We start from the raw sequence: 57671 nt of genomic DNA, 5'->3' as shown, positions 1-57671 counted from the left end.
AGCGTCGGCATCAGCTTCTTCACCACTTCGTAATCATCAATGCGGTTCACCGTCGCGCGCGGAGCGTAGACCGCCAGCTGATTGACCTGTTCATCGGTCAGGAAGGTGTTCTCGATTTTGATGATGTCTTTGCGGCCAAGTTCACCGGACGGAAGATTCAGGCCGACGGTCACGCGCTGTTCCGTCTGGGTAAATTTGAACAGCGACAGCAATTTAAACCCAACCTGCGCCGGAATATGGTCGATGACCGTGCCGCATTTGATCGCTTCAACCTGAAGTTTATTGTCGTGAGTCATAGTCATTTTCTCCTCAAGTTTACTGTGCAGTATCTGCGTTCAGAACCAGCGCCAGCAATGCCTGACGCGCGAAAATTCCGTTACCGGCCTGCTGGAAATACCAGGCGTAAGGCGTCTTATCAACGTCCGGGGTGATTTCGTCGATGCGCGGCAGCGGGTGCAGAACTTTCAGGTGCGGCTGTGCGTCCGCCAGATCGGCGGCGCGCAACACAAACTGGGCTTTGACGTTGGCGTACTCGGACGGATCCAGACGCTCTTTCTGCACACGGGTCATGTACAAAATGTCAATTTCCGGCACCACTTCGTCAATGCTGCTATGCAGACTGTATTCAATGCCTTTCTCTTCAAGCAGCGCCAGAATGTATCCCGGCATCGCCAGCGCGTCGGGCGCGATGAAGTAGAAACGGTTACCGTTGAATTTCGCCAGTGCCTGCGCCAGAGAGTGGACGGTGCGACCATATTTCAAATCGCCGACCATCGCGATTTTGATGTTATCCAGACGCCCCTGGGTTTCCTGAATGGTAAACAAATCCAGCAGCGTCTGCGTGGGATGCTGGTTCGCGCCGTCACCGGCGTTAAGAACCGGAATGCCGCCGGAGAATTCTGTCGCCAGGCGCGCCGCGCCTTCCTGCGGATGGCGCATCACGATGGCATCGACGTAGGTGCTGATGACCGAAATGGTGTCGGCCAGCGTTTCACCTTTTTTGCCGAGCGAAGTGTTGCTGCTGTCGGAAAATCCAACCACCGATGCGCCGAGGCGATGCATGGAAGTCTCGAAGGACAGACGCGTTCGGGTTGAGGCTTCGAAGAAACAGCTGGCGATCACTTTGTGTTTCAGGAGCTCGGGTTGCGGCGTGGCTTTCAGGCTGGCGGCGGTGTCGAGCACCAGCTCCAGCTCTTCGCGGCTGAGATCGTTGATTGAAATGATGTCTTTTTGATACAGCGGGTTCGCCATCGTCATTCTCCTGTTTCTTTGTTCTTAAAAGATGCGCTTTCCGACAGGTGCGCACTCAAATTTCAGACAAAAAAAAGCCCCTGCAATGAGGGGCCTTTCTTTTTGATCAACTGAACGCTGACCGGCAATACAACGGAAGAACAACGGCAGCGGGCTGCCTGATGGCACGGCGTTTGGTCGATCGTCTGAGCGCAAAACGTGGCAATTGTTCATGGGTTCTCCCGGCAAATTGTGGCGCATTATACGCGCGTAACCGACGACATCAAGCGGAAAAATCACTCACAGGCAATCGGTTGGCTGCGCGCCTCTTCGCAGGTGAAAACTGTTAACTGGATCAAATGGCGGACAACCGCAGTGCTTTATCATGAGACGACATTGAAACATCATTTCATTTTTAACTTAACGAAGGGAAACTCATGATCACCGGCAACATTCATCAACTGCACTTAGTGCCTTATCTGCCCGCCGCATTGCGCGAAGCCATCGAGTTCGTTAAACAGAACATCACCGCCGACACCTCGCTGGGTAAACACGATATCTGCGGCGACGACGTATTTGTACTGATTTCTAATGATTCCACCGCGCCCCAGGCGGAGCGCCGCGCCGAATTCCATGCGCGTTATCTGGACATCCAGATTGTCCTGAACGGCACTGAAGGGATGACGTTCAGCAACTTACCGGCGGGTTATGTCGATACTGACTGGCTGGCTGACAAAGACATCGCGTTTCTCGCCGCCGGCGAACAGGAAAAAACCATGATCATGCAGGCCGGTGACTTCGTGGTGTTCTATCCTGGCGAAGTCCATAAACCGCTGTGCGCCGTCGGCGAACCGGCCAACGTGCGCAAAGCCGTGGTCAAAATGGACGTCAGCGTTTTACCCGTTTAAGTTTTTGTGGGTTAGCGCTTACTTCGCTTAAATAACTTCATCCGCCAGCGACGCAGCCTGCCAAGACGTTCTGGCGCTTTCAGTTTATGTTTGATCCACACCACCTGCCATGGCTGGAGTCGCGTCTGGCCGGCGAACGCGTTTCCGCTGATCAGATCCTTTCCTTCCACTGCCAGTTTCAGCACCTGTGAATGGCTGCTGATGTTAAACACGCAGGTAATGCGATCCTCGGTTTTTGGATCATAACGCTCCATCGCAAACAGCGATTTTCCGAGATCAAAAACCCGCTGACCGGCCTGCGGAGAGAACGCAGGATGGGCGCGGCGGTGCTTAATCAGGTCCTGCAATCCGTTGAATATGCGGGCGCGCAGGCCGTCTTTTTTCTCCAGCTCGGCTTCAAGCTTGTCCAGATCCAGCTTTTTGCGATTAATACGCCGGTTGATGCCCGACTGGTGCATCCCCTCGAGATCGTTTTCACTGCCCAGCAGGCTGTGGATATAAATTGCCGGCACGCCGATGAATGACAGCAACAGCGCCTGCGCCGCCAGGAACTTGCGCGCTTTCATCTCGATGTCATCTTCCGGCTCTGTCAGGGCGCTCAGGTAATTAATATTCAGCTCGTAAGGCGAATGGGTGCCGTCACCGTTGTCTTTATAGGAGACGCGACCTTCTTTGCGCAGCGTTTCCTGCGCCATATATTTACGCTCATCATCACTGAGAAAGGTTTCGGTCGGGCGTAAGCCGATGCCGTCGTGGCTGGCAAGAAAGTTAAAATACGTCGTCTCAGGGTAGCGCGCTTCGGCATTCAGGCTTTGCGCCCACTTTGTCAGCGTGGTGGTGTCTTCGCGTAAAAAAGCGTGCAGCGTCAGCGGCGGCAATGGGAACTGATACACCATGTGCGCCTCATCGCCTTCTCCGAAATAGCTGATATTTTCGTGATGTGGCACGTTGGTTTCTGTGATGAGCCGCGTGCCGGGGATCACCTCATCCAGGATGGTGCGCCACACTTTGATGATGTTGTGCGCCTGAGGCATGTGAATGCATGACGTGCCCACTTCCTTCCAGATATAACCAATTGCATCGAGTCGGATCGACTGCCCGCCGCTGGCCGCGTATTGCAGCAGCACATCGATGCTTTCCAGCAGTACTTGCGGATTTTTAAAATTGATATCCACCTGATCTTCGCTGAACGTCGTCCACAGATAGGGCTCGGTGCCGTCGGTTTTGATAAACGGCGTCAGCAGCGGCGAGGCGCGGGGGCGAACGACGCGGCTGTAATCAAGCTCGGGATTGGAGGCAATAAAGTAATTTTGGTAGTACGGATCGTCGTGCAGATAACCTTTCATCCAGTCGCTTGAGCGCGAGATGTGGTTGATCACGCAGTCAAACATCAGATTAAAGTTTTCAGAAAGGTGGTGAATATCCGACCAGCCGCCGAGATTTTCGTCGATCCGCCGATAGTCGATCACGCTGAAGCCGTCGTCCGAGCTGTACGGGTACATCGGCAAAATATGAATATCGCTGATGATTTCACGCAGATACGTATTGGCAAAATGATTGAGCGTCGCCAGCGGCGGCTGTTCGCCGTGGCGCAGGTTATCGCCGTAGGTGATGAGATAAATATTTGTGCCATCGACCCAGTGCGTGGTGCGATGTTTGCCGTAGTTCCATTTGTCGGCGAGATGCAGGATTTTTTTCAGCAGATCGGCGATGTGTTCCCTGGGGTAAATCCTGCTTAGCAGGCTTTCCAGTCGCAGGACATACTCAAGATTAACTGAGCTCATATCGGTTCCTTCTTACTGCGTTACTGTTTTTCTGATGGAGTGATAAAACCAACGCGCTGTAAAAAGGTTAGTTGAAAATGAAGGGCTGTGACGGCAAAAAGGGGAGATAGCAGAGGATTCTGGCGTAAAAATGCGGCATCATCCGGGAAAAACGCGAATGATGCCGGGATGAATTATTCCGTGCCGAGGGTGGCCACCATCACGGCTTTGATGGTGTGCAGACGGTTCTCCGCCTGATCAAACACCACGCTGTGCGCCGATTCAAACACCTCATCCGTCACTTCCATACCGCCGTTCAGGCCATACTCTTGTGCCATCTGTTTGCCGAGCGACGTCTGATCGTCATGGAAAGCGGGCAGGCAGTGCAGGAACTTGACGTTCGGGTTGCCGGTCATCGCCAGCATCGCGCTGTTGACCTGATAAGGGCGCAGCAGGGTGATGCGTTCCTTCCAGGCTTCTTTCGGCTCGCCCATCGACACCCAGACGTCGGTATACAGGAAATCCGCATCTTTCACGCCGGTTGCGATATCCTCGGTCAGAGTAATCTTGCCGCCGTTTTCGGTGGCGAGATGCTGGCAGGTCGCGACCAGTTCAGCGTCCGGCCAGCAGACTGATGGCGCGACAAGGCGTAAATCCAGTCCGCACAGCGCCGCGGCTTCCAGCAGCGAGTTCCCCATATTGTTGCGGGTATCCCCCAGATAGGCGAGACGCATCCCTTTCAGCGGCTGATCGGGCAAGTGTTCCTGCATGGTCAGCAGGTCAGCCAGCAGCTGCGTCGGGTGGAATTCGTTGGTTAAGCCATTCCACACCGGTACACCGGCGAATTCCGCCAGCGTTTCAACGTTATCCTGCCCAAAACCGCGATACTGAATACCGTCGTACATTCTGCCAAGCACGCGGGCGGTATCTTTCATCGACTCCTTATGGCCGATCTGGCTGCCGCTCGGGCCGAGATAAGTGACTTTCGCCCCCTGATCGTATGCGGCAACTTCGAAAGAGCATCGTGTGCGGGTTGAGTCTTTTTCGAAGATGAGCGCGATGTTTTTGCCTTGCAGGCGGGCTTTTTCGGTGCCGTTTTTCTTTGCTGCTTTGAGTTCAGCGGAGAGTTTCAGCAGGGACGAAATCTCTGACGGGGTAAAATCCAGTAACCTGAGAAAATGACGTTTACTCAACAAACTCATGATGTCGCTCCATAGCGCGTAAGCATTTCGGATTGAATTAAAATTCAATTTATCTGGATGAATATGCAATTACAACCCTGAAGTAAAAACTTTGTCGTTGTTTATAGTGGAGGCTGGCCCTGCGGTGTGTGAAAATAGACTACAAACGTCACATTGATTGAGGACAGAGAAATGGCAAACCGTGAATTGCTGGAAGAACAACGTGAAGAAACTCGCTTAATCATCGAAGAACTGCTGGATGATGGCAGTGATCCTGACGCGCTTTACACCATCGAACACCACTTATCTTCAGAGAAGTTTGAAGTGCTGGAGAAAGCGGTCGTTGAAGCGTTCAAACTGGGTTATGAAGTTTCCGACCCGGAAGAGCTGGAAGCGGAAGACGGTACTGTCATGATGTGCTGCGACGTGATCAGCGAAGTTGCGCTGAATGCAGAACTGATCGACACCCAGGTTGAGCAACTGATGAATCTGGCTGAAACCAACGGCGTAAACTACGACGGCTGGGGTACTTACTTCGAAGGCGATGACGACGAAGAGGGTGAAGAAGGCGAAGATGAAGATTTCATCGATGAAGATGATGACGGTAAACGTCATTGATTGAGTCGGGCTTCTGAATTTCGATTCATGAAGAAATAAAAGGCTGCCGGAAACGGTGGCCTTTTTTGTTTGTGCATGACAGTCCCCTTTGTGACTCCCTTCGCATTAAGCAAATTTCATAAACCCTAAATGAAATATGGTTAAATTCAATACAACGGCTAAAAGCTAACATACCAATTCTGAAAGTTATTCTACCTCATGGTATGGAGTCAGATTATGGCAGCCGTAAAGAAATTGTCTGTTATAGAAAAACTCGGTTTTGGTATGGGAGATGCCGCGTGCGGGATCGTTTATTCCTCCGTCACGATGTTTCTGACGTACTTTTATACGGATATCTACGGTCTCTCCGCCGCAGCTGTCGGGGTGATGTTTCTGGTTACACGCATTCTGGATGCTGTCAGCGATCCGCTCACCGGGATTGTCGCCGACCGTGTAAAAACACGTTGGGGGCATTTTCGTCCGTGGCTGATTTGGTTTGCGATCCCTTACGCGATATTGGCGGTCATGACCTTCACCACGCCGGATTTCGGGCATTCGGGCAAACTACTTTACGCCTACATTACGTATTCACTGCTGATGCTGTGTTACACGTTTATCAATATTCCTTACTGCGCGCTGGGCGGTGTGATCACCTCGGATGATAAAGACCGGCTCTCCGCGCAATCCTACCGTTTTACGATTTCCTCTCTGGCCGGTTTGCTGGTTTCCGTCGGGACATTGTGGCTGGTGGATTATTTTGGGAAAGAGGATTTGCAGGCTGGATATCAGGCAACAATGGCGGTGATGGGCGTCATCGCCACTTGTATGTTGGTGTTTTGTTTTTGCTTCACCAAAGAACGCATCACCGCTGAGGATACTCGACATGTCTCGGTGCGTAGTGATTTAAAGAATCTGCTGTCGAATGACCAGTGGCGGATTGTTGCCATCATCACCTTTTTCTCCAGCATGGCGGGCGTCATGCGCAGTTCGGCGACGCTGTATTACGCGACCTATCTGATGCTGGATAAAGGACAAAGTTTGGTGAGTGGTACGGCGATGAAAAGCACGTTTATTACCACCAGCGTGGTCGGTACGATATTCGGGGCGATAGCGGCGGGGTATTTTGCCAGGCGCTTTAGTACGCTGACGATGTTTAAAAATATCAATCTGCTGCTGGTTCTGGCGGGTGTGGTGATGTTCTTTGTGCCGCCGAAATTCCTGCCGGTTATTTTTCCGCTGTATTTCATTATTGGTTTTTTACACCAGATGTATCAGCCGTTTAAATGGAACATGATGGCAAATGCAGCGGATTACGGAGAATGGAAAACCGGACGGCGGATCACCGGATTATCCTTCTCCGGTAACTTATTCGCCTTAAAACTCGGCATGGCGTTTGCCGGTGCGTTGGTCGGATTTTCTCTCGGTTGGTTTGGTTATCATGCAGGCGCAGAAACCCAAACCGCGCTTGCCACCACCGGTATTATTGGTCTGCTGACTGTCGGCCCCTCAATTTCTTATCTGATCCTCTATTTCCTCGCTCGTTTCTACAAACTCGATGATGCCACGATGAAAAATATCCAACACGATCTGGCGAAACGAAGCGTGGAGATTGCCCGCGAGCAGGAAAACGAAGCCGGTCATATGGCTCCTGTGATGGCCGTTAAATAATGGAGAACCTCGGTATGGCGATAGCAATCCAACATGATGGGATCGCAGATACAGACGACGGACGCTACCAGAATCCGATCCTGCATGCTGACTATTCTGATCCGGATATTGTCTGCGTGGGCGATGATATTTATATGGTCGCCTCAAGCTTTAACCATATTCCCGGCCTGCCGGTTTTGCATTCAACGGATCTGGTTAACTGGACTCTCGTCAACCACGTCGTGCCACGGATTAATTATCCGGCTTACGACAGCGTGCAGCCTGGAAAAGGGATCTGGGCACCCAGCATTCGTTATCACAACGGGCTGTTCTGGGTGTTTTATAGCATGCCGGATGAAGGCATTTTTATGTCTTACGCCGAAGATCCGCGGAAAGCCTGGAGTGAGCCACATTGCATTAAAGCGGTAAAAGGCTGGATCGACCCCTGTCCGTTCTGGGATGACGACGGGCGGGCGTGGCTGGTGCATGCGTTTGCTCACAGCCGGTCCGGTATCAAGCATCAGTTACAGCTGTGCGAATTGTCCCCCGATGCGACATCATTGCTCGATCAAGGCCAGATCATTTTTGATGGTACGGTCTCTCACCCGACAATCGAAGGGCCAAAGGTGTATCAGCGTCACGGTTGGTATTACATTTTTGCGCCCGCCGGAGGTGTTGAGAGCGGCTGGCAGACGGTACTTCGCTCCCGTGAGATAACCGGTCCGTTCGAGAGCCGCGACGTTTTACATCAGGGGACATCCAAAGTAAATGGCCCGCACCAGGGCGGTTGGGTGGAATTGAAAAATGGCGAGTGCTGGTTTGTGCATTTTCAGGATGCGGCACACGCTGGCCGTATTGTGCATCTGCAACCGATGCGCTGGAATCAGGATGACTGGCCGGAAATTGGCGAACAAGTGGATGCCCAAGGACTCGGGCAGCCAGTATCGGTTTACGCAAAACCTGCTGGTTGTTCGTCTGGTTGGCCCTGCGTTCCACAAACGTCTGACGACTTTGCCGAAGGCCGCTTCGGGCTGCAATGGCAGTGGCAGGCGAACCCGCAAAGTCACTGGGTGAAACCGTCTGCGGCTGGACTGAGGCTGGCGTGTTTACCCTCCGGGCCGCGAGCGTTGTACGACACGCCGCAACTGTTGCTTCAAAAGTTCTCTGCGCCACAATTTACCGTCACCACACGCATTACCCCTCACTTTAGCCACGACGGTGAGCAGAGCGGGTTGATCGTCTATGGCGAAAGGTATGGCGCGGTATCCGTGTGTCAGCAGCAGGGCGAAAACAGGTTGGTGTTTGATTTCGGATGGATGAGCGATAAAGGCGAACTGAGCCAGAGAAGAACTGTGCTGGCTACTTTGCGGCACGGGCATGCGGTATTTATCAGGGCGAACGTCTTATCGCATGGCGTCTGCTGTTTCTCCTTCAAACAGGATGAGGCAGAAGACTGGAAAACCGTTGAACCTCAATTTGCCGCGTCAGCCGGAAAATGGGTCGGCGCGAAAATCGGTATTTATTCTGTGTCTTCGACGGTGAATGCTGAAGCGGGATTCGGCGAGTTTGCGTATTTCGAGATGAAGGCGGAATAATTCCAAACAAAGCCAGCCCGTGCAGGGCTGGCTGTCATTTTCTTAAAGTACTTCGCCGTTGCTGCCAATCACTTTCTGATACCAGGCGAAACTCTCTTTTTTGGAGCGCGCCATAGTGCCGGTGCCGTCGTCGTTTTTGTCGACGTGGATGAAGCCGTAGCGTTTGCTGTACTGGCCGGTGGTGAAGGACACGCAGTCGATGCAACCCCAGGGGGTGTAGCCCATCAGCTCAACGCCGTCTTCCAGCACGGCCTTCTTCATTTGCTCAATGTGAGCTTTCAGATAAGCGATGCGGTAATCATCATGAACCATACCGTCGTCAGCCACTTTGTCGATCGCGCCAAAGCCATTTTCGACGATGAACAGCGGTTTCTGATAACGCTCATACAGAATATTCAGCGTATAGCGCAGGCCAACCGGGTCAATCTGCCATCCCCAGTCGGAGGCTTTGACGTGCGGGTTAGGTACGCTGCCCGCGAAACCGGACAAACCGTTATCATCACTCGGGTTGTGCGCGGAAATTGCGTTGCTCATGTAATAGCTCAGGCCGATGTAATCAGCGCAACCCTCGCGCAGCGCCTGCAAATCGCCGTCTTCCATTTTGATGTTAAAGCCACGACGTTCCCACTCTTTCAGCGCATACGCCGGGTAGTAGCCGCGCATGTGGACGTCACTGAACAGGAAGCGCTCGTGCATCGCTTCGACGGAATACATCACGTCGTCCGGATGGCAGGAGAACGGATACAGCGGCACCATGGCGATCATGCAGCCGATCTGGAAATCTGGATTGATCTCGTGGCCGAGTTTGACCACTTTGGCGCTGGCCACGAACTGGTGATGCAGCACCTGATACATGGTTTCTTCAGGGTTTTCCTGCTCGGTGAAGACCACGCCGGAACAGCAATAACCGAACAACGGATACTGCCAGTTACGCTGGTTGTTGATCTCGTTGAAGGTCATCCAGTATTTAACTTTGCTTTTGTAGCGCTCCATCACCACCTGACTAAAGCGCACAAAGAAATCCACCACCTGACGGTTTTTCCAGCCGCCATACTCTTTCACCAGATGCCACGGCATCTCGAAGTGGGAGAGGGTGATGACAGGCTGGATGTTGTGCTTGAGCAGCTCATCAAACATATCGTCGTAGAATTGCAGACCGGCTTCGTTCGGCTGTAATTCGTCACCGTTGGGGAAGATGCGCGTCCAGGCAATCGACGTGCGGAAGCATTTGAAGCCCATTTCGGCGAACAGTGCGATGTCTTTTTTGTAATGGGAATAGAAATCCACGGCTTCATGATTCGGATAGCTGTAGCCTTCGAGCACGCCGTCGGTCATTACGCGGTCAACGCCGTGCGCGCCCCCGGAAAGCACGTCACAAATGCTGACGCCTTTACCGCCTTTATTCCAGCCGCCTTCAACCTGATGCGCCGCAACCGCGCCGCCCCATAAAAACTCTTTTGGTAACTGATGGCTCATTTCGTTCTCCCTTAATGTTTGATGCGGGCGGAGACCTCCGCCCTTTACACGGGTATTTCAGATTTAATTCATTTCTGCCTGCGTGGCACGTCTAGCTTCTGCCTGAACCTTTTTGGTGGCGACGACGTCTGGCTCATCTTTGAAGCCAACCAGCCAGGTGAACAGAGCACCGAGGACAAAGGCGACGCTTATCGACAGCAGGAAGCCAAGGAACTGTGGCATGTGGCCTTCTTTGAAGAAGACCGGCAGCACGGCGATGCCGGGCAGGCAGTAGCTCCAGGACACGGCATTGAAGGAGCCGGCTATCGCGCCGCCGATGCCGCCCGCGACGCAACTGCACAAGAAGGGTTTTTTCAGACGCAGCGCGACGCCGTAAATGGCTGGTTCGGTGATGCCGAACAACCCGGTGACGCCAGCGGAAAGAGAAATGCCTTTCATCTCGCGGCTGCGGGTTTTCAGGTACACGCCAAACATGCTGCCGGTCATCGCGAAGACGGCGGAAGCTTGCAGGCCGGTAAAGGTGTCGTAGCCCAGCGTTGCGTAATTGCCGACAGTGACCGGCGTAATGCCCCAGTGGACGCCCAGCGTAACCAGCGGCTGCCAGAATGCACCGACGAAGAATCCGGCCACGGTCGGGCTGAGGTGGTAAAGATAGTTATAAACGCCGCCAATCGCGCCGCCAATAAGATTGCCTACCGGCCCGAAGACCAGCAACGTCATCGGTACCATAATGGCGATACAAAACATCGGGGTAAACAGGTTACGGATAACGATCGGCAGCACTTTATTGAAGAAACGTTCAATGTATGACATCGCCCAGACCATCAGAATGACAGGGATCACCGAGGCGGTGTAACTGAGATATTTCACCGGTATGCCAAGAAAATCGAGCGTTGGCGCGGCGATGGGAATACCAACCACGTCCGTCAGGATGCGGGCGATTTCCGGGTTATTCACCGCTTCACGCATTAATTGCTGCATGGCCGGATCGGCTGAGTTGATGGACGTAATCTTAAACGCCGTCAGCATGTTCATGTAATCCGGGCTTATCAGCGCACAGGCGGTAATCACTGCGGTGAACGGATTGACGTTGAATTTTTTCGCCGCGGTGAAAGCGATCATGACCGGCAGGAAGGTAAACGCCGTCCATGAAACAAAGTTAAGAATACGGTAGGTGCCGCTGTTGGCGTCCATGATGCCGACCGCAGCGAGGAAAGAGATAATCCCCTGTAAAATACCGCAGGCGGCGAGTTGATAAAGGAATGGCGTGAAAATGCTGGAGATGACGTCCATGACGCGGCTGACAATGCCGACGTTCGGCGCAGAAACCGGCGCGTTTTCATCTATGTGAATAAGCTTCAGCACCTGTTTGTAGGCATCGCTGACGTGGTTGCCGATCACCACCTGCATCTGGCCTCCGGCCTCGATAACAGTAATCACGCCTTTTACGCGTTTTAATTCTTCTTTCTCGACGGCGCTATTATCTTTCAGAACAAAGCGTAAGCGTGTGGCGCAATGTGTGATGCTAATCACATTATTTTCGCCGCCGATATATTTAACAATATCCTGAGCTGTCTGAGCGTAATCAATAGCCATTATTTATTATTCTCCTGCCGGGGTGTACAGAGATGATGTTTTATTTTTTTAATTGCTGGCAGGAGTGTAGCAAAAGAAAGGATGATGTCACGATATAACAAAAAACAGGGTTAGGAATATGTCACAAGTTTAAAACACCTTGTTTTTTCATTGCGCTGCGTCACGTTTTATTAAAGGTAATTTCTTGCCGATGGTCTCGATAATATAAAGTACCGGGATCTGCGTGGTAATATTATATTGACCTTCAAGCACGATTTGCGGCATATGATAAGAGATGTTCAGATCGGCCATCCGCGCCAGCGTTGAGTTCTCGCTGTTGGTCAGGCTGATAATCTTGCAGTTATGCTGGCTGAACTGGGTGGCAAAACGCAGGACTTCTTCTGTTTCACCGGAGACTGAAAGAATAATAGCGATAGCGTCTTTATACATATCGCTGTTGATCGGAAAATAAGGGTCATCAATAAAGGTGCTGAATTTACCGACATTCGAGAAAAAACGTGCGCTGTATTTACCCAGTGAGCCGGATGTTCCCACACCGACAAATATAATGCGCTGTGCATTAGCAATTTGTATCGCGGCCTGATCTAATAATTCATCAAATTCACTGTTATTAATACTTTTGAAATAACTGATTATTTCGCTGATGCCGAATGACACAGGCGGTTTTTCTTCATGTTCTAAAAACAGTTTAAAACGGATGCGAAATTCCGAGTAGCCGTCGCAATCCATTTTTTTGCAGAACCGTAGCACCGTGGTGGTGGACACTCCAGAGGCGTCCGCCAGTTCACGGATAGTCATGTACATCACTTTGTCGCCATTTTTGACGATGTAGTTATAAACCGTCAGTTCCAGTTCGTTTAACGCGGAAATGGCTTTGTGAGTGAACATGTTGCTGCCTGTCAGATAATGGAAAGCGAAAACGCAGTTACAGGTATTTTATCATCGTCACTTCGCAATCGACATGACCTGTATTCCCCATTGCGCCATCAATGTGCTGGAAACCGAGACGCTCGTACAGCGCGATAGCCTGGGTCAGGCTGGCAGTGGTTTCCAGGTAGCAGCGGGCAAATCCCTGCTGGCGTGCATGGTCAATGGCCTGTTGCGCCAGACGTTTCGCCAGTCCCTGACCGCGCAGAGAAGGCATGAAGTACATCTTCTGCAACTCGCACAAATCGTCCTCAGCGCCTGACAACGGAGCCATACCGCCGCCACCGGCGACAACGCCGTCCAGCTCCACCACCCAGTAAGCACAGCGCGGCTGGCTGTAGCTTTCGTACAAATGGTCCAGGTTTGGGTCAGCCACGGTATAACCTTTATCTGCCGTGAGGCCAAATTCGGCGGACACGTGACGGATCACACTGGCGATCGCAGCATTATCTTCAGGGCGGATCGGGCGCACCAGGACGCTGACAGGGAGGGAGGTCGTCATGTTACTCACTCAGTTTCCACTATAGGCAATCAAACAGACCGTTTTAATACCATTTTAGGGCGTGCAGATGCAACGCTGCCGTCCCCTCATCGTTCTAATACTTATCCCAAATGAGAATTTTTTTCATCTGAATTGTAAAGATTTTATTGCCTGATTGTATACGTGCGTGATTAAATATTCAGCGTTACACCAAGCACTACGCCTCTTTCTTCATTATAAGAGAGACGGTTTCTCATTCCTTTCAGGACGAAAGATAAAAATGTCTGATAATAATCAACACAACGATAGCCTGCATCAGGTTCGTTTTCATGGTAAGGGCGGGGAATATTTCGCAATCTGGCTGGTGAATGCTTTACTGACCATCGTCACTTTGGGGATTTATTCTGCGTGGGCGACAGTACGCCGTCGTCGTTATTTTCTGGGTAATACTGAAATAAATGGTGATCGCTTTGATTATCACGCCAGGCCAATTCAAATATTGAAAGGGCGTTTACTGGTGATCGCCGGTATTATTGTATTCTATATTTTAGCAGCGTTAATGCCGAAGCTGGCGTTGCTGTTCGTACTGGCATTTTTTGCTTTGCTGCCGTGGGTGATTGTCCGCAGCTGGCGTTACAATGCGATTATGACCAGCTACCGTGGCGTGCGTTTTAACTATCACTGCAAAGTGGGCCGTGCTTACTGGACCATGTACCTGTGCCCGATCCTGCTGATGCTGGCGCTGTATATTCCCATTATGTTTGTGGTATTGATCGCCGTTCAAAGTGCCAGTATCAGCGCGATATTGCTGAGCATGGTGTTGGTGGCTGTGGCATTAGTGCCGGGTGTTGCTGCGGTGCAGGGTATTATCAGCGCAATGACACATGATTTATACGTCAATAATATGTTCTTCGGAAAGACGGCGTTTCGCGCCGAATTGAAGAAAGCGGCCTTTATTAAATACAGCCTGCTGGGCATTTTATTATTCCTGCCGTTCCTGATTTTTGCCTTCTGGCTGATGGGCTCGTTCTTCACGACGATATACCAGATGGTCTTAATGGGCGGCATGTCTGATGAAATGGCCGCCGCGATGCTGATGAGCAATATGTTCGACTTCTTCTTTGCCATCGTCATTCTTCTGGTCGGTTCGCTGGTGGTTGCCAGCTACCAGGTGGTCGCGGTTCGCAATTACGTGTTTAACCAGACACGTATCGGCGACGGTGTAAAACTGCATTCCTCCATGAAAACGCTGTCCTATCTGGGGCTGCTGTTCACCAACGCGCTGATCGTGGTGTTCTCGCTGGGTCTGGCAACGCCGGTGGCTCATGTGCGTACTGCGCGTTATGTGGCAGCATCAACGGCTGTTTCTGGCGACCTGTCGTTGCTGGACGTTCAGGCGCACGGCGACTCTGCCAATACGGCTGTTGCGGAAGAAGTGGCGCAGGCATTTGATCTTGGTGTCGGTCTGTAACACATGAATATTGAAGGCTTTTATCAGCCTCCGGGACGGGCAGCGCGTGAGGCTGCCCGCCTTTTTCTGGAAAACGGGCAGTTTGTGACGCTGGATACGCCTGAATCACAAACCCGCTTTACCCTCAGTGAGATTGACGTTTCTGATGCGCTGGGCACCATTCCCTTGTTTCTTACGTTCCCCGACGGAAGCCGTTTTGTTCCCGCTGATGATGCAGCGTTTCGCCACTGGTTACTCAAACATCGCAAGCCGGGCTGGGTCTATCGTATGGAAAGCCATAAACGTGGCGTTGTCCTTACGCTGCTGGCGACCTGTCTGCTGATCGTTTTCTACGTCTATGGATTACTGCCGTGGGCCAGCAATGCGATTGCGCTGCGCATTCCGACCACGATTGAGCAAAACCTCGGTCGTCATACGATGACGCTTCTCCGGGCCAGTGATTTTCAGGATTCAGCGTTACCGCCAGATCGGCAGAAAGCGCTTCAGGTTCTGTTCAGCCAGGTAACGCCGCCGTCGTTGCGCAATGACCGGACACCAGTCAGCCTGAAACTGATGAATATTCCCGATGTGGCCAATGCGTTTATGCTGTCTGACGGCACGCTGGTCCTCAGCGACAATCTGGTCGCCCTCAGCCCCGGCGATGACGCGCTGGCGGCGGTGATGCTGCATGAGATAGGTCATCACGTTTACCGTCATCCGATGCGCATGCTGGTGCGTTCTTCGCTGGTTTCGCTGACGCTGTTGTGGATGACCGGTGATGTCAGCGGTATCGGCGATACTTTGCTGCAAACCGCGTCTCTTGCCAATGAGTTGCAGTTCTCACGCGGTATGGAACGCGATGCGGATGACTGGGCGATTGCGGAAATGAAGCGGGAAGGGCGTTCACTTGAGCAGATGGCGCAAATGTATTCGCTGCTCGTAGCAAAATCGCAGAAAGAAGAAATCAGTGACAGCAGCCTGCCTGACTGGCTGAGTACGCACCCGGCGATGCAGTCGCGGGTGGAACATATTCGGGATGCCGCAAGGCAATAGCAGGTTTTAAATCACTGAATCTGATGCATAAAAAAGGCCGCTTGCGCGGCCTTCGTCATTTCAGGCATTCATCAACATTACAGCGCAGCGATAGTCGCTTTCTGTTATGCAATTTTGATTTTGGCTTCGCCGCAGGCTGCCAGACGGTCACGTTCTTTCGCGACAACGGCTTCTGGCACACGCGCCACAAACCTTCGTTAGACAAGTAGGTTATGTCCTTGCCCAGTCCGATATACATCATCTAGACGGTTTGCAAAATCCCTTTGCTGTAAGTAATCGTATCAATAATACAGAAAAAATACCTTTCACAGATGACATGGACCCCACTAAAACTCCATCCAGCGATCCTATAATAAGCCTGGAAACAGTACTCGACTTTAAAGACCAATATGACGATTTAAGAAGGAGTTTTTAGATGATAAGACAAGGAAAGATTGATTTATTAGCCCAATACGACCCAGCTTTAAAACTTATTTAGAAACAGGTGATGTAATCGAACATGATTTATCTGATTTCGAAGACTACCTTTGGAAAATTTAGTCGATCCAGCGCCAAGCCAATTAATGTAGTTTTATAAAGATTATCTAGAGTATAAAAAGATTAAAAGAAAATTCTACAAAATGCCACAATGATGCGGAATATTTTATTATAATAACCAAATGCGAGTCAAAGTTCAGCTTTGCGCTGGCTTCTATTTATTGGTAAAGTTTCGGCCCAAGCCTCAAAAGCCGAGCACCGCATCTCCTATCATCTTAGATCTTGATGGGTGATGGTGTTGAAATCCATTAGCCTGGAGCAAAGGTGTCTATTTTGATCATGATGCCAACACTTTGCCGAGAAAACTGGATGGGTTAGCGCTGATGACGGCTTACTGGTGTTTGATATCAACCAGATGGGCTAAATAGATTCAGGCCGTGAGCTTTTTGGCAACAATACTTATCTCAAAGATGGCACGCCGGCGAAAACAGCTATCCGGCACATACCAAACTTCGGATGACGACCACAATGGGATAATGCCAGGACAGTGCCGATGCAATATGGCAGCAGCTGAATGTCTTGGCAGACAAAACAGCAACGGGAAAGTCGATAGCGGAGAATTACTGTCGTTAGATTCACTGGAAGATCAGTCTACAATTGCCACGGGCTATACCAATTCTACAGTCATTGACGATAAAGGTAATACTCACCAGCAGCAGGACAGTAGTTTTACGTTCAATGATGGTACACGGGAGCCCAGCGATGTCTGGTTTTGATGTCAACAGCGCGATATTTCGTTCGATCATCACAACCTTACCTGATGATATTTTGGCTAACGCCTTCATCAGAGGCTCTGCACATGACTGATTTGGCAGACGGCGATATGTTTCAGTGAACTGAAGCATTAGTCAGGCAGGCTACTGCCAGTCAGAATGATATTGATATCCTGACGGACCAGATTATATATGCATGGGCGGGGGTGAGTAATACCGTTTCCAGATCGCGTGGAGCGTATATTGATGCCAGACAATTAGCCGTCCTGGAAGTGGCCACCGGTGAAAATTATCGAAACACTGTAAAATGGCACCACAATCTTCTGATTTAAGCATCCCTAAGCACTTTTAATCTATCGTATTAAAACCAAAACATTTACTCAACATTTTAACTTGCCAACCTCCTGTCTATTTTAAAATCCTTTAGCAATTTATATATGTATTTTACAAACCATAAAAAATTAATACATGCGCCAGTTAAGAGATTAGGATTCACAGAATCGATAATAATGCATTCTGGCATTAATGATTTAATATATTTGCATTTTAGATATACGTAATATATCCAGAGGACGATATGAGAAATTGCTGTTAACAATTAAATTAGCATTGACAAGGTAATTTCATTATGTTGAACGCCAGAAAAAGCATTCTTTAAAAGCTTAATGTTTCTCAGTTTTAGATTGGAATTCAGGCTTTTGCTGAGGAAAACTCTAGAGATGCCACACCTGTTACAATAAAAGCTGTATGTTTAAAAGAGGAAGCACTTCACCTCATCTCCACAGCCTAACGATAATTTATCGTCAACTGATAAACTGTAAGCATGCAAAAATTAGATTTAAAAAAATCATAATTGAAATTGATGTCCAGATGAATATATTTTGGTTTTTCAGAAAATAATAAAAATAAAATACGAACTATTGATAGCGATATTTACGCCATTTGGAAAAGTTACTATTTATGATATTAAGCATAAAGAAAATGTTTCCATTGTAAATATAGATCCAGAGCGGGATATTCTCGATAATGTAAAATGGAATTGATGAATTTTGTTTACTTTAAAACTCACAAAACGTCATTAACATCTAATTACACCTGAAATATATGTAAAAACGATAAATTAATTGATGGCTCGTATGTTTTTTTATTCAAAAAGGTTTTTATAAATAAAGGAAAATAAATGAGTAATTATATCAATAAAAATGATTCTTCATTGAGTGACGGAATAGGTTTTATACATACTTGGATTGAAATAGAAAATCCTGGTTCTGACCCTACCTATTTCAGTTTTCTAATAGTACAATCACTAGTTTGGTGGGCATGATGGTAGGTGAAATGACAAACAAGCAAATGGAAGGTCGAATATCTACTACGCAAATACGAATAAAAATAACGAATCAACAATACTCTGATCTTAATAAAAACATTGAGGCTTTCCAAAACATACCAAATTATGACATATTCCCGACAATGAAAGGTGATTTTAACTGTACCATTGCGCAGGTTATGTCCTTGCCCAGTCTGATATACATTATCCTCGACGGTTTGCAAAACTCGCTGTAAGTAATCGTATCAATACAGAAAAATAACTCCTCTCACAGATGACATGGACCCCACCAAAACCCATCCAGCGATCCATAATAAGCCTGGAAACAGTAATTTCGACTTTAAAGACCAATATGACGATTTTACAGTTTTTAGATGATAAGACAAGGGAAAGGTTGATTTAATAGCCCAATACGACCCAGCTTTTAGTAAAACTTATTTTAGAAACAGGTGATGTAATCGAACATGATTTATCTGATTTTGAAGACTACCTTCTGAAAAATTTAGTCGATACAGCTACCACTAATGCAGTTTTATAAAGATTATCTAGAGTACGTAAAAAAAAAGATTAAAAAGAAAAATTACGAAAAATGCCATTAATGATGCGGAATATTTTTATCATAATAACCCAAATGCGAGTCAAAGTTCAGCTTTGCGCCAGGTTTATTTATTGGTAAAGTTTCGGCCCAAGCCTCTCAAAAAGCCGAGCACACCGCATCTCCTATCATCTTAGATCTTGATGGTGATGGTGTTAAAACCATTAGCCTGAGCAAAGGCGTCTATTTTGGATCATGACGCCAACACCTTTGCCGAGAAAAACCGGATGGTTAGCGCTGATGACGGCTTACTGGTGCCGATATCAACCAGGATGGCCAAATAGATTCAGGCCGTGAGCTTTTTGGCAACAAATATCTCAAAAATGGCTATCTGGCATTACAAGAACTGGATGACGACCACAATGGGATAATAGACAGTGCCGATGCACATGGCAGCAGCTGGAATGTCTGGCAGGATAAAACAGCAACGGGAAAGTCGATAGCGGAGAATTACTTTCGTTAGATTCACTGAAGATCAGTTCAATTGCAACGGGCTATACCCAATTCTACAGTTATTGACGATAAAGGTAATACTCACCAGCAGGACAGTAGTTTTACGTTCAATGATGGTACACGGGGAGCCTCCAGCGATGTTTGGTTTGATGTGAACAAAGTTACGACATTCTCGTTCGATCACTCACAACCTTTACCTGATGATATTTTGGCTATGCCCTATATCAGAGGTTTCGGTAATATGACTGATTTACAGACGTTGATGGCGGGAACAGCGGACCTTCTTGAAGCATTAGTCAGGCAGGCTACTGCCAGTCAGAATGATATTGATATCCTGACGGACCAGATTATATATGCATGGGCGGGGGTGAGTAATACCGTTTCAGGATCGCGTGGAGCGTATATTGATGCCAGACAATTAGCCGTACTTGAAGCGGCCACCGGTGAAAATTATCGAAACACTGTAAATGGTACCGCTAATCTTCTGATTTAAGCATCCCTTAAGCACTTTTTAATCTATCGTATTAAAAACCAAAAAAAATTCAATACTCAACATTTAACTTGCCAACCTCCTGTCTATTTTAAAATCCCTAGTAATTTATATATGTATTTACAAACCATATAGAAAATTAATAAGCATGGTGGCCAGTTAAGAGATTAGGATCACAGAATCAATAATATCTAACGCCAGTATTAATGTTTTAATACATATCCATCTTAGATATATATAATGTATTCAGAGGACGTTATGGAACTTGTCATTAACAATTAGATTACCTTTGCAAGGTACTTCATCATGACGAACGCCAGATCAAAATCACTATTTACAGGTTTACTGCTTTCAGTTTCTTTAATTCCCGGGTTTGCGGCGGAAATAGTAAATGACACTACAGCTGTTGAAGTGAAAAAATCGTCAGTCAACAATAAAAATGAGGAAGTCAATAAGTTAAACTAGTTTTCACAGCGGATAAAATATCCAATATTGCATTTGATGTTGAGAATGCAGTTGAATATCTTTTAGGTTTTTACATCGATACCACCAAACAATTAAAAAATGAGATAAGGGGATTTGGCACGCGAATGAAATTTAAAGAGAAAGGACGATATATTATGATTTCTGAAATAGCTGCAAAAGAAAATGGTATTGAAATAAATACAATTTATAGAATTAAATCAATAAAATAAGGAGTGGCGGAAATGATAATAATAGAGAAGAAATGTTATTACACCATGAAAAATAAAGTCGCAAAAAAACACTTTGTCGGCATATTACTGTCACTTTTTGTAATTTTTAGCTTGCCTGCTGAAAGTATACAAAATATCACCCCGACTGAAATAAACAATACAACCTCAAAAAATGAGTCATTAGATATTGATAAACACCCAAAAAGCCTTAAGGAAAATGATGCAGCTAATAAAAAACCAACAGAAGAAACGACAAAACTTACGCTCAATGAAATTATTATTGATATAGATGAACCAGGAGATTACGTTTTCGGAATTTACCCAAACGATAATAAAAATAAAGTGTCTTTAGATGGTGGTAATATTGTAATGCCATTGGGGTTTATTGATTTGTATGACGTAGTAAATAAAAAATTAATTTCTACAATTGACATTTCATCTAATGGAGGAATATATGGAAATAGAGTTAACGATATGGACGGAATTATGTTTCGAGTGAAATTCGAAAAAAAATCAGTGTATTTAATTACGCCTAAAATATATGTAAAGACAAAAAACAACATCAACACCACCTATAGTTTATCAATACATCATATTGGATTTGTTAAGTAAAAGGAAAAGTTATGAGAAAATATATTACTTTAATGAATGATAGTAGCGGCAGTGGCACACTTTCCGACATTGCAGAGCCTGAAATTTATCAATTTGCTCAAAGCTAAAATCAGGATGTCGTTTATGATTTTGCAGGCCAGATCGGAAACGTTGATGCCCTCATATTCACCGATGCCCAGGTTCAGGATCTGTGGTTTTCGCGCAAAAATAGCCCTTTATTGACCAGCCAAATAGAATCAAATGATTCAGTAATGTTTAACAACGAGTTATCAGGATCTGTCTGGCAAAATAAGGATATCAGCGTCGGGAGCGATCAGTCTCTGGTATGCGAGCAGGTAAAAATGTTGATCGATGCCATGGCGACTTTCGGAAGTGGACACAGTGGTTCGCTGATCTCCTCCCTGAAAACAGTGCCAGCCTAAACTAAAGTATCCGGTCTTTCTTTCATCTCACTGAGAGGCATATCAACCATGAAAAAGACCCGTTATACTGAAGAACAGATAGCATTCGCCCTTAAACAGGCCGAAACAGGCACTCGGGTGGAGGAAGTGTGCAGAAAGATGGGTATTTCTGAAGCCACTTTTTATAACTGGAAGAAAAAATTTGGCGGTATGGGCGTAACAGAACTGCGCCGTTTGCGGCAGCTTGAGGACGAAAACCAACGGCTTAAGCGTCTGGTGGCGGACCTCAGTCTGGATAAGGAAATGCTCCAGGATGTCATTCGAAAAAAGTTCTGAGGCCCATTCAGAAGCGTGAAGCGGTGACTTACCTGCTGGACGCCTTTCGTATCGGGCTGCGTCGTGGTTGCCGTTTAATGATGCAGAGTCGCACGGTATACCTCTATCGCAGTTGTCGTGATGACAGGGCCCTGACTCACCGGATAAGAGAAATTGCGGAGACACGGATCCGCTATGGTTGCCCGCGCATTCATATTCTTTTGCGCAGGGAAGGCTGGTTAGTCAACCACAAGAAAACCCACCGAATTTACTGTCAGGAAGGACTGAATCTGCGAGCAAAACGCCCACTCAGGCATGTTACAGCCAGGCACCGACACGCCCGTCCAGAAGTGACCGCATTAGATCAGTGCTGGAGCATGGATTTTGTTGCTGATAATCTGTTCAACGGGCGTCGGATACGTGCCCTAACTGTAGTGGATAATTTTAGTCGTGAATGCCTGGCGATCGAAGTTGGTCAGGGGCTGCGCGGAGAGGATGTGGTGGCTGTTATGGAGCGCCTGAAACAAATGCAGCACCGTATACCACACCGGTTGCAGACGGATAATGGCAGCGAATTTATCTCTAAAGCGCTTGACCGTTGGGCATACGAAAATAAGGTGACAATGGACTTCTCACGGCCCGGCAGACCGACAGATAATGCTCTGGTCGAGTCATTCAACGGGAGCCTGCGCGATGAGTGTTTGAATGTGCACTGGTTCCTGTCACTGGAAGATGCTCAGGAGAAGATCGAGCACTGGCGGCAGGAATATAACCAGTACCGGCCACATTCCTCATTAAATAACCAGACTCCGGAAGAATTTGTCCGAAGCCTGCAAACAGACCCGGATCTCTGATTTATCCTGGCATCAATATTGGGAAGGGATCAACAGACCCGGATCTCTGATTTATCCTGGCATCAATATTGGGAAGGGATCATCGCTAACGCAAACCCCTGGGATGAAAGAATCTATCCTGGGGATAACCAGCGCTTCATTATGGTCAGCGTCGGAGTGAAAGGGCATTGAATATCGAGGTAGCAGCACAATAAAAAAGGCCGCTTGCGCGGCCTTCGTCATTTCAGGCATTCATCAACATTACAGCGCAGCGATAGTCGCTTTCTGTTCTGCAATTTTGATTTTGGCTTCGCCACAGGCTGCCAGACGGTCACGTTCTTTCGCGACAACGGCTTCTGGCGCACGCGCCACAAAACCTTCGTTAGACAGTTTGCCTTCGATAGAGGCAATCTCACCGTCTAGTTTCGCCATCTCTTTGTCCAGCCGCGCCAGTTCGGCGTCTTTATCAATCAGACCGGCCATTGGGATCAGCAGCTCAGCGCCTTCCACCAGTTTGGTGACGGACACTGGGCCTTTGTCGCCAGCAGACAGAATGGTGATGGATTCCAGACGCGCCAGAGACTGAATGAAGCTCAGGTTCTGTTCCACACGACGCTGTGCATCAGCACTTGCACCGCGCAGCAGCAGTTCCAGCGGCTTGGCCGGAGACAGGTTCATCTCGGCACGCACGTTACGGATAGCGATGATCGCCTGCTTGATCCACTCGAGATCGGCCAGCGCCAGTTCGTCTGCTTTCGCCGCGTCAAACTCAGGGAAAGGTTGCAGCATGATGGTCTCAGCCGTGATGCCTTTCAGTGATTTCACGCGCTGCCAGATGGTTTCTGTGATGAACGGAATGATCGGGTGCGCAAGACGCAGCAGACCTTCCAGCACTTCCACCAGCGTGTGACGGGTGCCGCGCAGTTGTGCTTCGCTGCCGCCGTTCATGACCGGTTTGGTGAGTTCCAGATACCAGTCGCAGAACTGGTTCCAGGTGAATTCATACAGAATGCTGGCGGCCAGATCGAAGCGGTAAGTATCCATCGCGTCGCGGTAGGCTTTCACCGTACGGTTATATTCCGCGAGGATCCAGCGGTCAGCCAGTGACAGCTCGAGTTCGCCGCCGTTCAGACCACAATCCTGATCTTCTGTGTTCATCAGCACAAAGCGGCTGGCGTTCCAGAGTTTGTTACAGAAGTTGCGGTAACCCTCAAGGCGCTTCATGTCCCAGTTGATGTCACGGCCTGTAGAAGCCAGCGCCGCCAGCGTGAAGCGCAGGGCGTCAGTGCCGTGCGGTTCGATGCCGTTCGGGAACTGCTTCTCGGTGCGCTTGCGGATTTTCTCGGCCAGCTGCGGCTGCATCATGTTGCCGGTACGTTTTTCCAGCAGGTCTTCCAGCGAGATACCGTCGATCATATCCAGCGGATCGATGACGTTACCTTTCGACTTGGACATTTTCTGCCCTTCGTCATCGCGGATAAGCCCGGTCATGTAAACGGTGTTAAACGGCACCTGCGGTTTACCGTTTTCGTCTTTCACGAAGTGCATGGTCATCATGATCATGCGCGCGATCCAGAAGAAGATGATGTCGAAGCCGCTGACCACTACGCTTGAAGGGTGGAAGGCTTTGATATCAGGCGTCTGTTCTGGCCAGCCCAGTGTGGAGAACGTCCACAGACCGGAAGAGAACCAGGTATCGAGCACGTCTTCATCTTGTGTCAGCACCACGTCTGCGCCCAGATTGTTTTCGCTGCGTACTTCCGCTTCATCACGGCCAACGAACACGTTGCCTTCGGCGTCATACCACGCCGGAATACGGTGTCCCCACCACAGCTGACGGGAAATACACCAGTCCTGAATGTCACGCATCCAACTGAAGTACATGTTCTCGTACTGTTTTGGTACGAACTGAATTTCGCCCGTTTCTACGGCTTCCACCGCAACTTTCGCCAGCGGCGCCGTACGCACGTACCACTGGTCGGTCAGCATTGGCTCGATCACCACGCCGCCACGGTCGCCATAAGGCACGGTCAAATCGTGAGGTTTGATCTCTTCGAGCAGGCCGGCTTCTTCAAACGCCGCCACCACGGCTTTACGCGCTGCAAAGCGCTCAAGGCCACGGAACTGCTCTGGAATGTCGTTGCTGCACGCGTCGCTTTCTTCACCGTTGGTGTCGAACACCTCAGCGGTCTGACGGATATCGCCGTCGAACGTCAGGATATTGATCATCGGCAGGCCGTGACGTTTACCGACTTCATAGTCGTTAAAGTCGTGCGCCGGGGTGATCTTCACACAGCCGGTGCCTTTTTCCATGTCGGCGTGTTCATCACCCAGAATTGGAACGCGACGACCAACCAGCGGCAGAATGATCTCTTTGCCGATCAGGTCTTTGTAACGCGGATCTTCCGGGTTCACTGCCACGCCGGTATCACCGAGTACGGTTTCCGGACGGGTGGTGGCGACCACCAGATAATCTTTACCTTCAGCCGTTTTCGCGCCGTCAGCCAGCGGATAACGCAGATGCCACATGGATCCTTTGGACTCGCGGTTTTCGACTTCGAGGTCAGAAATCGCGGTGCGCAGTTTCGGATCCCAGTTCACCAGACGTTTGCCACGGTAAATCAGGTCTTCTTTGTACAGACGGACAAATACTTCGCGTACGGCGTTGGACAAGCCTTCGTCCATGGTGAAGCGCTCGCGCTCCCAGTCCACGGAGTCGCCGAGACGGCGCATCTGGCGGGTGATGGTGCCGCCCGATTCTGCTTTCCAGTCCCAGATTTTGTCGATGAATGCTTCACGGCCATAGTCGTGGCGGGTTTTGCCTTCCTCAGCAGCGATCTTACGCTCAACCACCATTTGCGTTGCGATACCCGCATGGTCAGTCCCCGCCTGCCACAGGGTGTTTTTACCCTGCATGCGCTGATAGCGGATCATGGCGTCCATGATGGTTTGCTGGAAAGCATGACCCATGTGCAAGCTGCCGGTTACGTTCGGCGGCGGGATCATGATGGCAAAGCTTTCTTTACTGGTATCACCATGTGGCTTGAAATAGCCCTGTTGTTCCCAGTGCTCGTAAAGCGGCTGCTCGATGTCTTGCGGGTTATATGTCTTATCCATTTCGCTTCGTATTTTCGTCGGTCGATGTGGTGACTGAGGGCGGCGTGGCCGTCGTCAAAGAGAAACCCACGCTGCGATAGGCTTTGTAGCGTTCGCGCGCAAGTTGTTTAAGGGAATCTTCGTAAGGAACGAAGTCTACCACTTCATGGAAAGCAGTAGCAAAATCTGCAAACTCAGGTAAAAGGCTGATCAGCAGGTCGCGCGGCGCATTGCCACGCTTGCCCGGCCAGCAGAGCTCCACCGGTGCGCCAAAACGCGGGCCTTCCCCCGCCAGATTGTGCGGCACGAAGTGGGTCGGATCGCGCTTCCAGAGTGCTTCATCCAGACGCTCGGCCTGTGCCTGACTTTCACAAGCCAGCAGGACACGTTTGCCCATCCGGTAACGTTCAGCGGCGACCTGACAGGCCAGCGCTTCGTGCGAGCTGAGCTCGCCACTGGCATCCGGCGCATCGAGAAGAAAGAAGGTTGCCTGTTTCATGATGAGTTCACTGTGCTGCTGAGAAAAAACAGGGGCGCAACTGGGTGCGCCCGCCTGTGAAGGGTTTGGCGAACCAAACCCTGATTGTCAAAATTATACCTTATTTGACGGGTGAATCAGATCATTCATCACCGTCAAGACCGGCACGGTTCAGCAGGAACTGTGCCAGCAGCGCGACAGGACGACCGGTTGCGCCTTTATTTTTCCCTGAACGCCACGCCGTACCGGCGATGTCCAGATGCGCCCAGCTGTATTTACGGGTGAAGCGCGACAGGAAGCAACCGGCGGTGATAGCACCACCCGCACGGCCACCGATGTTCGCCATATCCGCAAAGTTGGAATCCAGCTGTTCCTGATACTCATCAGCCAGCGGCAGACGCCATGCGCGGTCACCCGCCTGTTCAGATGCGCCGATAAGCTCATGCGCCAGCGGATTGTGGTTCGACAGCAAGCCGGTGATGTGATGGCCAAGGGCGATCACACAGGCACCGGTCAGCGTGGCGACGTCAATCACCAGCTCAGGATCGAAACGTTCAACGTAAGTCAGCGCATCGCACAGTACGAGACGGCCTTCGGCATCAGTATTGAGCACCTCGACGGTCTGGCCGGACATTGACGTCAGCACATCGCCCGGACGGAACGCCTGACCGCCAGGCATGTTTTCACAGCCTGCCAGCACGCCCACGACGTTGAGTGGCAGATTCAGTTCGGCAACCACGCGCATTGCGCCATAGACCGCTGCTGCGCCGCACATGTCGTACTTCATTTCATCCATGTCAGCCGCAGGCTTGATGGAAATACCGCCGGAATCGAAGGTCAGGCCTTTACCGACGAGCACGATAGGCTTAGCGTCCGGATTCGGATTGCCCTTATATTCCATCACCGACATCAGCGATTCGTTTTTCGAACCCTGACCAACGGCCAGATAGGCATTCATCCCCAGCTCTTTCATCTGCTGTTCGCCGATGACGCGCGTGGTAATGTTGGTGCTGAACGCATCGGCAAGCTGACGCGCCTGCGATGCCAGATAAGCGGCATTACAGATGTTAGGTGGCATGTTGCCGAGGTCTTTCGCCGCTTTGATACCGGCAGACACCGCCAGACCGTGCTGGATGGCGCGCTCACCGCTGGTCAGTTCACGGCGCGTGGGCACGTTGAAGACCATTTTACGCAGCGGACGTCGCGGTTCGACTTTGTTGCTTTTCAGCTGGTCGAAGGTATAAAGCGATTCTTTGGAGGTTTCGACCGCCTGACGCACTTTCCAATAAGTATTACGCCCTTTTACATGCAGCTCTGTGAGGAAGCAAACGGCCTCCATAGAACCGGTGTCGTTGAGGGTGTTGATCGTTTTCTGGATAACTTGTTTGTACTGGCGCTCATCCAGTTCGCGTTCTTTGCCACAGCCAATCAGCAAAATGCGTTCTGAAAGAATATTCGGTACATGATGCAGCAACAGGGTCTGGCCCACTTTGCCTTCAAGTTCGCCACGGCGAAGCAGGGCGCTGATGTAGCCATCACTGATTTTATCGAGTTGTTCGGCAATCGGTGACAGACGGCGAGGTTCGAAAACGCCGACTACAATACAGGCACTGCGTTGTTTTTCCGGGCTACCGCTTTTTACGCTGAACTCCATGCACTCTCCTGAATCTTAAAGACAAGGGCGGGAGGTACGGCTAGAATGGGTCGCCGGAGACACTCTCCCGTCATTGTGTTAACGACCTGTGTTAACCTTAAACGGCGTTAGTTTTTATTTTGGCGGCTATAAGCATGTTCCTATAGGACACCCCAATTCTCGGTGTTGTAATACTATTTTAGCTGTGAAGGTTGCCATATGATGAGAATAAATGACGGATTAGCGATGAAACTAGCGATTTTCCTTCAAAAAGACAAGTTTTCACAGGCGTATTAAGCGTGATCATCATTAGATATCTGGTTAGGGAAACCTTCAAGAGCCAATTTGCCATTCTCTTCATTCTGCTTCTCATCTTCTTTTGTCAGAAGCTGGTCAGAGTGCTTGGAGCGGCAGTCGATGGCGATATCCCAACAAATTTAGTTCTGTCACTTCTGGGTTTAGGTATTCCGGAAATGGCGCAGCTTATTCTTCCTCTCAGCCTTTTCCTCGGCTTACTGATGACGCTCGGGAAACTGTATACCGACAGTGAAATCACAGTCATGCACGCCTGTGGTCTCGGAAAACGGTCACTGGTCATCGCTGCACTGGTTTTGGCGTTATTTACCTCAGTTTTCGCCGGCATCAACGCTATCTGGCTCAGCCCCTGGTCATCCAAGCATCAGGATGCGGTTCTGGCGGAAGCTAAAGCCAACCCGAGCATGGCGGCGATGGTTGAAGGCCAGTTCCAGCAGGCGCAGAACGGCAATGCCGTGCTGTTCGTCGGCAACGTGAAGGGCAAAGAATTCCATAACGTTTTCCTGGCGCAGCTTCGTCCGAGTGGTAACCAGCGTCCTTCCGTCGTGGTGGCTGATAAAGGCCACATGCTGCAGCGCCCGGACGGTTCTCAGGTTGTCACCCTGGATCAGGGAACCCGCTACGAAGGAACCGCGCTGCTCCGAGACTTCCGTATTACCGATTTCACCGACTATCTCGCCGTGATCGGCCATCAGACCGTGCAGCTCGACCCGAATGAGTCCGATCAGATGACCATGACGCAACTGTGGCACTCCGATGAACCGGAAGCGCGTGCAGAGCTGAACTGGCGCTTAACGCTGATCGTGTCAGTCTTCATCATGGCGCTGTTAGTGGTTCCGCTGAGTGTGGTAAACCCGCGTCAGGGTCGCGTACTGAGTATGTTACCGGCGATTCTGCTTTATCTGATTTTCTTCCTGCTGCAAACCTCGCTGCGCTCTAACGGCGCCAAAGGCAAGCTGGATCCGATGATTTGGATGTGGGGAACGAACCTGGTCTACTTCGGGCTGGCATTGATTCTGAATGCATGGGATACATTGCCGGTTCGTAAGTTCCGCGCACGCTTGAGAGGAGCAGCCTGATGTTTGGCGTATTAGACCGGTACATCGGTCGCACTATCTTCAACACCATCATGATGACGCTTTTCATGCTGGTGTCACTCTCTGGCATCATCAAGTTTGTCGACCAGTTGCGTAAAGTCGGGCAGGGCGGATATTCAGCGGCGGGCGCAGGGCTTTACACCTTACTCAGCGTGCCAAAAGATATCGAAATCTTCTTCCCGATGGCGGCACTGCTGGGCGCATTGCTGGGTCTGGGTACGCTGGCAACGCGCAGTGAGCTGGTGGTGATGCAGGCTTCTGGTTTCACCCGTATGCAGATTGCTGCATCGGTGATGAAAACCGCGATCCCGCTGGTGCTGCTGACCATGGCAATTGGTGAGTGGGTAGCACCGCAGGGCGAACAGATGGCGCGTAATTACCGTGCGCAGCAGATGTACGGCGGCTCACTGCTTTCTACTCAGAACGGATTGTGGGCGAAAGACGGTCATGACTTTATCTATATCGAACGCGTGGCGGGCGAGAAAGAGCTGACTGGCGTGAACATCTACCATTTTGATAACGAGAATAAACTTCAGTCTGTGCGTTATGCCTCGTCCGCGACCTTCGATAACGGCGAGTGGAAATTGTCGCAGGTGGATGAATCCGACCTGACCGACAAGCTGCAAATCACCGGTTCCCAGACGCTGACCGGCGTGTGGAAGACTAACCTGACTCCGGACAAGCTGGGCGTCGTGGCGCTCGACCCGGATGCGCTGTCGATAAGCGGCCTCTACAACTACGTGAAATACCTGAAGCAGAGCGGGCAGGAGTCCAAACGTTATCAGCTCAACATGTGGAGCAAAATCTTCTCTCCACTGTCTGTTGCGGTGATGATGCTGATGGCGCTGTCGTTCATCTTCGGCCCGCTGCGCAGCGTACCGATGGGTGTACGCGTGGTAACAGGGATTTGCTTCGGTTTCCTGTTCTACGTACTTGACCAGATTTTCGGTCCGCTGAGCCTGGTTTACAGCATTCCGCCGATATTAGGCGCGCTGTTGCCAAGCGGATTATTCTTCGTCATCAGCATGTATTTGCTGTTGAAGAAAAAGTAAACCGCCGCGTCAGAGACAAAAAAAGCAGGCTGAGCCTGCTTTTTTTACGTCTGTCTGTTGGCATCTGAACTGTCAGAGTTCGTTATTTCGCACCAGCTCGGCGACCAGATCGTTAACGCCATCGCTCATGTTTTTGAACTTGGTCAGCTCGCTGCGGGTGACCACCACAAACACGCCGATACCGCGCTGCGGTACCATCGCGACGTAGGTAATAAAGCCACCGCCGCCACCGGTTTTCTGGATGATGCGCGGCAGCAACGGGGTGGGCGCCATCGTTACCCATCCCATGCCCAGTGAGTCCGCCATGCCCGGTACGTCCATGCCTTTCAGCGACACTAAATCAGAACGTTTGTAGTACATCTTCTGCGCCATTTCGGCGGTAGTCGTGCGCTGCCCGAGGAACTGACGCATCCAGCGGCCCATGTCGGCTGGCGTGGAATACAGCCCGCCGCTGCCCGCTGCGGCAATAGTGTTGATGCAAGGGCTTGGACGCAGCCCGACCATCAGCCGTGAACACTGGCTGGCGTTAGGCGTCAGTGTGGTATCAGTCATCCCTAGCGGCTGGGTAATCTGTTCGCGTAGCAGCTGCGGATAGGGTTTATTGGCCGCTTTCGATAACGCATCGGAAAGCAGGTCAAACGCCAGATTCGAGTAAGACGCGCGGGCACCCGGTGGGACGGTCAGTTTAGCAACGCTAAGCCAGTTCCAGCGATCGCTTTTGGTCGGCCAGGTAAAGACATTACGATGTGCCACGCCGCCCGGCTGCTCACGCGGCAGGCCGCTGGTGTGCGTCGCCAGATTCAACAACGTGATCGGATTGGTGCCGCTGTAACCTGGCACGCGGGCGCCGGCTGGCGCGTATTTACGCAGCGGGTCATTAATACTGACTTTGCCCTGCTGCGCCATTTTGACCAGCACTTCACTGGTGATGAGCTTGGTCAGCGAGGCGATGCGCACCACGGAGTCTTCACGCGGGCGCACATCGGAACCGGGGCGGGTTTCGCCAAAACTGCGGAAAACTTGCTGGTTGTTATCCACCACCACCAGCGCCATTCCCATAGCGCCGCTGCCGTAAAAAATGTGTTCTGCATAGTCATCCACGACCTGCGACGCCAAACGCGCATTCTGCTGCGCATAGCTCCATAAAGGCGTACTGGCAAAGGCCAGCGCGAGGAGCGAAAGAGAGATTTTTTTCAACAAGCGGATATCCATCAACAGGCCATTAAGAATTTGTGATTTGTATACTAATGCCAAGTTTGAAAAACGGCATGGGAAAAAAGCGCTCAATCCTAAGATATTTGTCAGCAAAACCCTCTCGCAACGCGCCCAGCGCCTGTTTTTTCAACACTTAAACCGAACAAGGCGGGATAAGTATTGCGTGACCTGCTGGGCTGGGTATAATGCCCACGTTTTCCGCATACTACTTTCTGTGCCGAAGTGGCGAAATCGGTAGACGCAGTTGACTCAAAATCAACCGCCGCAAGGCGTGCCGGTTCGATTCCGGCCTTCGGCACCATTAGTATGTAAATAGACCTCAACTGAGGTCTTTTTTTATGCCTAAAATCCAGTCCCCGCAAGGCTTTGCCCCGCTTTTCAGTCAACCGACGTCAATCTGAGTTACCCCACATCAACATGCTTGTGAGTATAGAACCGAGTATATATGCTGGTTCGATAATGCTTATATACTCACGGCAGCATATGGAAGGAATACCATCATGGCCCTGACTGATACCAAGGTGCGTTCGTCAAAACCTGAAGCAAAGGAATACTCGCTAGTAGACGGCGATGGCATGTTTTTGTTGATACACCCTAACGGCTCCAAATACTGGCGCTTTCGTTTCCGTTTTGGTGGTAAACAACATCTGATGGCTTTTGGTGTTTACCCAGAGACATCTCTGGCTGATGCCAGACATAAACGAGAAGCTGCCAGAAAACTGGTTGCGGCAGGCATCGATCCTCGTGAACAAAAGCGAGCAGTAAAAGAAGAGTTGGCTAAAGAAGTCTTCACCTTTGAAGTGGTTGCCAGAGAATGGCATGCGACTAATAAGAAGTGGTCAAAAGATCATAGCTCCCGAGTTTTGAAAACCCTGGAAGACTTTCTTTTCCCGGCCATTGGCAAACACAATATCACCGAACTTAAAACTCGCGATTTACTGGCACCTATCAAAGCGGTAGAGAAGTCAGGTCGTCTTGAAGTTGCTTCACGTCTTCAGCAGCGTACCACCGCAATCATGCGCTATGCAGTACAAAGTGGTTTGACCGACTACAACCCCGCGCAGGAAATGGCTGGAGCCGTCGCTACAGCAAAACGGCAACATCGCCCCGCCTTAGAACTTAGCCGCACTCCTGAACTGCTTCATCGTATCGATACCTACACCGGCAGACCGCTCACGCGGTTAGCTATAGAGATGACGCTGCTGGTATTTATCCGTTCAAGTGAACTGCGCTTCGCACGTTGGTCAGAGATCGACTTCGAGACAGCAATGTGGACGATACCGGCAGATCGCGAACCATTGGAAGGCGTTAAGCACTCTCACCGTGGATCTAAGATGCGAATGCCGCACCTGGTACCGTTATCTCGTCAGGCCCTTGCAGTCCTTGAGAAAATAAAACGCCTAAATGGTAATCGCGATTTAATTTTCGTTGGCGATCATGATCCGCGTAAACCGATGAGTGAGAACACGGTGAACAATGCGCTCAGGGTGATGGGCTATGACACGAAAGTTGAAGTCTGTGGTCATGGTTTCAGAACCATGGCATGTAGTTCATTGATTGAGTCAGGGATATGGTCTAAGGATGCAGTAGAACGGCAGATGAGCCATCAAGAGCGAAACTCGGTGCGAGCGTCTTACATTCATAAGGCGGAGCACTTAGATGAGCGGAGGTTAATGCTTCAGTGGTGGGCTGATTTTCTCGATGCGAACCGGGAGAAGGGGGTTAGTCCGTTTGATTTTGGAAAAATCGAATTTCCGGGGCATTAGCTGGCTGTCTTAAACGAAAATTTGCGCTGTCGGATTACAAATTAGCGAGGAATTAGTGGTTTGATTAAAGCCTGTCACCTAGAGGTGGCAGGCGGCTAAAGTTTTTATTTTTTGACGTAATTGAAGTAAGGCATTGGAACTATTTGATAAAGTCTTCTTCGGATAGAATTATGGGATTACCCACTGCGGGTCATGTGTGTTTTTAAGGAATAACAATGGCTGTTAATCAGGCGAAGATTTTTGAACATCTCGAACAACTTGTAGCAACTCCTGAGCAAAACGAATTTATCTACGGCTTTTTAACCGCCTTTGAGTTCCCTAAAGCGACCCTGAGTCAGATTCGGCAAGGAGGGGCGCGTAATGTTGCAAAAGAGCCAGGACATGTTGGGTTAAAAAATAAGCTCTATTATCAGCCGGTGGCGGATACTGATGATATTGAATCTGTTTTTGAGCAGCGTATTGTCGATACGGCTATTGCCAGAAATAAGATCCGCTTCGTTCTGATGACAAATTTTGTTCGCTTTTTAGCCTGGGACACGCTGACGCAGGAGCGTCTCAATATTGATTTTGAAGAACTGCCACGCAACTACGGTTTTTTCTTGCCGCTGGTCGGATTGGAGAAGGCTATTCTCAACAGCGAGAACCCGGCTGATGTGAAAGCCGCTGAGAAGATGGGAAAGCTTTTTGACCTTATCAAGGCGCGTAATGATTTAAGTAAAGCAGAAGATATTCATGCACTTAATGTTTTTCTTACTCGCTTGTTGTTTTGTTTTTTTGCAGAGGATACTGGCATCTTTGAAAAAGGTCAGTTTACTTCGGCAGTTAAGAGTTACACAGCTGAGGATGGCAGCGATTTAGATCAGTTCCTAACGGACCTCTTTACTGTGATGAATAGCAAACTGGATAGTCCATCACGGCAGTCACTTCCTATTCATTTCACTACGTTCCCCTATGTTAATGGTGGTTTATTTGCCAGCGATGAACCAGTCCCCGAATTAGGTCTGAAAGGTCGTCGTCTCTTACTTGAATGTAGCGCAATGGACTGGAGTGCGATTAATCCTGATATTTTTGGCAGTATGTTCCAGGCTGTGATTGATGTTGAGCAACGTAGTCGTTTAGGCCAGCATTACACCTCCTACAGCAACATAATGAAGGTTATACAACCTCTGTTCCTTGAACCATTGCGTAGCGAGTTGGAAAAGCAGCGCACAAATACCAATGGTCTTAAACGATTACTGGTTCGTCTGGGCGAAATTAAGATTTTCGATCCAGCATGTGGTTCAGGTAATTTCCTGATTGTTGCCTATAAAGAACTGCGTCTACTGGAAATGGATGTTATCCGGGCCCTATTGCAGAGTGATCCGCAATCGTTCCTTATGAGCAGGATTCATCTCGACCAGTTCTATGGTGTTGAGATTGATGATTTTGCCTGTGAGATAGCTCGTCTGTCTCTCTGGCTTGCAGAGCATCAGTTAAACAAACAGTGGGAAGAACATATTGGTACAGCGCCACCAGCGCTACCTTTGCGTTCATCCGGTAAGATTTGGAGTGGTAACAGTCTGCAAGTAGACTGGCAGGTTGTATGTCCTAAGGGCACTGATGATGAAGTTTATGTGATTGGTAACCCGCCCTTCTTAGGAACCTTGGGCCGTTCTGATGAACAGCGCGCTGATATGCAGGCGGTATTTAGCGGTTTTAAGTCATTAGGTGGTTTGGATTTTGTTGCCTGTTGGTTCTGGAAGGGAGCGCAATATATCCAGAATAGCCGTGCTGAGCTGGCACTGGTAGCTACAAATTCGTTATGTCAGGGAGAGCAGGTAGCAACACTATGGCCTTCTGTATTCGAGTTGGGTCTAAGTATTCATATTGCTTACCCTACCTTTACATGGGCAAACAATGCTCGTGATAAAGCGGCAGTACATGTGGTTATTGTAGGTCTATCAGGACGAAGCAAAACTCGTCAACTCTACCAGCAGGTAGACGGACATTGGCACAGCAAGCAGGTGAACAATATTAGTCCTTATCTGATTGAAGGTAGCAATATAGCAATAGTGGCGAAAACAAAACCGATGGTAAAGAATATCCCTCAGCTATTGTTTGGAAATAAACCTACCGATGGCGGCCATTTACTAATGGACCGTCATGAACGTGATATTTTGCTAAAACTGGAGCCTCGAGCCGCCCAATGGATTAAAAGGGTTATGGGAGCGGATGAGTTTCTCAATGGTAAAGAGCGCTGGTGTTTATGGTTAGCAAATATTACCAATACAGAGCTTCAGTCAATGCCACTCGTGTTTAACCGTGTTCAAAAAGTAGCAGAAACACGGCGAAAAAGCCCAGATAAAGGCGCTCAAAAAATGGCTGAACGTCCTCATCAATTCAGAGACTTAAATAACCCAGATGATTATATCCTGATACCTAGTGTTTCATCAGAACGACGAACCTATGTTCCTATTGGTTTTTATGATGCCAGTGTAATTTCAACTAATCTAAATTACATTCTCCCGAATGGCACTTTATACGAATTTGCCATCCTGACCTCACTAATGCACAACGACTGGATGCGACTGGTAGCAGGGCGTCTTGAAAGTCGCTACCGCTACTCAGCAACAGTCGTTTATAACCCCTTCCCTTGGCCTAGTGTGACTGATGAACAACGTAAGTCTCTTATTGCATTGGCAAAAACTGTTTTACTCACGCGAGAGAATTATCCAGAAAGCACGTTGGCTGAGTTGTATGATCCGCTGAAGATGCCTGAGGACCTTTTGGAAGCCCATCAGGCGTTGGATAAGGCCGTTGATAGTCTTTATCGTGACAAACCATTCAGGGACGCCACTGAGCGTTTGAGCTGTCTGTTAGAACGCTACGAAGCGCTGACTAAAGCATAAGGTTTCGCTCTGCCAGCCAGGGCATACAGAGGATTGCATTGTGGAAAATATTTTACAGGTTACGTACGGACAGACCGGGCAAAGTGCACGTCTTAATAATCTTGGTATGCGGGAAATGCAGGCACGAGCTTTTGAGCAGCGGAACAACCCTTACCTGCTTATCAAAGCTCCGCCAGCTTCTGGCAAATCAAGAGCGTTAATGTTCCTTGCCCTGGATAAACTCGTCAATCAGGGGTTACGCAAAGCTATTGTAGCGGTCCCTGAAATGTCCATCGGAGGTTCGTTTAAAGATACTGAACTTACTAAGTACGGTTTCTTTGCCGACTGGAAAGTGAAACCTGAAAATAATCTGTGCATTGGCGGCGGTGAGGCGGGTAAGGTTGAAGCCTTTAAACGATTTATGGCGAGCCCTGACGACATTCTGGTTTGTACTCACGCCACCCTGCGCTTTGCTTTCGATAAGCTGAACATTGAATCATTTAACGATTGCCTGGTGGCTATAGATGAGTTCCATCATGTCTCTGCGGATGAAAACAACCGTTTAGGTAATCTGATTGATGCACTGATGCAAGGTTCTGATGCGCAGATTGTTGCGATGACCGGCTCTTATTTTCGAGGGGATACCGTCCCCATCCTGCAACCCGAAGATGAATCCCAGTTCACGAAAGTGACCTATACCTACTACGAACAGCTCAATGGATATCAGTATTTAAAATCTTTAGGTATTGGCTACCATTTTTATCAGGGTCCATACATCAAAGCACTACCTTCGGTACTGGATGCCAGCAAAAAAACCATTATCCATATTCCCAATGTTAATTCCGGCGAATCAACAAAAGATAAACATGCCGAGGTTGATGCCATCCTGGATGCGCTAGGTGAGGTGCAACAGCAAGAGCCAGATACCGGTATCTATCGAGTGAAACGCAAAAGCGATGGCAAATTGTTGCGTGTAGCGAATCTGGTTGATGATAACCCGGCGGAAAGACCGAAAGTACAGGCGTACCTGCGTAACATTCAGTCTGCTGACGATATGGATATCATCATTGCATTGGGCATGGCGAAAGAAGGGTTTGATTGGCCTTTCTGTGAGCATGTGCTGACAATTGGTTATCGCAGCTCGATGACGGAGATTGTGCAAATTATTGGGCGGGCGACACGAGATTGTGAAGGCAAAACTCACGCACAGTTTACAAACCTCATTGCTCAGCCTGATGCTCAAGATGATGACGTTAAAGTATCGGTAAACAACATGCTTAAAGCCATCACCACCTCGTTGCTGATGGAGCAAATCATGGCTCCAAATATTCAATTTAAGCCACGATCTCAATGGACTGGTGAGCCGTTACCTGCCAATACTGTTCTGGTTGATGATCATGCATTACCGGTATCAGACAAGGTGCTGACAATCCTTAACGGCGGAAAAAACGAGATCCTTGCAGCGCTAATGGCGAATGAGCAGGTGGTTAAAGAGGCTATTACCGAGTCAACACCGCCTGAGGTGATCACTCAGGTAGTGCTACCATCTGTGATACAAACGCTTCACCCTGACCTGACTGAATACGAACTGGAACAAGTGCGCAGTGGTATTTTGCAGAGTCTTTTTGTGGGTCAATGTGGTGGTATTATTGATGAAGCTGATTTACCGCCGGATGCCATTATCGATAACAGTCCAGGTCAGCGGACCGGCAGTTCGAATGACTCGTTAAATGTTAACCATCAGTTTATAAAAATGGGTGATAAATTCATCAACATTGAAAATCTGAATATTGACTTGATTGATGCAGTGAATCCTTTCCATGGAGCTTACGAGATTTTGTCAAAATCAGTCACCGCGACGATGCTAAAAACCATTCAGGAAGCTGTCAGAGCGAATCAGGCACAGGTATCTGAGGAAGAAGCGGTGATGCTCTGGCCCAGAATTAAAGCCTTTGCCAGTGAACATCAGCGGGAGCCATCACTGAATGCCAGTGATGCGATAGAGGTTCGTTATGCTGAAGCATTGGCCTATATCCGAAAAATGAAACAGCAGCGCATTGTGCGACAGGAACCGTAATTTATGCTCAGGCTTTCTCCTGTTCAGCCTCGTCAAAAGGCGACCATTGACGATATTTTTTCCGAAGCTGATGATTTGGGTTTACTGGTGGTTGAACCACTGAAAATATATTCGCCTACCGGTAACCTATCTGTCAGTCGATTAGAAGAGATTAATGCCTTTTATGTGGTTCACGGCCATCCTCCTCTAACCGATTCGGAGGAGTTTAAAGAAACGTTACTTGCTCGACGTCTGAGAGCTCTCAGGGATAACAAACAATGTCATGAGATGTTGAAGCTGTTTGATATCCACGGCTTGCTTGAGGGTGAAAACACAGGGAATATCCCTGAACCATCAGAATCATTACCAGTTCCCCCAGTCGTGGCTGATAAATCTGAGCTGGTCACCTCACTGGAAGATATCTTTGCAGATGACGATGATGGGTTGCTCTCATTTTCTTCACCCGATATTTTCACTTTAAAATATGTTCCTAATGAAAAGAAAACACAACCGGATGAAATTGCAAAACGGCAACCTTGCCCAGATTTCCATCGCTTCGCTCCACTGTTTGAGACAGTCCAGAATTGCCTGAAAACGGGAGCATTTTCGTTTGTACGCTTCCGCCATGAGTTAAAAATTCATGAAGGTGATTTTTTTATTCTCAATGGAGTTATGGGGTATATAGACAAAGTTGGTGAGCGGTTAGAGGAATATGGTCCCTGGAATGCCCGTTTGCATCTGGTATTCGAAAACGGGACTGAGATGAATATGCTTTTCCTTTCACTTACGCATGGTCTGGTACGAGACACCGAAGGCCGCAAAATTATTCTGAACGGACAAAATGTGCGGCCAGATGAGACGCCGGTTCCGACTGGATATGTCTATGTCCTTGCCACTCATAGCAACCAGCCAGCTCTTCAATGTTTTAAACCTGATTTGTATAAAATTGGCTTTACTGAAGGAACTATTGAAGAACGCATTAAGCATGCTGAAAAAGATAAAACCTTCCTCGAAGCCCCAGTTAGGATAGTCATGACTACACAATGTTTCAACATCAACACACACAAACTTGAAGCGCTGATTCATGGTTTTTTAGGGAAGCAACGGCTCAATATCACGTTACGAGGGCTGGATGGAAAGACCTATCATCCTCGCGAATGGTTCCATGCACCTTTAGCGACTGTGCTGTCGGTGATAAAGTACATTCTTGATGGCACTATCTCGCAATATCGAATGGACAATACGACAGGAAAGATTGTAGCTAAGAGAGATGCTGATCATTCATGAGGTAATAAATGATCATATTTAGCCAAAAAATTTAACTATTGTTGTAAAAATAGGATTTAACCTCATCTATGATTTGAGACTTCCCGTGTACACAGACACTTTTTCCCACATTACGTGGGTAGGATCAGATCAGTTCGAAGGGATACGAGCTGACACTACCTTGGGGATCGTAGCGTCAGCCTTTTAAATAGATATTAACGCTGAATCTGTTCTCTAAGATTTTCGATTAAATAAATCAATAACATTAGATCGTTCATCTTCTTTTACTACTGGTGTCAGACTATTCTTGAGTTTAATTTTTGAATTAATATCAAGTAATGGTTTATCTGTTAAAAATCCGCGAGGAAGAGAAAGAATATCCTCAACGTCAACACGAGACATGCTTAATGATTCAAGTAATGTTAATCTAGAAAATGTATTCGTTTCAAATAACAAATTAACACATCGTGGCAGTAATCTCACTGACTCAGGTTTACGAAGGTCATCAAGTGGCTCACCTTTTCTCCAGCCTCGAGCGGAAACGCTTTTATAAAGGCGTTGGTATTCTAGCGGAGAAATAAGTTCCAGTGATTTAGCTCGATGGATCATCGATTGGGCAGACATTCCCCAACGAGTTTTCAGTGAAATAAAATTCTCGAGGGTTGGAAAAGGTGGCAACTCTACCGAAAATGCCTCCTCTGGCAGCATCAAACATGCCGCAAATTTATGAGCCTGCTCTTCAATTGGTTTAAAATTAACGGAATCAAGCCGTTCAACATATCTGTGTAATACGACGTGCCCAAGCTCGTGTGCTGCATCAAAACGACTTCTGTAATAATTATCTTTGTCGCTGGCAAGAATAATGTAAGGACGGTTCTCTGATTCATTCCATTGGGAATACCCATCCATCATCGCACTTCCCTGCTCAAAACGAGAACACACGACTCCTGCATTTTCGATAATTAAAAGCAAATCGTTAATAGGAGCTATTCCCAATCCCCATTGCGTACGACATTTGGCAGCCATCACTTCGATCATTTCATCATCAATTGCACGGTAATCTGTAACATCTAAATGTGGAACATCAATTTCAGGATAATCGAGATATTCTTGTAACGTTGCAGATACCTCCTGCAGCCATCCCATATAGCGTTCAGAAGCACTGCATAGATCTTTCGCTGTGTTTGCCATAGTCCTGAAGAAAACAGGATTATTCTCTTTTTCTACAATAGGTTTGGTAAACCAATTGATAGGGCAATTAAGCACCTGTCCCAAGCTGGCAATAACTTCAGCATCAGGAGCATGGCTGCCATTCTCCCATTTCGTAATCGTAGAGGGGGAGCGTTCAACCAAACGACCTAAATTAATTTTAGACAATCCCCTCGCTTCACGAAGCTGGGTCAATCTCTCCGGTTGAAAACCCGCAATTCCCACTCTCATAATTTCACCACGTTAGTTTTCCTGTTCTTTAAGGCGTTTCTTCAATTGCGGAATAACCTTATCCGGTATAACCGCAACCTGTTCAGTATGATAAAGCTCAAGCAACTCGCCTACTGAACGGTTAAAGTGATATCCTTTCATATTGGTAAATGGAACGACAATCCTTAGATCCAGCATACTATCTTGCGAATGGCTATGAGGTGGGTTGATATTTAAAACCAACATTCCTAGCGTGCCAGCGTTATCTTCAAGTTCATTACGCTCGCTAAATAAATCAGGGGTATAACCCTCAAAACTTTCGTTTAGCTCAGCCAGTAATGAACGATGCTTTGCACCTCGAATGCCTTTCTCATCATAGTTAAGACCAATCCTGCTAATCTTCACTCCTGCAGAGTTAACCACGATGTAACTCTCACCTTTAGGCGTCGTGTCAACATCACAACAAACAATCCCGGAGTTTTCTGCAGCCCGGCGAAAAGCGGCATTTAGAACATAATGCCGTGCCTGAGGGCGAAAGCGGTTTTGCTCTGGCTCACCGAGTTTTGCTGTGCTTCCCATTGTAAGTGCATTTGCAGCCACATAGGCTGTATGGAGTTCTTCTTGAATGTTAAGCCAGAATTCTCGTTGAAAAGCATTAACGATCAGTCCGTTAATGTCTTTCTGAACATCGTCTTTTGTCATTTAGATACCCTGATTGCGTTAAGCAGATTTAATCATAGTTTTTTTTCGTTTTGACGGCAAGCAGAGTTCGTGAGTTTGAGACGTAGGGCCTATTTTGTATAGAAATGCACTGTCAGACATAGGGGCACATGAAAACTGTTGTCTCAGCAATAACTACTAATTGCTGCTATTACATTGCCTTTCTACAAACCTACAAGTCCTGGTTATAATGGCGGTAGCTACTGGAATAATGGTGAAACAGGCGTAATATTACGCTTAATATTCAATCTGTTCGTTGATGGTTTCGCGCATACCTGCTTTACAGGATTCTCATGAGAAAAATTAAAAGACTCAATGCCGACATCCCTGACGTCTTAAAACCGGTTCGCATTGCTCAGGAAGAAAGCAAACTGAGAAAACATTACCTCCAGTCACCGGAATTGCGTCGCTATAGTCGTCCTCCCATCAATACCGAAATTTTCTATGCCGAGAGCGTACGGGCTGCATTACACAAAACTTTCCATAGTCGTTGTGCTTGGTGTGAAACCCACGTCGCGTCTAGGGATGAAGAAGTTGTTCATTTCCGTCCTCTCAGCAATGCAAAAGGACTAAATGATGAGAAGAGTGTGGAGTCTTACGGTTGGTTGGCTTATGTCTGGGACAATCTTTTTATGTCATGCCCTGAGTGTAACCGCGCGCGGCGTAATTACTTTCCTGTAGAATCTTCTCGTGCCCCCGTACTATCTACTTGGGAAGAGTCCAACGCGCTGGAAAGGGTACTACTAATTAACCCATGCCGTGATGATCCGCTCCGGCACCTGTCGCTCAATCGGGACGGGACGCTGAGGGCCTTAACGGATAAAGGAAACCACACTCTCCTGATTTTTGGTCTGAATAGGTCTGAGCTCGTGTTTACCCGAACGGAACAGATCCGCATTGTTCACTCTCTTATCCTTGATGGGGCTAGCCCCGTTGAAGAGTTCAAAAATTATTATTCAAGTGATAAATGTCTCCTTGGGGTTACTAATTTCATTGTGGCGGCGTTGTTAAAGGAATATGTCGGAGAACGAGGAACCCACTCTACGATTAAAGTTGAATCCTTCATTAAAGATAGTCTGCAACAAAACCATTTTGTCTTTGACCCACCTGTAACGACTGGTATTGAAATATACAAAGAACCTGTAAGGTTAGTTATTCCGGAAACTTATTACAAAAATCTTGCAAAAAAATTAGATGATGAGTCTCGAGCTGCTCTTCATTTAAAATCCATTGAGATTCAAAACTTTAAAGGGCTCAACCATTTCGCCCTAAACCTGAAACACAGCGAATCGAAATCCCTAGCACCCTGTACGATGCTTCTTGGTGAAAATGCCACAGGTAAAAGTTCAATCCTACAGTCTATTGCTTTGGCAATGATGACCCAAGCTCAGCGGAAAAAATTACACCTTAGTTACGACGACTTTATTGCCCGAGACAATGGCGAGTGGACTGTAGATATTATTCAACCAGCGATGATCAGGTTAAAATTTAATGATGATTCAATGAGCACTTTTAGTATCGATGAGGAATTCAACGCACGGGGAGAGCGGGCTAACGACATTGTTTTTCTGGCCTATGGTGCCAGGCGCTTTGTGAAGCCACGTAAACGTGGGGGCAAGAGCAAAAGTACTGTAAGTAACACGTTATTCAATCCGGTTGCTCTACTTTCAAATCCAACTGGGTGGCTGCAGGAGTGTAAGGAACAGGTGTTTCTGTCGGTTGCCAAGGCAATGAAAGAGATACTTGCTCTAAAACAGGATGACATCATTTTTCGCAATGAGCAAAGCCACATCATGGTGCAAGCACACAAACGTAATACACCGCTGGAAAACATGAGTGATGGTTACAAGGCGTTGTTTTATGTTGCTATCGATATAATGCGTCACATGTTGGATCGTTGGGATAATCTTGAATATGCGTCAGGGATAGTCATTATTGATGAAATCGAAACGCACTTACATCCACGATGGAAAATGCAAGTGGTGGGGGCCTTCCGGCGTGCTATGCCTAATGTTCAGTTCATCTTTACTACCCACGACCCGCTTTGCTTGCGGGGGATGTATGACGGTGAAGTTCATGTTTTAAAACGTGATGAAACGCACATCATCACCGAAGAAGACGATCTTCCAGGGTTCCAAGGTTTGAGAACGGAACAGCTACTGACTTCCGAATATTTTGGTCTGCTCTCTCCTAACGATCCGGAGTTGGAACGGAAGCTGGAAGAAATAACCCTACAGGGAGAGGGCAATCAAGCGACCTATATTCTTCAGATTGAACGTGAACTCAGTGAAATGACGGTGCTGGGTACGACCCTGAGCCAGCGTGTAGTACATGAGGCGCTGGCTCGATATTTGGATGCCGTAACGCGAAAACGGCCAAAGGCCAAAGATATAAAAGAGGATGCCATCAGAGCTATCCTGAATGTTCTCAAGCACAAAGGTTACTGAGCATGCTTAAAGTTGATCGCTCGATCGAGCCGGTGCCAGACTCACTTACCACTGTTGGTAATGCTGTGGATAATGAGCGTGTTGCCGCGCGAACATATTACACAGCTATACCAGTACCCACCAAAACATATAAATTTAAGAGATATAAAGAAGAAGATATCGTAGCGGCGCTGGAACACCTTTTTCATGGGAAATGTGCCTACTGCGAAAGTAAATACATCGGTACTCAGAAAATGGATGTTGAACATTACCGCCCGAAAGGAAAAGTGAATGAGAATCTGGGACACCCTGGTTACTGGTGGCTAGCACTGGAGTGGAATAATTTATTGCCATCTTGCACGGATTGTAACCGCCGCCGTGGACAGAAGTCCTATACTCTGCAAGCCGATGGCACCATTGTTTCTGCTAATGAGGCTGAAAATGCGGGTAAGGAGTGCGCCTTTCCTGTATCCGGAGCCTATCGGGCTCAGGTAAGCCAAGACGACCTAAGCCTTGAAGTACCCTTGTTGATTAATCCTTGCGATCATGATCCTGATGACCATCTTATTTGGCATATCAATAATCTGAAAATCCCTATACTGCTTGCAAAATCAGTGGATAATCTCCCAGATGAGAAAGGTGTAAAAAGTATTGAAGTTATGGGACTAAATCGCTTTGGGCTGGTGACAGTGCGAGCGGAGGTGCTGCAACCTGTTGCAGTTCAAGTGAGAAGTATTTCCGAGTTGATAGATATCACGGCGAGTATGTCATCCTGCGAGGCTCGGGATCGTTGTCTCGCGAAGATCGGGCGAGATATTGATGCGCTGCAGGCCTGCTATGAACCTGATCGGGAATATGCTGCAATGGTAAAATCTTACATTGATTCACATATGGAAAACCTTAAAAGAGATCTCTCTTGGTTGTTGGCATGATTTAAACGGTGGCGCCGTTATTACTGTTATGGAGTGCCCTCGCTTCAGTAGACAATTCCTGTCCTCGCAGCGAGGCTTTTCCTAAGGTCTTAGTACTGGCTTGATGCTTAGGAATATACAAGCTCAACACATTAATTGCGTAATGATTATATTTTTGATTTCAACAAGAACTCGAGTGCCCTATATCCATCATCGTTATTAATTAATAATCCTATTATATCCTCTGAGTTGAGAATAAAAGGCTCATGCTTATATATCATGGCAAAAAACCGTTGAGCTAAAACGTTACCCGCCCGATGAAATGCAGCCTGGTCGCCAGAAGTTGTTTGTCCCGGAAAAAATACCGACATAGCGGCTGTACCTAGAGCTCTCATGCCCCTTGATGGTGTGGAATAATCCCAGTGCCAGCGCCCTTTCGTTGGACAAAACGTTGCATTTTCGTCAGTAAGCATATAACCCCACTCCTTGCTGTCCAACATCCACTGTGGAGCAAGCAGGGGGTGTTGCGGGCTCAGTGTGACTTCATGTGTGCGGCCATTGCCATAGAGTTCAATATCCAACCCCTGAAAATGATGCTTTGCCAGTTTAACTAAATAGCTGCGCGGAATAGTAGATCACTGAAAGGGAACTCAGCCCGGATTGCGCGATCTGATCATTCGCCAAACCAACCAAAACCACCAACCGGACTGAGCGATGCCGATCATAGCACCAATACCCCGTGGCGAACGACGCCTGATGCAGAAAGCTATTCATAAAACGCGCGATAAAAATCATGCCCGCAGACTCACGGCCATGCTGATGCTTCATCGGGGTGAACGGGTCAGCGATGTTGCCAGAACTCTCTGTTGTGCCCGTTCATCCGTTGGTCGCTGGATTAACTGGTTTACGCACTCAGGTATTGAAGGCCTGAAATCCTTACCCGCAGGGCGCTCCCGACGCTGGCCTTTTGAACATATCTGCACCCTGTTACGTGAGCTGATAAAGCATTCTCCCGGCGATTTTGGTTATCAACGTTCACGCTGGAGCACCGAATTACTGGCAATAAAAATCAATGAGATAACCGGTTGCCAGTTACATGCAGGAACCGTTCGCCGCTGGTTGCCATCTGCGGGGCTTGTATGGCGCAGGGCCGCGCCAACTCTGCGCATCCGTGACCCACATAAAGATGAAAAGATGGCGGTAATCCACAAAGCGCTGGATGAATGCAACGCAGAGCATCCGGTATTTTATGAAGATGAAGTGGATATTCACCTTAATCCTAAAATCGGTGCGGACTGGCAGTTGCGCGGACAGCAGAAACGGGTAGTGACGCCGGGGCAGAACGAAAAATACTATCTGGCCGGCGCACTGCACAGTGGCACGGGTAAAGTCAGCTACGTGGGCGGCAACAGCAAAAGTTCAGCGCTGTTTATCGCTCTGCTGAAGCACCTGAAAGCCACTTACCGGCGGGCGAAAACAATCACGCTGATCGTTGATAACTACATTATCCATAAAAGCCGCGAAACACAGCGCTGGTTGAAAGCAAATCCCAAGTTCAGGGTAATTTACCAGCCGGTTTACTCGCCGTGGGTGAATCATGTGGAACGGCTATGGCAGGCACTTCATGACACGATAACCCGTAATCATCAGTGCCGCTCAATGTGGCAGTTACTGAAAAAGGTCCGCCATTTTATGGAAACCGCCAGCCCATTCCCCGGAGGAAAACATGGTCAGGCAAAAGTGTAGCGGTATTAGGCGCAGCTATTTAGGTCACTCGAGGCTATTTTTTTCTTAATCCAGATACTCATTTCGGCTTGAGAGATCCCCTCTGCCAAAGCATACATTTCATTACCAATAAATAAATTACGTTTATGTAATTCAGCAAGGTCTAGGTAAGCCCTGCCTGCAAGTGGGGCCGGGAGGTCTCGAATGCAATCAGACTCGAATATCAGAGGAATAATTTTCACTTGATCTTCGTGAGCAATTTTTTCAAGAATTTGCAATTCGCGGTGTAAGCCGGAACCTACCGTTTTTGCTGAGTGTAAATAGTCAGCATCACATATGCAGAACACTTTAATAGGACGATGTGTGAGTGCTTTATGAATACACGCATCAATGGACTCACCGAAGCCAATCGTATCTCGTGACCTGCCCCCAGGATTAGATACAACGCTCACTTAGTAATGTCGGATCCTTCACTCTCAGAATTACCCTTTCTCCAGGCCGCCGCAAATTCAGACGGCGTCTGATAATTCAGCGCGGAGTGCGGGCGGCACTCATTATAATCCTGACGCCATTCACTGATGGTTTTCCTGGCATGACTGACGTCACTGAACCAATGTTCATTCAGGCATTCATCGCGAAAGCGTCCGTTAAAACTCTCAATAAATCCGTTCTGTGTAGGCTTGCCGGGCTGGATAAGCCGCAGTTCTACGCCATGCTCAAAGGCCCATTGATCGAGCGCGCGGCAGGTAAATTCCGGGCCTTGATCAGTTCTTATCGTAGCCGGGTAGCCGCGAAACAGCGCAATGCTGTCCAGAATACGCGTGACCTGCACACCCGAAATCCCAAAGGCAACAGTGACCGTCAGGCATTCCTTCGTGAAGTCGTCCACGCAGGTAAGGCACTTGATCCTGCGACCGGTGGCCAATGCGTCCATGACGAAATCCATCGACCAGGTCAGATTGGGCGCCGCCGGACGGAGCAGCGGCAGACGTTCTGTTGCCAGCCCTTTACGACGTCTTCTGCGTTTTACGCCCAGGCCACTGAGGTGATAAAGCCGGTACACGCGCTTATGATTAACATGAAGCCCTTCACGGCGCAGCAACTGCCAGATGCGACGGTAGCCAAAACGCCTGCGCTCCAGTGCCAGCTCAGTGATGCGCCCTGATAAATGTGCATCTGCAGCCGGACGCTGAGCCTCATAGCGGCAGGTCGACAGGGATAAACCTGTGAGTCTGCAGGCACGACGTTGCGACAGACCGGTCGCATCACACATCAACACCACTGCTTCCCGCTTCTGGTCTGTCGTCAGTACTTTCGCCCCAGAGCCACCTGAAGCGCCTCCTTATCCAGCATGGCTTCGGCAAGCAGCTTCTTGAGTCTGGCGTTCTCTTCTTCAAGCGACTTCAGGCGCTTAACCTCAGGCACCTCCATACCACCATACTTCTTACGCCAGGTGTAAAACGTGGCATCGGAAATGGCGTGCTTGCGGCAGAGTTCACGGGCGGATACTCCGGCTTCGGCCTCGCGGAGAATACTGATGATCTGTTGGTCGGAAAAACGCTTCTTCATGGGGATGTCCTCATGTGGCTTATGAAGACATTACTAATATCGGGGTGTACTAATCAACGGGGAGCAGGTCAGCGAGCACGGGAGGCTACGACAGTTCGACCGTGCAGGATGTGATGCTGAGGTCGGTAGAAAAGCGCTTCGGCGGCAGGTTACCGGACAGATCGGTGCAGTGGCTGACGGATAACGGTTCAGCGTATACCGCGCATGAAACGCGGAGGTTCGCCAGAGAGCTGAATCTGGAGCCCTGCACAACAGCGGTGAGCAGTCCGCAGAGTAATGGCATGGCCGAACGGTTCGTGAAAACGATGAAGGAAGACTATATCGCGTTCATGCCAAAACCGGATGTGAGAACAGCCCTGCGAAACCTTGCAGCAGCGTTCACGCATTACAATGAAAACCACCCGCACAGCGCGCTGGGATATCACTCCCCGAGGGAATACCGGCGGCAGCGGGCATCGTTAACTTAAGATACAAAAGCTGTCCGGAGATGGCGGGTCAAGATCAACTTCTGTCATCCATAACTGCACTACCTCGCTATTCACAAAAATTATTGATCCCATGTTAGCACTTAGGGCGATTGAGTCGACTTCAAATGGCTATCTTTGCATTTTATGCCGAAACAGCTACTGGCCGAAAATTGCCCAATCTAGCTCTCAGCAAAACCAAATAGTAGCAAGGTGAATTCCGGTATCCTGTGCCTGGCATTATGAGCGGCTCGTTTTCTACAACGCAGAATCTTAGCGGCAGTAGATTGACGATTGAAAACCACATCACAAAAGGGGGGATAATAATGCGCTGCCAACAGCTGATGATATCAGCAATAGATAACTTAAATATTTAGAATTCACACTATTGAATGCATATTTACGACTTCAGCCTTTACTCCGAAATGCGCTTTGTCGTTCCCGTTTGAGTATTAAATACTTCAACTCCAGACGTTGCGATCTTCATCCCCGTTTTTCTTAGGGTCGATAAATTGGCAGTGATACACTGAATACTCAGCCAGAAAAAGGCTTCCAGTGCATTTATCTACAATCCGGCGAGAGCTATATTACTTAACAAACGGCAGGACGTAGCCCATATACTCTGCTTGAACAGAGCGATGATTATCCCATCGTTTCGTATAATCAGCAGGGCGTTCGCGTTGTTCTGAATGAGTGAGTACTATTCTCCTTTTCGCTCGAGAAACTCCAACAAAAAATGCGCAGCGATTTTCATCCTGATTACCAAAGAAAATTTCATTTTCTACTGCCATGATAACGACAGAATCGAATTCCAACCCCTTGCTTTTGTGAATTGTAAGAATGCGGACTGCTTGGTCATCTGCAAAACGCCCGAGTGTTTGAGGCAAGTTTGGTTCAATCTTAAGTAAATCTTCAATTCGTACTCGGGTATCGCGGACAACTTCTAGCAGACGTTTACGGGATTCGTAATCAGGAGACAAAGCTACGAGAGTTTCGAAACCGATATGCTTTAAGAAAGCTCTCACAAAATCCCACCAACCAGAGAAAGGTGAATTAAATAGTTCAGCAATCGCGGCTTCTTTGCGATGTTTTTTTAGTAAGCGGTCAAGATCCTTTCGCTCACTGGACTGGGTTTCATCGTCGGCAAAAGGAATCAACTGGTTCATCAAACGGATCCAAGCTTTAGGTTCACGTTGACCGTAGAGGCATGATAAATAATCTACGATTAAGCGAGCTGCTGGTTCGACAGTAATGTCCTGCATTTGCTGCTCGTTACGATATGGAATTCCACGCGCTTCCAGCTCTGCCATAAGATGGTCAGCGTAGAGATCCAGCTGTTTAGATACTAGGACTGCAATATCAGCGGGTGGTAATTGCTCTGTATTGATCCAACTATTAATTAGATCCGCCAAATAAATAGCCTCCTCTTTGCTATTTTCAAAACGCCATGCATAAACCTCACCTCCGTCGCCATCCAATTGTTCGTCTGGCATGACAGAAGTAGGATCAAGCGTACGAATAATTTCGTTCTGAACTCGCAACAATTGTGGCTTAGAACGGAAATTACGATACATGTTAAGTGGTACTGCATTAAAATCATTTGCAAAGGATTGGAAAATTCCGTCCAGCGCCCCCGCCCAGCTCATGATTTTTTGCTTAGTATCGCCCACCGCAGTGAGGCGAATTTGAGTACATTGAAAAGCTAGCTTAACCAAGTCGTACTGTAAATTCGTGCAATCCTGAAACTCATCCAGAAAAACATCACTGTAAGTCTGTCGAATCGCATTTCGGGCTATTCTGGAGGTCTGTAATATCTGAATAGCGAGCCGTACTAGATCACCGAATTCTATCTGAACGCGAGAAGGCCCGTTTTTTTTGTCTACGATGTTATACCCAGCATCTAGGGCATCCTTTCCCGTGAGTACTAGTCTGAAACGATCAATGATGCGCTTGGCGAATGCATGAAAAGTATAGCTGTCGAAGCGCGAGGCGAGATTTGCCCCACACCGCCTTTCGACACGTTCTTTTAGATTTCTACTGGCATCAACTTTGAACGAAATTGCCAGAATCCGTTTAGGGTATCGGCATGTCCCTGTACGCAAAAGGAAATCCGCTCGTTGCGCAAGCATTTCCGTTTTACCGGCACCCGGCCCAGCAGTGAGCGCAAGACAACGCGCATGCTCCTTCACCGCACGCAACGCATTTGGTTCAAGCGTCAACCCATCTGCGGGTTGCCATGCTTCAACGGCAATCATTCAGGTAGCTCCGCTAGTTTGACAATGACGGCATCAGCTAGTTTGCTAAGTGACTCAGGCATTTTTGCGAGTAATTCCTGGTCACTCAACTTACCTAATGCATCAATGTGTGCTGCTGGTTTGCTTCCAAGTTTGAAGCGCTGATGATACGTAGCGAACAAATTCTGCTCGTCTTCACTATATTGAGAAACATCGTGATAGCTTTTACCAAGCACAGCTTTGATTGTTGACTCATCCGGCTTCTCTTTAGCAACACTATAGGCTTCTGGATAAGCCAAGAGCATGGAAAAGTCGAGATCCATTGGGCAGGAAAAAAACACACCTTTTTTCTTAAGCTCGATGAAGATATCAGCTTGTCCACTTTGATCCTCATTTTTAAAAAAATGATGGCTTCTTATTGGTGTTACATCATTATTCCACCTTGAAATCTCCCAACTGGCTGGAAGTACTTTGCTTGGCTCATATGCAGTAAGCTGATCATTAACGTACTTGATTCGTCCCCAGCCAGCGGCGTAACGAGCCACATCGAGATCAAGCAATGTCAGATAGGGGATCTGCAACGCTGAAAGCAAACGCCAAAAATGATTAACATGCCTACCGCCTAATGGAGCTATCGTGACTGCTGACTCATCAACTGGCGCACCTTTGGCCTGAAGCAAACGCGGCAATACAATCTCTTCACTATCACCTTCGCCAAGTACTACCAGACGCGAGAAATAGATTTCAGGAAATGCCTGGACGGCTTCCCTTACAAACTTGTGTGCTTCATTAGTTTTCTCTGGTAATTGGATGCATGTGACACGTGTCTTCCTAGCCTCTGTAAGCCGCAGATAACGTATTAACTCAGGGGCAACTCGACGCAACATTGTGGGAGCATGAGTTGCAATAAGAGCTTGTGCATCCGCATTTTTCGTCATGGTATTCAAAGCACTGACAATACGTCCCAGGTAGTGAGGAGAAAGACTATTTTCTGGTTCCTCAAGTGCGACCAGTGTAAAGACCGGTGGACGTAATTTATCGGGATCGAAAGATACATCTTCTTCGGCGAGCACGGCTCTACCAATCGCCTGAGACGATAGGACTAAGGAAAGGTAAAGCATTGATTTTTGGCCATCACTCAAACGCGAAAAATCGACAAGCGAACCATCATGGCCGGGAGTAAACGAAACCGACAAATGTCGTAACAAGGCTTCAATCTCAGATGCCACAAATGTGATTTTAGGATCAGCAAAAAATTTGCCTTTGTGTAGAGTGGCCCAAGTCGTTTTCAAACTTTCACTGAAAGCGTTGACTGAAGGGTTTGCTGCAAGGCTGTCACTTATTTGATCGGTCAGCCCCTTAATCGTATCGCGCTCAGCATCCCAACGTACGGCGCGAAGTAAACGCCCGAGTAAAGCGTTCGCGCCGTAAGCAATATGGTCTGCAGGGTCACGTCTGGCAGGTAAGTAGTGGATCTGGATATGATTGCGTTCTGCTCGTGGTACCTGCGCGGTATTTTGAGGAGAGCCATCAGCATTGATATCTAAGACATACACTAAGTTTTCGTCGATGTCCCCATCAAGTCCCATAGTGGCCGTGAGGCGGAAACGCACACGAGGAATACCTTCCTGCTCATCAAGTCGCATGTGGCCAAAATGAGGAGCTACGGTACTGTTATCCTCGTCCTCAGTAAGTTCGGGAAATAGAAAATCAGCTTCTACCCACAGCTGGCGCTCAGGAGGAGCCTCTTCTTCATCAAAAGGGACATGGAAATCTGAACGATGGACACGACGCAATGTTGGATCGAAAGCAAAGAGTCTGCATAAAGCCTGGAGTACTGCAGTTTTACCTGAACCATTAGGACCGATTAGATAAGTAATATCTTCCAAACTAAGTTCGGTAGGTTCCTGACCAAAAGACTGAAAACCGGATAACCGAATTGTATTTAGCTTCATGTATTCTCCAGGTTATTAATCGTGCTTTCCAGCTATCTTCAATAAGACATGACCGTTCTAATAAAATATTAGTATTTTCCATGATTAAAATCTGGGAACATTGCCAGTAAACAATAGATCGAATCTTGAACTTTTTCGCAAACTCTTATGATTATTTTTTATTAAAAATCAATTAATTAAATTCTTCAGTCGGGCTGATTTATGCAGCAGACTGCGTCAGTAAATAATTCATTTGACCTGCCTGCAAGATTAGATACCACGCCCAATTAGTAATGTCGGATCCTTGGCCCGCTCCTCGTATTTGATCAAGCCATAATCAGGAATAACCAGCTTCATTCTGGCTGCATATTCTGGCAACCGGCAGATTTTTCGGCAAATTCGGAGGGTGTCATCCAGCCCAGTGAAGAATGGGACGACTCTGGTTATAGTGTATGCGCTAGGCCTCGATTTTGCACCGTGCATTCTCCAGAGGTACGAACCAGTTCTCGTTCAGACATTCCTGCCTTAACCTGCCGTTGAAGGACTCCAACATAGCGTTGTCCGTCGGTGTTCCCGGGCGTGAGAAGTCGATCCTTATCCCTCTTTCATACACCCACTGCCCAAAATTTCCCCTGCAAATTCAGATCATTATCGGTTTTCAGCAACTGCGGTAAAGAACGCCTGAGCGCTATACTGTTCAGTATTCCCCCACGCATATCCCCAGGCATTCGCGGGTGTAAGAATGTTTTTAATAGGAAGCGGTATCGCCTAATAACATTGAGCCGTACGGATAATTCAGGCGTAATTCGCCTGCCAGTTTACTTCTTCAATGCTGTAGATCCCGGTACCGCACGCACTGCATAACTTGGCCCCGTGATAATGGCTGCCACACCATGCGCAGTACCATGACAGCACGTTAGCAGGAGCGTCTAGCTCGCCGATAACCTTGCGTAGTTGGTTTAACCGGACGTCGGCCTTGACCTGCGGATCCAAGTGCGCACAGTTCATCAGTACATTCGTGGCGACGGTGTGCTGATCATGCTCGAACCAGGGGGACTCCCCGGGCAAGCCAGCATGAAGCACCAAGGGACAACCGCACGAGACACAGGTCCATTCCCTGCTGGGTGAACGCATCGCATGTTTTGTTACAACAAACTCCCCGGTCCTGTTGCTTGCCAGATAACACTTCAGCATGCGCATGCGGCACCTCCCGCTACGGTAGTGAGCAGTAGCGGTGTCACCAACGCCACTTCCTTACTGTAAGCCCCTGTACGACAACTGCGGCAGTAACGTTCTCCGTGGTAGTGGCTGCCACAACCAGCACACTGCCAATCAGCCTTACGCACCACTGGGTGTGGATCATTCACCAGATATCGTAGTCTCTGCATAAGATGCCATTCCCCGAGAACGACAATTACGTAGGGACAATGTTGGCGACCATTCTTAGTGAGAGCTTCTGCGGTATGTTCAAACCAAGGGCGATGCGTGCCCCACTCCGGATGAAAGACCAGCGCACTTTTGCACAGGTGACAGGTGTATTGGTCGTAAGGGTATGTTTTTGCTGTGGTCGCCGAAGTCAGGCGTCCACGTGAAGCATGGGCAATAAAAGATTTGGCATACATGGGGTTGTTCCTTACCGCCAGACGACACGCAGGCGAAAGCAGTCCCGGGATGGGCAGACTTACGGAATGCGAATGGCGGAGTGTGATTCAGGTTGGGTCGGTGAGTCGTGGATTTAGGGGGCTGGCGGAGTGATGAGTTACGAGCGGGACTGCGCAATACGCTCCTGCATCCAGCTTTCCACTTCGCTTTTCAGCCAGCGAGAGCTACGTCCGAGCTTGATGGGCTTAGGGAAGACTCCGTCCTGAATAAGTTTATAAAACCACTTGTCGGTCATCCCGGTAAACGTCGTGATAAATGTCATATCAACAAACTGATCGGCCAGTAAGGGAAGGGTGGTAGTCATAATGAATATCTCCGGTAGGTAAATAAAACCCGGAGTCGGTGGTTATTGGGGTTAACCAGCCAACTCCGCTATACCAACCAGCGTTGCTGTAAAAAAAACCGCCCCTCGTGAGAGGAGGCTTGACATTAGTTTTGGCTACAGCCGAATAGCCGATACCCGTCCTCATGGTGCTTGCTTCTGACTTTCGCCATGTATTTCACCCGAAAAATCAAATCAAAATACGCAGACTCAAGATTGTCACTGTTTGCATCGAGCCAGTAACATGGGTTGGCCGGGAAATTCACCAGCGAGCGAGCTTTTGGATCAGCGGGTACCGCTAGCCGTAAAGCCCGATACCAGGCTGCCATGATCATCGTCGCCAGATTCGTCTCATCCGACTGATAGTTACCCGGAGACATGTAAGCGTCTTTATTGAGCAGCAGCAAAATATGGTAATGGGGTTTAACTCCAAACCAGTCAAACTCCCGAGCCCAGATATAGCGCAAGTCAGTCCAGTGAAATCGCTCTTCCGGCCTAACTTTTCGCAGCCATTGCGCAGTGAGTTGCGATCTCAGCGACGCCATAGCGCGGGTGATGACTTTGTTATCCATAGCAGCAAGCACCACGTCATCACATTCAGGAAAATGAAAATCCACCCGCAGGGCCAGGGTTCGGGTGTGCGCTGTCAACGCTTTCTGAATAGTCTCTTCCATCCGCACAACGTAATGCGACCACAGCGGCCCGTAGACTTCATCGATAATAATTTCTCTGTCCATTGCTCATCACTCAGGTTGTTAAACACATAGTGATGAAGTGCGCTGTAAAAAAGTACTTAGAAAAGCAGGACGTTTTCGTGTAGGTCACGCCGGTTCTCGAAACCACGCCCTCCATCAACTCAGCCCCAAATAGCGGTCTCACACCACGCTGAGTCCTTTAATCGCGCGGTATTGCCTAAACGCCATGTTTATGAATTATTGTTGGGATGGGTTCCACAGAAAACTAAAGTTACCGTAGGTAGCTTATCAACGTCTATTAACAGCTGGTACTGACCAGCAGAAAACCCTATAGCCTCGCGTTTACCAATGCGCATACTGAAACAATGAAATCTCACAGCTGCCTGTTTACCCTGGAACGATAAATGATGTTACACGCACACCGTATTACCGATAAAGCATTCCACATTCGCTTACCTAAAGGGTGACCAATTATACAACCAGGGCTAATTGCAATATATTTCTCTACACAGACTCCCCGAACCTGTAAATGACAAAATAAAACCACAGAGTATTTACCGCCCATGCCCTAGGTAGCCAATGCATCTATCCTATGCAAATTTACTCCTGAGTATATAGTTCACAGTGCGACATTTCGCTCTACGCCATTCACTCATTTCATTTAAGTCAATAGGTTCCACACCGTTACTTTACCTCCTGCAATTTTCAAATCTATGTAATCGCACTCATATACCACTAATACATTCAGCAGCACAAAGCAACCACGCACGTATAACAACGTGCATGAGGGAATTACAATATCAGCCGTATTTATATTACTAATGGTAGCATTACCAAAATGCATGTTTATTTTCTTTATGCAGCCATCAAAAGCATACGTGTGAGTTATCAGACATAAATAATACTGAGAATGCACATCAACACCTGTGTATTTAATCAATACACAGGCATTATTAATAATACACTATGACTAAAAAGATATATTACCAATCCGACAAGATAAACAAATAAAAAAAAGGGTGTGACGTAACATACTCCCTGTCCTGGTCTGTTCTACTGCAGTTATTTCAACAGCCAGAGACCGCTATGACTTACTCTAAAGTTAGGGTGCATTATCTATCAGTTTTGTACTCAACGCAGGATTCATCAGACCATCAAAACATTAACTGAAAGGTAACACTCTCAATAAATACCGTTTTTCAATTTACACATTTCCACCATGACTAAAGATACTCTTTCTCATGAACGGCACTGCGCCTTTCTCGAGCATCGACCAAGCACTTACACATCAGCGCCAGCTTTTTTAACGTTAACACACCTCATACATTTTCCCACGAATACGTTATGCAGCCCTCAGCTGTAACTGAAAAAACCGTCTAAAATGCCGCTATCTTCTGTCCTCACTGGTTTACCCTTCTTTTAGATAGCTATAAAATCATTATGTAAACTGTTTTTTACAGTCTTAATAGCAGGACATTATCAATTATCAACTGCAATTAATCATCTCTTCACCATTAATAAATCACTTAGTGATAGATGAAATCATGCCATTTTTAGCCTACGATGAGCTACCGTTAATGGACGCAAAAGGAAGATGGAATGCCTGAAGAGAATGTGAAGGTCAAAAGCAAAGACTGGCGCGTTTGTCGTTTTTATGCGCAATGTCTCGATAATAAGTACCCGGGGGAATTCCCAGCGTATGACCCTGGCAATGCCGATAACTGTCTGCGAAACGTCAATACGTTTCTGGACAATAAATACCAATTTGATTTTTTACATAATCAAGAAGTGAATAATCTTGAGATAATGGCGGGCTATGCTATTTTGCCAGAGGCAGCTTTTTCGTGGTTAAAAAACAATGAGCTCGCTGCATT

Annotated in this window: 45 protein-coding genes, 1 tRNA gene and 3 pseudogenes (2 of these 49 running past the window's edge); 24 read left to right on the top strand and 25 right to left on the bottom strand. The window is 48.2% G+C overall.

The features are described from left to right. Positions 1-296: the 5' portion of an aspartate carbamoyltransferase regulatory subunit gene (gene pyrI / locus I2123_RS21175; protein ID WP_213051464.1), read on the bottom strand. 169 nt of this gene lie to the left of the window's left edge; 296 of the gene's 465 nt are visible here — the first part of the coding sequence; its start codon is at positions 294-296; the stop codon falls past the left edge of the window. Between the two features lie 19 nt (positions 297-315). Further along, on the bottom strand, positions 316-1251 hold the full coding sequence (gene pyrB, locus I2123_RS21170; RefSeq protein WP_112169293.1) for an aspartate carbamoyltransferase: 936 nt from the start codon (positions 1249-1251) through the stop codon (positions 316-318). Between the two features lie 416 nt (positions 1252-1667). Between pyrB and I2123_RS21165 the strand changes: the two genes are divergently transcribed. After that, a complete protein-coding gene (locus I2123_RS21165; protein ID WP_112169299.1) occupies positions 1668-2138 on the top strand; it encodes a NanQ anomerase/TabA/YiaL family protein in 471 nt (156 codons plus the stop codon). A gap of 11 nt (positions 2139-2149) precedes the next feature. On the opposite strand, the gene I2123_RS21160 is transcribed toward I2123_RS21165, so the two are convergent. Together I2123_RS21160 and argF are read right to left on the bottom strand one after the other, a co-directional pair. Then, positions 2150-3922: a sugar phosphorylase gene (locus I2123_RS21160; RefSeq protein WP_213051463.1), complete on the bottom strand. Its 1773-nt coding sequence runs from the start codon at positions 3920-3922 to the stop codon at positions 2150-2152. Positions 3923-4095: 173 nt separating this feature from the next. After that, on the bottom strand, positions 4096-5103 hold the full coding sequence (gene argF, locus I2123_RS21155; protein WP_112169303.1) for an ornithine carbamoyltransferase: 1008 nt from the start codon (positions 5101-5103) through the stop codon (positions 4096-4098). A gap of 171 nt (positions 5104-5274) precedes the next feature. On the opposite strand from argF, the gene rraB reads away from it, so the two are divergent. The 3 genes from rraB (at position 5275) to I2123_RS21140 (ending at position 8921) form a co-directional block, all read left to right on the top strand. Beyond that, positions 5275-5700 (top strand): ribonuclease E inhibitor RraB, encoded by a 426-nt coding sequence (gene rraB, locus I2123_RS21150; protein ID WP_112169305.1) that lies wholly within the window; start codon positions 5275-5277, stop codon positions 5698-5700. A 216-nt stretch (positions 5701-5916) separates the two neighbouring features. Continuing rightward, positions 5917-7347, top strand: a complete 1431-nt coding sequence (locus I2123_RS21145; protein WP_213051462.1) for a glycoside-pentoside-hexuronide (GPH):cation symporter — start codon at positions 5917-5919, stop codon at positions 7345-7347. A 14-nt stretch (positions 7348-7361) separates the two neighbouring features. Further along, positions 7362-8921, top strand: coding sequence for a glycoside hydrolase family 43 protein (locus I2123_RS21140; RefSeq protein ID WP_213051461.1), 1560 nt, complete (start codon positions 7362-7364; stop codon positions 8919-8921). Positions 8922-8963: 42 nt separating this feature from the next. Here I2123_RS21140 and I2123_RS21135 read toward each other — a convergent pair whose 3' ends face one another. The 4 genes from I2123_RS21135 to I2123_RS21120 form a co-directional block, all read right to left on the bottom strand. After that, a complete protein-coding gene (locus I2123_RS21135) occupies positions 8964-10397 on the bottom strand; it encodes a 6-phospho-beta-glucosidase (RefSeq protein ID WP_213051460.1) in 1434 nt (477 codons plus the stop codon). A gap of 63 nt (positions 10398-10460) precedes the next feature. After that, on the bottom strand, positions 10461-11993 hold the full coding sequence (locus tag I2123_RS21130) for a PTS transporter subunit EIIC (RefSeq protein ID WP_112169313.1): 1533 nt from the start codon (positions 11991-11993) through the stop codon (positions 10461-10463). Positions 11994-12140: 147 nt separating this feature from the next. Further along, on the bottom strand, positions 12141-12881 hold the full coding sequence (locus I2123_RS21125) for a MurR/RpiR family transcriptional regulator (protein WP_112169315.1): 741 nt from the start codon (positions 12879-12881) through the stop codon (positions 12141-12143). Between the two features lie 37 nt (positions 12882-12918). Further along, positions 12919-13422 carry a GNAT family N-acetyltransferase gene (locus I2123_RS21120; protein ID WP_213052587.1) on the bottom strand — a complete coding sequence of 168 codons (504 nt, stop codon included), beginning with the start codon at positions 13420-13422 and terminating at the stop codon, positions 12919-12921. Between the two features lie 259 nt (positions 13423-13681). On the opposite strand from I2123_RS21120, the gene I2123_RS21115 reads away from it, so the two are divergent. Both I2123_RS21115 and I2123_RS21110 read left to right on the top strand, forming a co-directional pair. Beyond that, positions 13682-14872, top strand: a complete 1191-nt coding sequence (locus tag I2123_RS21115) for a YjgN family protein (protein WP_213051459.1) — start codon at positions 13682-13684, stop codon at positions 14870-14872. A gap of 3 nt (positions 14873-14875) precedes the next feature. Beyond that, the gene (locus I2123_RS21110) at positions 14876-15904 is read left to right on the top strand and encodes a M48 family metallopeptidase (RefSeq protein ID WP_112169321.1); all 1029 of its coding nucleotides are present in this window, start codon (positions 14876-14878) and stop codon (positions 15902-15904) included. A gap of 104 nt (positions 15905-16008) precedes the next feature. Here the strand turns inward: I2123_RS21110 and I2123_RS25835 are convergent. After that, positions 16009-16095, bottom strand: a pseudogene (locus I2123_RS25835) (hypothetical protein); the annotation flags it as partial. Positions 16096-18334: 2239 nt separating this feature from the next. On the opposite strand from I2123_RS25835, the gene I2123_RS21105 reads away from it, so the two are divergent. From I2123_RS21105 to I2123_RS21080, 6 genes are all read left to right on the top strand, one after another. After that, on the top strand, positions 18335-18478 hold the full coding sequence (locus I2123_RS21105; RefSeq protein WP_213051458.1) for a hypothetical protein: 144 nt from the start codon (positions 18335-18337) through the stop codon (positions 18476-18478). Positions 18479-19560: 1082 nt separating this feature from the next. Beyond that, complete coding sequence (locus tag I2123_RS21100; protein ID WP_213051457.1) at positions 19561-20022, top strand: hypothetical protein; 462 nt, start codon at positions 19561-19563, stop codon at positions 20020-20022. A gap of 303 nt (positions 20023-20325) precedes the next feature. Continuing rightward, the gene (locus I2123_RS21095; RefSeq protein WP_213051456.1) at positions 20326-20484 is read left to right on the top strand and encodes a hypothetical protein; all 159 of its coding nucleotides are present in this window, start codon (positions 20326-20328) and stop codon (positions 20482-20484) included. A 275-nt stretch (positions 20485-20759) separates the two neighbouring features. Beyond that, positions 20760-21326: a hypothetical protein gene (locus I2123_RS21090; protein WP_213051455.1), complete on the top strand. Its 567-nt coding sequence runs from the start codon at positions 20760-20762 to the stop codon at positions 21324-21326. Positions 21327-21577: 251 nt separating this feature from the next. Further along, on the top strand, positions 21578-21748 hold the full coding sequence (locus tag I2123_RS21085; protein ID WP_213051454.1) for a hypothetical protein: 171 nt from the start codon (positions 21578-21580) through the stop codon (positions 21746-21748). Between the two features lie 48 nt (positions 21749-21796). After that, a protein-coding gene (locus I2123_RS21080) for an IS3 family transposase (RefSeq protein WP_213051187.1) occupies positions 21797-22896 on the top strand; the annotation gives its coding sequence in 2 pieces (ribosomal slippage) (positions 21797-22058 and positions 22058-22896; 1101 coding nt in all). 240 nt (positions 22897-23136) lie between these two features. Here I2123_RS21080 and I2123_RS21075 read toward each other — a convergent pair. From I2123_RS21075 to pepA, 3 genes are all read right to left on the bottom strand, one after another. After that, on the bottom strand, positions 23137-25992 hold the full coding sequence (locus tag I2123_RS21075) for a valine--tRNA ligase (protein WP_213051453.1): 2856 nt from the start codon (positions 25990-25992) through the stop codon (positions 23137-23139). Further along, complete coding sequence (locus tag I2123_RS21070) at positions 25985-26470, bottom strand: DNA polymerase III subunit chi (RefSeq protein WP_112169325.1); 486 nt, start codon at positions 26468-26470, stop codon at positions 25985-25987. The genes I2123_RS21075 and I2123_RS21070 overlap by 8 nt, the downstream gene beginning before the upstream one ends. Positions 26471-26591: 121 nt before the next feature. Continuing rightward, the gene (pepA, locus tag I2123_RS21065) at positions 26592-28103 is read right to left on the bottom strand and encodes a leucyl aminopeptidase (RefSeq protein WP_112169327.1); all 1512 of its coding nucleotides are present in this window, start codon (positions 28101-28103) and stop codon (positions 26592-26594) included. A gap of 278 nt (positions 28104-28381) precedes the next feature. Here pepA and lptF point away from each other — a divergent pair, with 278 nt between their 5' ends. After that, entirely contained in the window at positions 28382-29476 is a 1095-nt protein-coding gene (gene lptF, locus I2123_RS21060; RefSeq protein WP_112169331.1) for an LPS export ABC transporter permease LptF, read from the top strand. Further along, a complete protein-coding gene (gene lptG / locus I2123_RS21055) occupies positions 29476-30546 on the top strand; it encodes an LPS export ABC transporter permease LptG (protein WP_112169333.1) in 1071 nt (356 codons plus the stop codon). The genes lptF and lptG overlap by 1 nt, the downstream gene beginning before the upstream one ends. Positions 30547-30618: 72 nt before the next feature. Here lptG and ampH read toward each other — a convergent pair whose 3' ends face one another. After that, the gene (ampH, locus tag I2123_RS21050) at positions 30619-31758 is read right to left on the bottom strand and encodes a D-alanyl-D-alanine-carboxypeptidase/endopeptidase AmpH (RefSeq protein ID WP_213051452.1); all 1140 of its coding nucleotides are present in this window, start codon (positions 31756-31758) and stop codon (positions 30619-30621) included. A 219-nt stretch (positions 31759-31977) separates the two neighbouring features. On the opposite strand from ampH, the gene I2123_RS21045 reads away from it, so the two are divergent. From I2123_RS21045 to I2123_RS21025, 5 genes are all read left to right on the top strand, one after another. Next, positions 31978-32062 (top strand) — tRNA-Leu (locus I2123_RS21045). 199 nt (positions 32063-32261) lie between these two features. Then, positions 32262-33527: a tyrosine-type recombinase/integrase gene (locus I2123_RS21040; RefSeq protein ID WP_213051451.1), complete on the top strand. Its 1266-nt coding sequence runs from the start codon at positions 32262-32264 to the stop codon at positions 33525-33527. A 215-nt stretch (positions 33528-33742) separates the two neighbouring features. Then, on the top strand, positions 33743-36415 hold the full coding sequence (locus I2123_RS21035; RefSeq protein WP_213051450.1) for a DNA methyltransferase: 2673 nt from the start codon (positions 33743-33745) through the stop codon (positions 36413-36415). Between the two features lie 40 nt (positions 36416-36455). Continuing rightward, complete coding sequence (locus I2123_RS21030; protein ID WP_244879864.1) at positions 36456-38471, top strand: DEAD/DEAH box helicase; 2016 nt, start codon at positions 36456-36458, stop codon at positions 38469-38471. 3 nt (positions 38472-38474) lie between these two features. After that, complete coding sequence (locus I2123_RS21025) at positions 38475-39737, top strand: GIY-YIG nuclease family protein (protein WP_213051449.1); 1263 nt, start codon at positions 38475-38477, stop codon at positions 39735-39737. Between the two features lie 213 nt (positions 39738-39950). Here I2123_RS21025 and I2123_RS21020 read toward each other — a convergent pair whose 3' ends face one another. Together I2123_RS21020 and I2123_RS21015 are read right to left on the bottom strand one after the other, a co-directional pair. Beyond that, entirely contained in the window at positions 39951-41156 is a 1206-nt protein-coding gene (locus I2123_RS21020) for a helix-turn-helix domain-containing protein (protein WP_213051448.1), read from the bottom strand. A gap of 12 nt (positions 41157-41168) precedes the next feature. After that, positions 41169-41837, bottom strand: coding sequence for a hypothetical protein (locus I2123_RS21015; protein ID WP_187485806.1), 669 nt, complete (start codon positions 41835-41837; stop codon positions 41169-41171). 311 nt (positions 41838-42148) lie between these two features. Between I2123_RS21015 and I2123_RS21010 the strand changes: the two genes are divergently transcribed. Next, positions 42149-44302 carry an AAA family ATPase gene (locus tag I2123_RS21010; RefSeq protein WP_213051447.1) on the top strand — a complete coding sequence of 718 codons (2154 nt, stop codon included), beginning with the start codon at positions 42149-42151 and terminating at the stop codon, positions 44300-44302. A gap of 2 nt (positions 44303-44304) precedes the next feature. After that, positions 44305-45213, top strand: coding sequence for an HNH endonuclease family protein (locus I2123_RS21005; protein WP_213051446.1), 909 nt, complete (start codon positions 44305-44307; stop codon positions 45211-45213). Between the two features lie 146 nt (positions 45214-45359). Here the strand turns inward: I2123_RS21005 and I2123_RS21000 are convergent, their stop codons facing one another. Further along, positions 45360-45665, bottom strand: a complete 306-nt coding sequence (locus I2123_RS21000) for a hypothetical protein (RefSeq protein ID WP_213051445.1) — start codon at positions 45663-45665, stop codon at positions 45360-45362. A 241-nt stretch (positions 45666-45906) separates the two neighbouring features. On the opposite strand from I2123_RS21000, the gene I2123_RS20995 reads away from it, so the two are divergent. After that, positions 45907-46938: an IS630-like element ISEc33 family transposase gene (locus tag I2123_RS20995; protein WP_003033020.1), complete on the top strand. Its 1032-nt coding sequence runs from the start codon at positions 45907-45909 to the stop codon at positions 46936-46938. A 5-nt stretch (positions 46939-46943) separates the two neighbouring features. Here the strand turns inward: I2123_RS20995 and I2123_RS20990 are convergent, their stop codons facing one another. Both I2123_RS20990 and I2123_RS20985 read right to left on the bottom strand, forming a co-directional pair. Then, positions 46944-47369, bottom strand: coding sequence for a hypothetical protein (locus tag I2123_RS20990; RefSeq protein ID WP_213051444.1), 426 nt, complete (start codon positions 47367-47369; stop codon positions 46944-46946). After that, positions 47366-48486, bottom strand: a protein-coding gene (locus I2123_RS20985; protein WP_213051443.1) for an IS3 family transposase whose coding sequence is annotated in 2 segments (ribosomal slippage) — positions 47366-48228 and positions 48228-48486 — 1122 coding nt in all. Because the reading frame shifts where the segments join, the coding sequence is not laid out codon by codon here. The genes I2123_RS20990 and I2123_RS20985 overlap by 4 nt, the downstream gene beginning before the upstream one ends. 68 nt (positions 48487-48554) lie before the next feature. Between I2123_RS20985 and I2123_RS20980 the strand changes: the two are divergent. Further along, positions 48555-48953, top strand: a pseudogene (locus I2123_RS20980) (integrase core domain-containing protein); the annotation flags it as partial. A 584-nt stretch (positions 48954-49537) separates the two neighbouring features. Here I2123_RS20980 and I2123_RS20975 read toward each other — a convergent pair. From I2123_RS20975 to I2123_RS20945, 7 genes and pseudogenes are all read right to left on the bottom strand, one after another. Continuing rightward, a complete protein-coding gene (locus tag I2123_RS20975) occupies positions 49538-51205 on the bottom strand; it encodes a UvrD-helicase domain-containing protein (RefSeq protein ID WP_213051442.1) in 1668 nt (555 codons plus the stop codon). Further along, complete coding sequence (locus I2123_RS20970) at positions 51202-53139, bottom strand: ATP-dependent nuclease (protein WP_213051441.1); 1938 nt, start codon at positions 53137-53139, stop codon at positions 51202-51204. Before I2123_RS20970 ends, I2123_RS20975 begins: the two co-directional genes overlap by 4 nt. Before the next feature lie 332 nt (positions 53140-53471). Further along, positions 53472-53734, bottom strand: a pseudogene (locus I2123_RS25600) (integrase core domain-containing protein); the annotation flags it as partial. A gap of 179 nt (positions 53735-53913) precedes the next feature. Continuing rightward, complete coding sequence (locus tag I2123_RS20960) at positions 53914-54252, bottom strand: putative zinc ribbon protein (RefSeq protein ID WP_476727105.1); 339 nt, start codon at positions 54250-54252, stop codon at positions 53914-53916. A 53-nt stretch (positions 54253-54305) separates the two neighbouring features. Beyond that, positions 54306-54740, bottom strand: a complete 435-nt coding sequence (locus tag I2123_RS20955) for a putative zinc ribbon protein (protein WP_213051438.1) — start codon at positions 54738-54740, stop codon at positions 54306-54308. A 137-nt stretch (positions 54741-54877) separates the two neighbouring features. Then, a complete protein-coding gene (locus I2123_RS20950; RefSeq protein WP_213051437.1) occupies positions 54878-55084 on the bottom strand; it encodes a helix-turn-helix transcriptional regulator in 207 nt (68 codons plus the stop codon). Positions 55085-55209: 125 nt separating this feature from the next. Continuing rightward, positions 55210-55839 (bottom strand): inovirus Gp2 family protein, encoded by a 630-nt coding sequence (locus I2123_RS20945; protein WP_213051436.1) that lies wholly within the window; start codon positions 55837-55839, stop codon positions 55210-55212. A gap of 1557 nt (positions 55840-57396) precedes the next feature. Here I2123_RS20945 and I2123_RS20940 point away from each other — a divergent pair. Then, a protein-coding gene (locus I2123_RS20940) for a transcriptional regulator (RefSeq protein ID WP_213051435.1) crosses the window boundary here: on the top strand, positions 57397-57671 show its beginning. 679 nt of this gene lie beyond the right edge of the window; 275 of the gene's 954 nt are visible here — the first part of the coding sequence; its start codon is at positions 57397-57399; the stop codon falls past the right edge of the window.

This window comes from Rahnella inusitata (assembly GCF_018288855.1).
Classification (GTDB): domain Bacteria; phylum Pseudomonadota; class Gammaproteobacteria; order Enterobacterales; family Enterobacteriaceae; genus Rahnella; species Rahnella inusitata.
The sequence above is the reverse complement of the archived record's forward strand: the minus strand, read 5'-3'. Positions and strand labels throughout refer to the sequence as shown.

What these genes read in the sequence shown, in the direction of transcription:
- pyrB (WP_112169293.1), bottom strand. Translation starts at nt 1,251, where the DNA reads ATGGCGAACCCGCTGTATCAAAAAGACATCATTTCAATCAACGATCTC.
- I2123_RS21165 (WP_112169299.1), top strand. Translation starts at nt 1,668, where the DNA reads ATGATCACCGGCAACATTCATCAACTGCACTTAGTGCCTTATCTGCCC.
- I2123_RS21160 (WP_213051463.1), bottom strand. Translation starts at nt 3,922, where the DNA reads ATGAGCTCAGTTAATCTTGAGTATGTCCTGCGACTGGAAAGCCTGCTA.
- argF (WP_112169303.1), bottom strand. Translation starts at nt 5,103, where the DNA reads ATGAGTTTGTTGAGTAAACGTCATTTTCTCAGGTTACTGGATTTTACC.
- rraB (WP_112169305.1), top strand. Translation starts at nt 5,275, where the DNA reads ATGGCAAACCGTGAATTGCTGGAAGAACAACGTGAAGAAACTCGCTTA.
- I2123_RS21145 (WP_213051462.1), top strand. Translation starts at nt 5,917, where the DNA reads ATGGCAGCCGTAAAGAAATTGTCTGTTATAGAAAAACTCGGTTTTGGT.
- I2123_RS21140 (WP_213051461.1), top strand. Translation starts at nt 7,362, where the DNA reads ATGGCGATAGCAATCCAACATGATGGGATCGCAGATACAGACGACGGA.
- I2123_RS21135 (WP_213051460.1), bottom strand. Translation starts at nt 10,397, where the DNA reads ATGAGCCATCAGTTACCAAAAGAGTTTTTATGGGGCGGCGCGGTTGCG.
- I2123_RS21130 (WP_112169313.1), bottom strand. Translation starts at nt 11,993, where the DNA reads ATGGCTATTGATTACGCTCAGACAGCTCAGGATATTGTTAAATATATC.
- I2123_RS21125 (WP_112169315.1), bottom strand. Translation starts at nt 12,881, where the DNA reads ATGTTCACTCACAAAGCCATTTCCGCGTTAAACGAACTGGAACTGACG.
- I2123_RS21120 (WP_213052587.1), bottom strand. Translation starts at nt 13,422, where the DNA reads ATGACGACCTCCCTCCCTGTCAGCGTCCTGGTGCGCCCGATCCGCCCT.
- I2123_RS21115 (WP_213051459.1), top strand. Translation starts at nt 13,682, where the DNA reads ATGTCTGATAATAATCAACACAACGATAGCCTGCATCAGGTTCGTTTT.
- I2123_RS21110 (WP_112169321.1), top strand. Translation starts at nt 14,876, where the DNA reads ATGAATATTGAAGGCTTTTATCAGCCTCCGGGACGGGCAGCGCGTGAG.
- I2123_RS21105 (WP_213051458.1), top strand. Translation starts at nt 18,335, where the DNA reads ATGAGTAATTATATCAATAAAAATGATTCTTCATTGAGTGACGGAATA.
- I2123_RS21095 (WP_213051456.1), top strand. Translation starts at nt 20,326, where the DNA reads ATGACGAACGCCAGATCAAAATCACTATTTACAGGTTTACTGCTTTCA.
- I2123_RS21090 (WP_213051455.1), top strand. Translation starts at nt 20,760, where the DNA reads ATGAAAAATAAAGTCGCAAAAAAACACTTTGTCGGCATATTACTGTCA.
- I2123_RS21085 (WP_213051454.1), top strand. Translation starts at nt 21,578, where the DNA reads ATGTTTAACAACGAGTTATCAGGATCTGTCTGGCAAAATAAGGATATC.
- I2123_RS21075 (WP_213051453.1), bottom strand. Translation starts at nt 25,992, where the DNA reads ATGGATAAGACATATAACCCGCAAGACATCGAGCAGCCGCTTTACGAG.
- I2123_RS21070 (WP_112169325.1), bottom strand. Translation starts at nt 26,470, where the DNA reads ATGAAACAGGCAACCTTCTTTCTTCTCGATGCGCCGGATGCCAGTGGC.
- pepA (WP_112169327.1), bottom strand. Translation starts at nt 28,103, where the DNA reads ATGGAGTTCAGCGTAAAAAGCGGTAGCCCGGAAAAACAACGCAGTGCC.
- lptG (WP_112169333.1), top strand. Translation starts at nt 29,476, where the DNA reads ATGTTTGGCGTATTAGACCGGTACATCGGTCGCACTATCTTCAACACC.
- ampH (WP_213051452.1), bottom strand. Translation starts at nt 31,758, where the DNA reads ATGGATATCCGCTTGTTGAAAAAAATCTCTCTTTCGCTCCTCGCGCTG.
- I2123_RS21040 (WP_213051451.1), top strand. Translation starts at nt 32,262, where the DNA reads ATGGCCCTGACTGATACCAAGGTGCGTTCGTCAAAACCTGAAGCAAAG.
- I2123_RS21035 (WP_213051450.1), top strand. Translation starts at nt 33,743, where the DNA reads ATGGCTGTTAATCAGGCGAAGATTTTTGAACATCTCGAACAACTTGTA.
- I2123_RS21025 (WP_213051449.1), top strand. Translation starts at nt 38,475, where the DNA reads ATGCTCAGGCTTTCTCCTGTTCAGCCTCGTCAAAAGGCGACCATTGAC.
- I2123_RS21020 (WP_213051448.1), bottom strand. Translation starts at nt 41,156, where the DNA reads ATGAGAGTGGGAATTGCGGGTTTTCAACCGGAGAGATTGACCCAGCTT.
- I2123_RS21015 (WP_187485806.1), bottom strand. Translation starts at nt 41,837, where the DNA reads ATGACAAAAGACGATGTTCAGAAAGACATTAACGGACTGATCGTTAAT.
- I2123_RS21010 (WP_213051447.1), top strand. Translation starts at nt 42,149, where the DNA reads ATGAGAAAAATTAAAAGACTCAATGCCGACATCCCTGACGTCTTAAAA.
- I2123_RS21005 (WP_213051446.1), top strand. Translation starts at nt 44,305, where the DNA reads ATGCTTAAAGTTGATCGCTCGATCGAGCCGGTGCCAGACTCACTTACC.
- I2123_RS21000 (WP_213051445.1), bottom strand. Translation starts at nt 45,665, where the DNA reads ATGCTTACTGACGAAAATGCAACGTTTTGTCCAACGAAAGGGCGCTGG.
- I2123_RS20995 (WP_003033020.1), top strand. Translation starts at nt 45,907, where the DNA reads ATGCCGATCATAGCACCAATACCCCGTGGCGAACGACGCCTGATGCAG.
- I2123_RS20975 (WP_213051442.1), bottom strand. Translation starts at nt 51,205, where the DNA reads ATGATTGCCGTTGAAGCATGGCAACCCGCAGATGGGTTGACGCTTGAA.
- I2123_RS20970 (WP_213051441.1), bottom strand. Translation starts at nt 53,139, where the DNA reads ATGAAGCTAAATACAATTCGGTTATCCGGTTTTCAGTCTTTTGGTCAG.
- I2123_RS20960 (WP_476727105.1), bottom strand. Translation starts at nt 54,252, where the DNA reads ATGCGTTCACCCAGCAGGGAATGGACCTGTGTCTCGTGCGGTTGTCCC.
- I2123_RS20955 (WP_213051438.1), bottom strand. Translation starts at nt 54,740, where the DNA reads ATGTATGCCAAATCTTTTATTGCCCATGCTTCACGTGGACGCCTGACT.
- I2123_RS20950 (WP_213051437.1), bottom strand. Translation starts at nt 55,084, where the DNA reads ATGACTACCACCCTTCCCTTACTGGCCGATCAGTTTGTTGATATGACA.
- I2123_RS20945 (WP_213051436.1), bottom strand. Translation starts at nt 55,839, where the DNA reads ATGGACAGAGAAATTATTATCGATGAAGTCTACGGGCCGCTGTGGTCG.